Source organism: Cellulosimicrobium sp. I38E, from assembly GCF_001647255.1.
GTDB lineage: Bacteria > Actinomycetota > Actinomycetes > Actinomycetales > Cellulomonadaceae > Cellulosimicrobium > Cellulosimicrobium cellulans_E.
This window is the reverse complement of the sequence record NZ_LUAZ01000023.1, coordinates 1-57,671: the sequence shown is the minus strand read 5'-3', so window position 1 is coordinate 57,671 and position 57,671 is coordinate 1. Positions and strand designations below refer to the sequence as shown.

General features: G+C 71.8%; 47 protein-coding genes, 2 tRNA genes, 1 pseudogene and 1 riboswitch (1 of these 51 running past the window's edge). Of the genes and pseudogenes, 24 read left to right on the top strand and 26 right to left on the bottom strand.

What is annotated here, in order from left to right; genetic code table 11:
* A protein-coding gene (locus A0J59_RS08500) for a sacsin N-terminal ATP-binding-like domain-containing protein (RefSeq protein WP_064315807.1) crosses the window boundary here: on the top strand, positions 1-1,556 show its 3' end. It extends 1,582 nt beyond the left edge of the window; only the last 1,556 of its 3,138 coding nucleotides appear in the window; the start codon falls outside the window, past its left edge; it ends in the stop codon at positions 1,554-1,556.
* Here the strand turns inward: A0J59_RS08500 and A0J59_RS08495 are convergent.
* Positions 1,532-1,795, bottom strand: a complete 264-nt coding sequence (locus tag A0J59_RS08495; protein ID WP_082918861.1) for a DUF2530 domain-containing protein — start codon at positions 1,793-1,795, stop codon at positions 1,532-1,534. The two genes, A0J59_RS08500 and A0J59_RS08495, sit on opposite strands and share 25 nt — an antisense overlap.
* A gap of 447 nt (positions 1,796-2,242) precedes the next feature.
* On the opposite strand from A0J59_RS08495, the gene A0J59_RS08490 reads away from it, so the two are divergent.
* The 9 genes from A0J59_RS08490 (at position 2,243) to A0J59_RS08450 (ending at position 17,140) form a co-directional block, all read left to right on the top strand.
* The gene (locus tag A0J59_RS08490; RefSeq protein WP_053370210.1) at positions 2,243-3,757 is read left to right on the top strand and encodes a sugar transferase; all 1,515 of its coding nucleotides are present in this window, start codon (positions 2,243-2,245) and stop codon (positions 3,755-3,757) included.
* A 39-nt stretch (positions 3,758-3,796) separates the two neighbouring features.
* The gene (locus A0J59_RS08485) at positions 3,797-4,543 is read left to right on the top strand and encodes a UDP-glucose/GDP-mannose dehydrogenase family protein (RefSeq protein WP_064315806.1); all 747 of its coding nucleotides are present in this window, start codon (positions 3,797-3,799) and stop codon (positions 4,541-4,543) included.
* A gap of 85 nt (positions 4,544-4,628) precedes the next feature.
* Entirely contained in the window at positions 4,629-6,104 is a 1,476-nt protein-coding gene (locus A0J59_RS08480; RefSeq protein WP_047232423.1) for an NCS2 family permease, read from the top strand.
* Positions 6,105-6,113: 9 nt separating this feature from the next.
* A complete protein-coding gene (gene manA, locus A0J59_RS08475) occupies positions 6,114-7,466 on the top strand; it encodes a mannose-6-phosphate isomerase, class I (RefSeq protein WP_082918860.1) in 1,353 nt (450 codons plus the stop codon).
* Between the two features lie 255 nt (positions 7,467-7,721).
* The gene (locus tag A0J59_RS08470) at positions 7,722-9,476 is read left to right on the top strand and encodes a glycosyltransferase (protein ID WP_255365083.1); all 1,755 of its coding nucleotides are present in this window, start codon (positions 7,722-7,724) and stop codon (positions 9,474-9,476) included.
* An 8-nt stretch (positions 9,477-9,484) separates the two neighbouring features.
* Entirely contained in the window at positions 9,485-10,735 is a 1,251-nt protein-coding gene (gene wecC / locus A0J59_RS08465) for a UDP-N-acetyl-D-mannosamine dehydrogenase (RefSeq protein WP_064315804.1), read from the top strand.
* A gap of 62 nt (positions 10,736-10,797) precedes the next feature.
* Positions 10,798-12,888: a glycosyltransferase gene (locus tag A0J59_RS08460; protein WP_064315803.1), complete on the top strand. Its 2,091-nt coding sequence runs from the start codon at positions 10,798-10,800 to the stop codon at positions 12,886-12,888.
* A complete protein-coding gene (locus A0J59_RS08455) occupies positions 12,881-15,685 on the top strand; it encodes a heparinase II/III family protein (RefSeq protein ID WP_064315802.1) in 2,805 nt (934 codons plus the stop codon). Before A0J59_RS08460 ends, A0J59_RS08455 begins: the two co-directional genes overlap by 8 nt.
* A 36-nt stretch (positions 15,686-15,721) precedes the next feature.
* A complete protein-coding gene (locus A0J59_RS08450) occupies positions 15,722-17,140 on the top strand; it encodes a hypothetical protein (RefSeq protein ID WP_064315801.1) in 1,419 nt (472 codons plus the stop codon).
* 54 nt (positions 17,141-17,194) lie between these two features.
* Here the strand turns inward: A0J59_RS08450 and A0J59_RS08445 are convergent, their stop codons facing one another.
* From A0J59_RS08445 to A0J59_RS08415, 7 genes are read right to left on the bottom strand one after another with little or no spacing between them, the layout of a single operon-like run.
* A complete protein-coding gene (locus A0J59_RS08445; protein WP_156532892.1) occupies positions 17,195-18,202 on the bottom strand; it encodes a DUF6270 domain-containing protein in 1,008 nt (335 codons plus the stop codon).
* Positions 18,202-19,341, bottom strand: a complete 1,140-nt coding sequence (gene wecB, locus A0J59_RS08440; RefSeq protein WP_255365082.1) for a non-hydrolyzing UDP-N-acetylglucosamine 2-epimerase — start codon at positions 19,339-19,341, stop codon at positions 18,202-18,204. The genes A0J59_RS08445 and wecB overlap by 1 nt, the downstream gene beginning before the upstream one ends.
* A 5-nt stretch (positions 19,342-19,346) precedes the next feature.
* A complete protein-coding gene (locus tag A0J59_RS08435; RefSeq protein WP_082918857.1) occupies positions 19,347-20,273 on the bottom strand; it encodes an ABC transporter ATP-binding protein in 927 nt (308 codons plus the stop codon).
* Positions 20,260-21,186, bottom strand: a complete 927-nt coding sequence (locus A0J59_RS08430) for an ABC transporter permease (protein ID WP_082918863.1) — start codon at positions 21,184-21,186, stop codon at positions 20,260-20,262. The genes A0J59_RS08435 and A0J59_RS08430 overlap by 14 nt, the downstream gene beginning before the upstream one ends.
* 10 nt (positions 21,187-21,196) lie before the next feature.
* Positions 21,197-22,195 carry an LCP family protein gene (locus A0J59_RS08425; protein WP_064315798.1) on the bottom strand — a complete coding sequence of 333 codons (999 nt, stop codon included), beginning with the start codon at positions 22,193-22,195 and terminating at the stop codon, positions 21,197-21,199.
* Positions 22,192-23,952 (bottom strand): glycosyltransferase family 4 protein, encoded by a 1,761-nt coding sequence (locus A0J59_RS08420; RefSeq protein WP_064315797.1) that lies wholly within the window; start codon positions 23,950-23,952, stop codon positions 22,192-22,194. Before A0J59_RS08420 ends, A0J59_RS08425 begins: the two co-directional genes overlap by 4 nt.
* Complete coding sequence (locus A0J59_RS08415) at positions 23,949-25,295, bottom strand: glycosyltransferase family 4 protein (RefSeq protein ID WP_082918856.1); 1,347 nt, start codon at positions 25,293-25,295, stop codon at positions 23,949-23,951. Before A0J59_RS08415 ends, A0J59_RS08420 begins: the two co-directional genes overlap by 4 nt.
* A 191-nt stretch (positions 25,296-25,486) precedes the next feature.
* Between A0J59_RS08415 and A0J59_RS08410 the strand changes: the two genes are divergently transcribed.
* Together A0J59_RS08410 and A0J59_RS08405 are read left to right on the top strand one after the other, a co-directional pair.
* Positions 25,487-26,566 (top strand): LCP family protein, encoded by a 1,080-nt coding sequence (locus tag A0J59_RS08410; RefSeq protein WP_255365081.1) that lies wholly within the window; start codon positions 25,487-25,489, stop codon positions 26,564-26,566.
* 10 nt (positions 26,567-26,576) lie between these two features.
* Positions 26,577-27,320 (top strand): DUF6270 domain-containing protein, encoded by a 744-nt coding sequence (locus tag A0J59_RS08405; RefSeq protein WP_064315796.1) that lies wholly within the window; start codon positions 26,577-26,579, stop codon positions 27,318-27,320.
* Between the two features lie 67 nt (positions 27,321-27,387).
* On the opposite strand, the gene A0J59_RS08400 is transcribed toward A0J59_RS08405, so the two are convergent.
* Positions 27,388-27,855, bottom strand: coding sequence for a hypothetical protein (locus tag A0J59_RS08400; RefSeq protein WP_255365080.1), 468 nt, complete (start codon positions 27,853-27,855; stop codon positions 27,388-27,390).
* A 107-nt stretch (positions 27,856-27,962) separates the two neighbouring features.
* Between A0J59_RS08400 and A0J59_RS08395 the strand changes: the two genes are divergently transcribed.
* Both A0J59_RS08395 and A0J59_RS08390 read left to right on the top strand, forming a co-directional pair.
* Positions 27,963-28,421, top strand: a complete 459-nt coding sequence (locus A0J59_RS08395) for a MarR family winged helix-turn-helix transcriptional regulator (protein WP_064315794.1) — start codon at positions 27,963-27,965, stop codon at positions 28,419-28,421.
* Positions 28,418-29,764 carry an MFS transporter gene (locus tag A0J59_RS08390; RefSeq protein WP_047232425.1) on the top strand — a complete coding sequence of 449 codons (1,347 nt, stop codon included), beginning with the start codon at positions 28,418-28,420 and terminating at the stop codon, positions 29,762-29,764. The genes A0J59_RS08395 and A0J59_RS08390 overlap by 4 nt, the downstream gene beginning before the upstream one ends.
* Positions 29,765-29,886: 122 nt before the next feature.
* On the opposite strand, the gene serC is transcribed toward A0J59_RS08390, so the two are convergent.
* Positions 29,887-31,029 (bottom strand): phosphoserine transaminase, encoded by a 1,143-nt coding sequence (gene serC, locus A0J59_RS08385; RefSeq protein WP_064315793.1) that lies wholly within the window; start codon positions 31,027-31,029, stop codon positions 29,887-29,889.
* Between the two features lie 247 nt (positions 31,030-31,276).
* Here serC and A0J59_RS08380 point away from each other — a divergent pair, with 247 nt between their 5' ends.
* From A0J59_RS08380 to A0J59_RS08370, 3 genes are all read left to right on the top strand, one after another.
* Entirely contained in the window at positions 31,277-31,987 is a 711-nt protein-coding gene (locus A0J59_RS08380) for a metal-dependent transcriptional regulator (RefSeq protein ID WP_064315815.1), read from the top strand.
* Positions 31,988-32,125: 138 nt separating this feature from the next.
* Positions 32,126-32,315, top strand: a riboswitch (cyclic di-AMP (ydaO/yuaA leader).
* 2 nt (positions 32,316-32,317) lie between these two features.
* A complete protein-coding gene (locus A0J59_RS08375; RefSeq protein WP_047232427.1) occupies positions 32,318-33,121 on the top strand; it encodes a C40 family peptidase in 804 nt (267 codons plus the stop codon).
* A 187-nt stretch (positions 33,122-33,308) separates the two neighbouring features.
* Positions 33,309-34,256, top strand: a complete 948-nt coding sequence (locus tag A0J59_RS08370) for a universal stress protein (RefSeq protein WP_064315792.1) — start codon at positions 33,309-33,311, stop codon at positions 34,254-34,256.
* 11 nt (positions 34,257-34,267) lie between these two features.
* Here A0J59_RS08370 and A0J59_RS08365 read toward each other — a convergent pair whose 3' ends face one another.
* From A0J59_RS08365 to ddaH, 5 genes are all read right to left on the bottom strand, one after another.
* Positions 34,268-35,119: an ABC transporter permease gene (locus A0J59_RS08365; protein ID WP_047232429.1), complete on the bottom strand. Its 852-nt coding sequence runs from the start codon at positions 35,117-35,119 to the stop codon at positions 34,268-34,270.
* Positions 35,119-36,120, bottom strand: a complete 1,002-nt coding sequence (locus tag A0J59_RS08360; protein ID WP_047232430.1) for an ATP-binding cassette domain-containing protein — start codon at positions 36,118-36,120, stop codon at positions 35,119-35,121. Before A0J59_RS08360 ends, A0J59_RS08365 begins: the two co-directional genes overlap by 1 nt.
* A 263-nt stretch (positions 36,121-36,383) precedes the next feature.
* Positions 36,384-37,667 carry an aminotransferase class I/II-fold pyridoxal phosphate-dependent enzyme gene (locus A0J59_RS08355; protein WP_064315791.1) on the bottom strand — a complete coding sequence of 428 codons (1,284 nt, stop codon included), beginning with the start codon at positions 37,665-37,667 and terminating at the stop codon, positions 36,384-36,386.
* 10 nt (positions 37,668-37,677) lie between these two features.
* Positions 37,678-38,937: an ornithine--oxo-acid transaminase gene (rocD, locus tag A0J59_RS08350; protein ID WP_064315790.1), complete on the bottom strand. Its 1,260-nt coding sequence runs from the start codon at positions 38,935-38,937 to the stop codon at positions 37,678-37,680.
* Entirely contained in the window at positions 38,934-39,848 is a 915-nt protein-coding gene (ddaH, locus tag A0J59_RS08345; RefSeq protein WP_064315789.1) for a dimethylargininase, read from the bottom strand. Before ddaH ends, rocD begins: the two co-directional genes overlap by 4 nt.
* 304 nt (positions 39,849-40,152) lie before the next feature.
* Between ddaH and A0J59_RS08340 the strand changes: the two genes are divergently transcribed.
* Positions 40,153-41,040 carry a PadR family transcriptional regulator gene (locus A0J59_RS08340; protein WP_082918855.1) on the top strand — a complete coding sequence of 296 codons (888 nt, stop codon included), beginning with the start codon at positions 40,153-40,155 and terminating at the stop codon, positions 41,038-41,040.
* 101 nt (positions 41,041-41,141) lie between these two features.
* On the opposite strand, the gene A0J59_RS08335 is transcribed toward A0J59_RS08340, so the two are convergent.
* Positions 41,142-41,768, bottom strand: a complete 627-nt coding sequence (locus tag A0J59_RS08335) for a TetR/AcrR family transcriptional regulator (RefSeq protein WP_064315787.1) — start codon at positions 41,766-41,768, stop codon at positions 41,142-41,144.
* Positions 41,769-41,822: 54 nt separating this feature from the next.
* On the opposite strand from A0J59_RS08335, the gene A0J59_RS08330 reads away from it, so the two are divergent.
* Positions 41,823-43,244, top strand: a complete 1,422-nt coding sequence (locus A0J59_RS08330) for a DHA2 family efflux MFS transporter permease subunit (protein WP_064315786.1) — start codon at positions 41,823-41,825, stop codon at positions 43,242-43,244.
* 26 nt (positions 43,245-43,270) lie between these two features.
* On the opposite strand, the gene A0J59_RS08325 is transcribed toward A0J59_RS08330, so the two are convergent.
* The 4 genes from A0J59_RS08325 to A0J59_RS08310 all read right to left on the bottom strand — a co-directional run bounded on the left by A0J59_RS08325 (position 43,271) and on the right by A0J59_RS08310 (position 46,823).
* Positions 43,271-43,768 carry an SRPBCC family protein gene (locus A0J59_RS08325; protein ID WP_082141144.1) on the bottom strand — a complete coding sequence of 166 codons (498 nt, stop codon included), beginning with the start codon at positions 43,766-43,768 and terminating at the stop codon, positions 43,271-43,273.
* Positions 43,765-44,685 (bottom strand): hypothetical protein, encoded by a 921-nt coding sequence (locus tag A0J59_RS08320; protein ID WP_231581776.1) that lies wholly within the window; start codon positions 44,683-44,685, stop codon positions 43,765-43,767. Before A0J59_RS08320 ends, A0J59_RS08325 begins: the two co-directional genes overlap by 4 nt.
* Before the next feature lie 32 nt (positions 44,686-44,717).
* Positions 44,718-45,236, bottom strand: coding sequence for an OsmC family protein (locus A0J59_RS08315; RefSeq protein WP_064315785.1), 519 nt, complete (start codon positions 45,234-45,236; stop codon positions 44,718-44,720).
* A gap of 162 nt (positions 45,237-45,398) precedes the next feature.
* Entirely contained in the window at positions 45,399-46,823 is a 1,425-nt protein-coding gene (locus A0J59_RS08310) for an NAD(P)/FAD-dependent oxidoreductase (protein WP_082918854.1), read from the bottom strand.
* 189 nt (positions 46,824-47,012) lie between these two features.
* Between A0J59_RS08310 and A0J59_RS08305 the strand changes: the two genes are divergently transcribed.
* Positions 47,013-47,852, top strand: a complete 840-nt coding sequence (locus A0J59_RS08305) for a thymidylate synthase (RefSeq protein ID WP_064315814.1) — start codon at positions 47,013-47,015, stop codon at positions 47,850-47,852.
* A 5-nt stretch (positions 47,853-47,857) separates the two neighbouring features.
* Positions 47,858-48,484 carry a dihydrofolate reductase gene (locus A0J59_RS08300; protein WP_064315784.1) on the top strand — a complete coding sequence of 209 codons (627 nt, stop codon included), beginning with the start codon at positions 47,858-47,860 and terminating at the stop codon, positions 48,482-48,484.
* A gap of 57 nt (positions 48,485-48,541) precedes the next feature.
* On the opposite strand, the gene A0J59_RS08295 is transcribed toward A0J59_RS08300, so the two are convergent.
* Complete coding sequence (locus A0J59_RS08295) at positions 48,542-49,501, bottom strand: nucleoside hydrolase (RefSeq protein WP_064315783.1); 960 nt, start codon at positions 49,499-49,501, stop codon at positions 48,542-48,544.
* Positions 49,502-49,630: 129 nt separating this feature from the next.
* On the opposite strand from A0J59_RS08295, the gene A0J59_RS08290 reads away from it, so the two are divergent.
* A tRNA-Arg gene (locus A0J59_RS08290) sits at positions 49,631-49,703 on the top strand.
* 185 nt (positions 49,704-49,888) lie between these two features.
* Here A0J59_RS08290 and A0J59_RS08285 read toward each other — a convergent pair.
* Positions 49,889-50,920: a protein NO VEIN domain-containing protein gene (locus A0J59_RS08285; protein ID WP_064315782.1), complete on the bottom strand. Its 1,032-nt coding sequence runs from the start codon at positions 50,918-50,920 to the stop codon at positions 49,889-49,891.
* 9 nt (positions 50,921-50,929) lie between these two features.
* Between A0J59_RS08285 and A0J59_RS08280 the strand changes: the two genes are divergently transcribed.
* Positions 50,930-52,204 carry a hypothetical protein gene (locus tag A0J59_RS08280; RefSeq protein ID WP_064315781.1) on the top strand — a complete coding sequence of 425 codons (1,275 nt, stop codon included), beginning with the start codon at positions 50,930-50,932 and terminating at the stop codon, positions 52,202-52,204.
* Between the two features lie 567 nt (positions 52,205-52,771).
* On the opposite strand, the gene A0J59_RS08275 is transcribed toward A0J59_RS08280, so the two are convergent.
* Complete coding sequence (locus A0J59_RS08275; RefSeq protein WP_156532891.1) at positions 52,772-53,311, bottom strand: hypothetical protein; 540 nt, start codon at positions 53,309-53,311, stop codon at positions 52,772-52,774.
* Positions 53,312-53,610: 299 nt separating this feature from the next.
* Positions 53,611-55,557: a DUF262 domain-containing protein gene (locus tag A0J59_RS08270; protein WP_064315779.1), complete on the bottom strand. Its 1,947-nt coding sequence runs from the start codon at positions 55,555-55,557 to the stop codon at positions 53,611-53,613.
* A gap of 455 nt (positions 55,558-56,012) precedes the next feature.
* On the opposite strand from A0J59_RS08270, the gene A0J59_RS21535 reads away from it, so the two are divergent.
* A tRNA-OTHER gene (locus A0J59_RS21535) sits at positions 56,013-56,159 on the top strand.
* Between the two features lie 32 nt (positions 56,160-56,191).
* Here A0J59_RS21535 and A0J59_RS08265 read toward each other — a convergent pair.
* Together A0J59_RS08265 and A0J59_RS21810 are read right to left on the bottom strand one after the other, a co-directional pair.
* Positions 56,192-56,569 carry a hypothetical protein gene (locus A0J59_RS08265; protein ID WP_064315778.1) on the bottom strand — a complete coding sequence of 126 codons (378 nt, stop codon included), beginning with the start codon at positions 56,567-56,569 and terminating at the stop codon, positions 56,192-56,194.
* Between the two features lie 42 nt (positions 56,570-56,611).
* Positions 56,612-57,671 (bottom strand): annotated as a pseudogene (locus A0J59_RS21810) (hypothetical protein); the annotation flags it as partial.

Here is a 57,671-nt window from a genome sequence, read left to right as displayed (position 1 = left end):
GCGAGCCCACGGACGCCGGCGGGGTGCTGGACGCCCGCGACGCGGCCGACCTCGGGCTGCGCGTCGTCGACCCGCGCGCGGCGCACCCGCTGCTGGAACGCCTCGGGGCGCGCGTGACCGACCTGCGGACGGTGCTCGCCGACGGGGCCGTCCGCGAACGCGTCCTCGCGGCGTCGGACGCGGCGGAGGCGGGCGACGACCCCTCCTCGGACGTCGAGCGGCTGCTCGCGCTGGTCGCGGCGGCGGTACGGGACGTTCCCGACGCGGAGCGGGCGGGGCTGCCGTTCTGGTGGGGCGAGCTGCCCGTCCCGACGGCCGACGGCGACCGTGCGCCCGTGCGCGGCTGCGCGCTGCCCGGGACGTGGGCCGCGGACGCGCTCGGCACGCTCGGCCTCGTCGATCCCGCGGTCGTCGACCGCTGGGGCGAGCCGGTGCTGCGCGCGGTGGGTGCGGCCGTCGGGCTCGGGGTGCTGCGCGCGCACGACGTGCTCACGCCCGCGTCGGCCGAGGACGAGCCGGACCTGGACCCGCACGCGCCGGAGGGGTGGCTGTCCGACTGGGGCGGGTACCTCGCGTACCTCGCGACGACCCTCGGCCCCGAGACGTACGTGGGCGACGTCGTCGCGGTCGCGGACCTGGACGCCGTCGACGACGACGCGTGGCCCGACGTCCTCGCGCGCCTCGCCGCGGACCCTGCCGCGCGCGAGGCGCTGCTCGCCCCCGTGCGGGCCGAGGGCGGTCGGGGCGCGACGGCACGCTCGTACACCGCGTGGTGGCTGCGCGAGGAGCTCGGTGGGGCGTTCGCGCTCGGGACCGGCCCTGGGCGGGTCCCGTTCCTGCGCCCGGCGCCGCCGGAGGTGGCAGGGCTCGACGACGAGGCGCTGGCCGCGCTGGGCGGCGTGCGGGACCTCGCCGAGCTCGAGCCGGACGAGTGGGTCGAGCTCCTGGACGTCCTGCCCGGCGTCGGGCAGGTCGTCGACGCGCAGGCCGCGCTGACGCTCTGGCGTGCGCTCGGCGTCCTCGCGGGCCGGGGCGAGCGTCTGGACCCGCCGCCGGACCGGGTGCCCGCGCTGCGCGCCGGCGCGGTGCTCGTGGTGGGCGCGGACGACGTCGCCGTCTCGCCCGACCCGATGTGGTCGCCCGTCCGCGCGGTCCTCCCCGCGCCGCCGGGCCTCGTCGCCGAGGTCGCCGATCTCCTGGACGTCGCGGCCGTCCCGCGCGACGCCCCCGCCCCCGACGCCGCTGGTCGTCGTGCCGACGTCCCCGAGGTGGTGCACGCGGTCCTCGACGGGCCGGTGCCGCGCACCTGGGAGCGCCACGACGACCTCCGCGTGGGCGGGGTCGCGGTCTCGTGGTGGGTGGAGCGGGGTGGGGGAGCGGACGCCGTCGTGCACGCGACCGGGCCGGCCGGGCTCGCCACGGGGCTCGCGGTCGCGGCGGGACGCCACGGCGCGAGGTTCGTGCTCGAGGAGGTGCTCCGTGACCCGGGCGCGGCGCAGGGGGCGCTGGCGCGGACGGCCTGGGACGACCCTCAGCCGTCCGACGACGCGCGGTAGCGGGTCCGGTTCCGGCGCTCCCACGCGAGCCCGAGGAGGCCGAGGACGAGGCCGGCGCCGCACGTGGTGACCGCGCGCGGGCCGAGCGTGCCGGTCGCGAGGAGGACCGCGCAGACGACGAGCGCGGCGGTCCACAGGGCCATTCCCGCGAGGATCACGACGCGCAGGTCGACCCGCCAGGGCGCCGGGTCGGGGCGTCGGCGGTCAGGGTGCAGCAGCAGCGTGACGAACGAGGGCACAGGGGCATCGTAGCCACGGCGCGGATTTTCACCCGTACCCGGGTGTCACAGCCGTGACCTGCGCCTCATCCCCTTCTGGTGTGAGCACACGTCGGGAGCACTCGCAACGGCACGCTAGGATGCATGCGCCGCGCTACGGCCTCCACATGTGGTCACCTGTCCAGGTGGATCTGGCCGGCGCCGGGCCGCGCATCGCTTCGGGACCTTCGTCCGATGTATCCGGACCTTCGGCAGAACGTGGAATCTGGACACCCGTCCAACCTATTTCTCCGAGCGGCTAGCGCGGCGCCAGATCCGCAGGATCTCGCCCCTCAGGACGCCTCCGACCACGACGGTGCGGAACGTCTTCTCACCCGGGTGAAACCCCCTGACAACTCTCGTTCCCGCAGTTTCTGAACCCTAGGATGAGTCGCCATGCAGGGTGTGGAACCGACCGGAGGTGGACGCATGTCCCACAGCGTCACCGAAGACACGAGGCGGAGTCTGCGCACCCTTCTCACCACGACTCCCGCCGCCCGGATCCGCGCCGCGCGCGCCGCGTTCGCCGCGCAGGGCTGGGAGGTCGCCTACCGCCGACGCCTGCTGCTCACCGACACGGCGGTGGTCGTCGTCGCGGTGCTCGTCGCGTACTTCCTGCGCTGGGACAAGTTCATCGACGAGCCGGTGCGCGACGCGCGCATCCCGTACGTCGTGCTCAGCCTCCTCGTCGGCGCCGCCTGGTTGATCTCGCTCGTCGCGAGCAGGACGCGCGACCCGCGGGTCATGGGAAGCGGCCCCACCGAGTACCACCGGGTCTTCGACGCCTCGTGGCGTCTCTTCGCCGTGCTCGCCGTGCTCGCGTTCCTCCTCCGCTTCCCGGAGGCGCGCGGCTACCTCGCCTTCGCGTTCCCGATCGGCCTCGGCGGCCTGCTCCTCGGCCGGTACGCGTGGCGCCAGTGGCTCCACCGCCAGCGGGCCACCGGGCGCATGCGCTCGGCGGTGCTCGCCATCGGCCACCGCGACCAGGCCGAGCGCCTCATCCGCGACCTCAACGGCCGCGACGAGTCGGGGTACCGCGTCGTCGGCGTGTGCGTCCCGTCCGGCGGCTTCGGGTCGGACGAGGAGATCCGGGGCGTGCCGGTCCTCGGCGAGCTGCGGCACGCCGGCGAGGTCGCCACGCGGGTCGGTGCGGACGTCGTCGCCGTGTCAGGCTCGGACGCCATCACCGCCGAGGTCGTCCGACGGCTGGGCTGGGAGCTCGAGCCGTACGGCGTGGACCTCATGCTCACGGCCGAGCTCGCGGACGTCGCCGGACCGCGCATCACCATCACTCCCGCGGAGAGCGTCTCGCTCCTGCACGTGGACGCGCCCCGGTTCACGGGGCCCAAGTTCGCCGTGAAGTCGGTCATCGACTGGACCGGCGCCGCGCTCATCACGCTCGCCGCGCTGCCGGTGCTCGTGCTCGTCGCGCTCGCCGTGCGGGTCACCAGCCGCGGCCCGGTGCTCTTCCGTCAGGAGCGCGTCGGCCGGAACGGGCGGACGTTCCCCATGTTCAAGTTCCGGTCGATGCGCGTCGGCGCCGACCGCGAGGTCCAGCACCTCGAGGAGCAGAACGACGGCGCGGGCCCGCTGTTCAAGATGCGCGACGACCCGCGCGTCACGCGTGTCGGCCGTGTGCTGCGCCGCTACTCCCTCGACGAGCTCCCGCAGCTCTTCAACGTCCTGCGCGGTGACATGAGCCTCGTCGGGCCGCGGCCGCCGCTGCCGCGCGAGGTCCAGAAGTACGAGAAGAAGGTGCGGCGTCGCCTCCTGGTCAAGCCCGGGCTCACGGGCCTGTGGCAGGTCGGCGGCAGGTCGGACCTGTCGTGGGAGGAGAGCGTCCGGCTCGACGTCTACTACGTCGAGAACTGGACGATGTTCGGCGACTTCCTCATCCTCGCGCGCACGGCGCGCGCGGTGTTCTCCGGCTCCGGGGCCTACTGAGGCCGGCGGGGTGCAGGGTCGGGCGCGGGGAGGTGCGTCGTGCGGGTCTCGGTCTCGGGATGCGGTCGCCGCGGCGTCCTGCACGCCGCCTGCCTCGCGGCAGCGGGCCACGAGGTCGTGCTCCACGACACGGATCCCCGCGCCCTCGACGTGCTCCGCACGGGAACGGTCCGCGCCGGTGAGCCGCGGCTCCAGCGGCTCCTCGCGCTCGCTCGTGTGAGCGGCCGGCTCCGTCCCACGACGGACCGCACGGCGGTCGCCGGTGCTCGCGTGCACGTCCTGTGCGTCGGCGCGGGGCCCGACCCCGACCCCGACGGCGCCTCTCGTGTGGTGGCGCTCCGCGACGCGCTCGACGACCTGGCCCCGCACCTCGGCCCGGGGGACCTCGTCGTCGGGCGCGCCCGCGTCCCCGCCGGCACCGCGGAGTGGCTCGCCGCCGGGCTCGCCGCCGACGGAGTCCGGGCCACGGTCGCCTGGGTGCCCGACGAGCACCGGCCGGGCCACGCCGTCGTCGACCTCCTGCACCCGTCACGCCTCGTCCACGGGGTCCCTGCCGGCCCGGCCGGCGAGCGTGCCGCCGCGATCCTCGACGCGCTCCACGCCGTGCAGCTCGCGACGGGGGCGCCCCGGACCGTGACCGACCTCGCGACCGCAGAGAGCCTCGGGCACGGCACCGGCACGCTCCGGCCCGCGGCGTTCGTGCGTCCCGGGGGGAGCGACCTCGACGCCGCGGACGTGGTGTCGAGCACACCCGCGGCGGCCCTCGCCGCGGTCGGCGCCGCCTGACGTGCGCGGACACCTCCCGGGGGCGATGCCGGACCGTGTCCCGCGTGTTACCGCGCGGTCACAGGGTTCTGGCAGCATTCTCCCCATGTCCACCCCCACCTCCGTCCGCGAGGACGAGCAGGCGCCGCCCCCTGCCTCCGGCGCCATCGACCGCTTCTTCAAGATCACCGAGCGCGGCTCGACGATCGGCACCGAGATCCGTGGTGGTCTCGTCACGTTCTTCGCGATGGCCTACATCATCGTGCTGAACCCGCTGATCATCGGGACGGTGCAGGACGGCACGGGCCAGTTCCTCGGCGGCGGCGACGCGCCCGACTTCGGCAAGATCGCCGCGGCGACCGCTCTCGTCGCGGGCGTCATGACGATCGCCATGGGCGTCTTCGCGAACTTCCCCCTCGGCCTCGCGGCCGGGCTGGGCCTCAACGCGGTCGTGGCGTACTCGATCGCGTCCCTGCCGGGGGTGACCTGGGCGGACGCGATGGGCCTCGTCGTCATCGAGGGCCTCATCATCCTCCTCCTCGTGCTCACCGGGTTCCGCGAGGCGGTCTTCCGTGCGGTCCCGGTCGAGCTGAAGACGGCCATCAGCGTGGGCATCGGCCTCTTCATCGCGCTCATCGGCCTCGTCAACGCGGGCTTCGTCACCGCGGGCAGCGGCACGCTCCTCGCGCTCGGCAACCTCGGCACGTGGCCGATCCTCGTGTTCGTGGTCGGCCTCGTGCTGACGATCGTGCTGTGGGTCCGCAAGGTCAAGGGCGCGCTGCTCGTCGCGATCCTCACGGCGACCGCGCTCGCCGTCGTGCTGGAGAACACCCTGCACATCGGAGCCAAGGCTCCTGACGGCTCCAACCCGAACGGCTTCAACCTCAACGCGCCGACGTTCGACGGCGTCGTGCAGGTCCCGGACTTCGGCCTCCTCGGCCAGTTCTCGCTGCTGGGCTCGTTCCAGAACATCGCGACCGTCACCGTGATCCTGCTGGTGTTCTCGCTCCTGCTCGCGGACTTCTTCGACACGATGGGCACCATGGTCGCCGTCGGCGCCGAGGCGCGCCTGAACGACGCCGAGGGCGTCCCGCCGCGCTCGCGCGCGATCCTCGTCGTCGACTCGCTCGCCGCGGCCGCGGGCGGAGCGGGCTCCGTGTCGTCGAACACGAGCTTCGTCGAGTCCACCACCGGCGCCGGCGAGGGCGCGCGCACCGGTCTCGCCTCGGTCGTCACGGGCGTCGCGTTCCTGCTCGCGACGTTCCTGTCGCCGCTCGTCGCGCTCGTCCCCTACGAGGCTGCCGCACCGGCGCTGGTCTTCGTCGGGTTCCTCATGATGACGCAGATCGCCGGCATCTCCTGGAAGAACGTGGAGATCGCGATCCCGGCGTTCCTCACGATCATCGTCATGCCGTTCACGTACTCCATCGCGGACGGCATCGGCGCGGGCTTCCTCGCGTTCGTCGTCATCAAGCTCGCGCTCGGGAAGATCCGCGCGATCCACCCGCTCATGTGGGTCGCGTCGGCGATGTTCCTCGTGTACTTCCTCCTGGGCCCGATCCGGGAAGCCCTCGGCCTCTAGGCTCGGCCCATGACGAGCGCGGCGGACGAGCGGTCGGAGGAGGCGTCGGTCGACGCCCTCCCCGCCGCTCGTCCGCGCGCGTTCTACCGGCTGGAGAACACCGTCCAGCCGTACGACTGGGGCTCGACGTCGGCGATCCAGGACCTCCTGGGGGTGGAACCGGACGGTCGTCCGGCGGCCGAGCTGTGGATGGGCGCGCACCCGCTCGCGCCGTCGCGCGTCGTGCCCGACGGCGCGGCGCACCCGGGCGAGGCGCCTCGCCCGGGCGGGGCGACGGCGTCGGGCACGTCGCTCGCCGACCTGGTGCGCGCGGACCCGGTGGGGGTGCTGGGCCAGCGCGTGCTCGACCAGTACGGTCCTCGGCTGCCGTTCCTCCTCAAGGTGCTCGCCGCCGAGCGTGCGCTGTCGCTGCAGGTCCACCCGCACCCGCACCGGGCCCGCGCCGGGTTCAACCGCGAGAACCGGGAGGGCGTGGCGCGCGACTCGCCGCTGCGCAGCTTTCACGACGACCAGCACAAGCCCGAGATGGTCGTGGCGGTGTCGCGCTTCGAGGGCCTGTCCGGCTTCCGGCGGCCGGCGCTCATCCTCGAGCTCCTCGACGGGCTCGACGGCGACCTCGTCGCCCGCATGCGTGCCGCGCTCCGCGCCCGCCCGACCGAGGCCGGCGTCCGTGAGGCGTTCACGCTCGCGCTCCATGCCCGGTCCGAGCCCGACGTCGCGGCGGACCTCGTGCGGACCGTCGCCTCGGTCCGGGCTCGGGCCGAGCGCGGCCCGGTCACGGGGTCCGGCAGCCCGCGGCGCACCTCGCGGCGCGCCGACGCCACGGTGCTCGCGCTCGCCGAGCAGCACCCGGGCGACCCGGGCGCCGTCGTCTCCCTCATGCTCAACCGGGTCACGCTCGCACCGGGGGAGTCGATGTTCGTGCCGTCCGGGCACGTGCACGCCTACCTGTCCGGCTGCGCGGTCGAGGTCATGGCGAGCTCCGACAACGTCCTGCGCGCCGGTCTCACGAGCAAGCTCGTGGACGTCGACGCGCTGCTCGAGTGCGCCACGTGCACACCTGGGCCTGCTGCCCGCCCACGCCTGGTCGACGACGGGTCCGGCCTCGTCACCTACCGCCCGCCGGTCGCGGAGTTCGCGCTCCGGGCGGGGCAGGTCGCAGGTGACGCCCCGGTGCCCCTGCCCGCCGTCGGCCCGCGCGTCGTGCTGTGCCTCGACGGCGCGGTGACGCTCGCCGCGGGCGTCGGCGAGGGCTCCGGCGAGACGCCCCTGGCGCGCGGCGAGTCGGTCTTCGTCCCCCATGCGGCGGGTGCGCTGAACGCGCGGGGCGAGGGGCGCGTCGTCGTCGCCTACGTGCCCTGATCGACGGGCGAACCGGTTCTGTTCCGAGACCGGGACAGCGGTACCATGTGCGCGGCCGAGTCGCGACCTGAGCGTCGGCTGAGTACGGACGAGACGGTGGCAGTGGACGCACAGGGGGACTCGCGCCTCGACGAGGCACGGAAGGCGCTCTGGCACCTCCGCCGGGGCGGTTTGTCCCAGTTGCGCACGTACCTCCGCCGCCGCAGCGTGCCGCGACCGGCCGGCGCGCGCGGCGCGATTCGCTCCGAGGACGGCGTGACCTTCGAGCCGTGGACCGTCTCGGACCGTGCGGCTGCCCGTCCGGCGCTGCGGGTCGGCGTGATCCTCGACGACTTCTCCCGGCTCGCCTTCGGGTTCGAGTGGGACCAGGTGGCCCTCACGCCCGCGTCGTGGCGCGACGAGCTCGACCGTGAGCGCGACGGCCGGCCGGGGCTGGACCTGCTGTTCGTCGAGTCGGCCTGGAACGGCAACGCGGGTGCCTGGCAGTACCACCTCACGGGGACGTCGGCCCCGCGGCCGGCGTTCGTCGAGCTGGTCGCCGCGTGCCGCGAGCGGGGCGTGCCCACGGTGTTCTGGAACAAGGAGGACCCGGCGCACTTCGAGGACTTCCTCGACGCCGCGGCGCTCTTCGACCACGTGTACACGACCGACGTCGGCCGCGTGGAGGCCTACCGCGAGCGGTTGGGCCACGACCGCGTCGGCGTGCTCGCTTTCGGTGCGCAGCCCGCGATCCACAACCCGGTGCGCGCGCACGGCAACGGGCCGTCGGGGGACGTCGCGTTCGGCGGCATGTACTTCGCGCACAAGTACCCGGAGCGTCGGGCGCAGATGGACCTGCTGCTGGGCGCCGCCGTCGACGTCTCCCCGCGCATGGAGAACGGTCTCGAGATCTTCTCCCGGTTCCAGGGCGGGGACGAGAGGTACCAGTTCCCGGAGCCGTTCGGGTCGCGCGTCGTCGGGTCGCTCGACTACGACCGGATGCTCACCGCGTACCGCGAGTACAAGGTGTTCCTCAACGTGAACTCGGTGGTCGACTCGCCGAGCATGTGCGCGCGCCGGGTCTTCGAGATCACGGCCTGCGGCACGCCCGTGGTGACGACGCCGAGCGCGGCGACCGGCGAGTTCTTCCCGCCCGACGAGGTGTTCGTCGTGGGGGAGCGGGCCGAGGCCGCGCACACGATCCGTGCGCTCGTGCGCTCGCCCGAGCTGCGCGACCGCGCGACGCACCGTGGCCAGCGCCGCATCTGGCGCGAGCACACGTACGGCGCACGGGTCCAGCGCGTGCTGCACGACGTCGGGCTGGCCGAGTCGGCGACAGTTGCTCGGCCGAGCGTGTCGGCACTGGTGTCGACCAACCGGCCCGGACAGCTCGACCACGTGCTGCGGACCGTGGGTGCGCAGCGCGACGTCGACGTGCAGCTCGCGCTCCTCACGCACGGGTTCGACGTCGACGAGGCGGACGTGCGGCTGCGCGCCAAGGAGGCCGGGGTCGCGGATCTCGTGCTCCTCACGGCCGGTCAGGACGTGCCGCTGGGGGAGTGCCTCAACCGCCTCATCGTCGCGTCCGACGGCGACGTCGTCGCGAAGATGGACGACGACGATCTGTACGGCGAGCACTACCTGTCCGACCAGCTCGACGCCCTGGCCTACTCCGGCGCCGAGGTGGTGGGAAAGCAAGCGCACTACCTGTATCTCGGGTCGCTCGACGCGACGATTCTTCGGTTCAGGCACCGTGAGCACCAGTTCAGCGACTTCGTCATGGGCCCGACGATCGTCGCGACCCGAGATCTCGCGAAGCGGGTGAAGTTCGCCTCTGTGACGCGGGGAGAAGACACCGGCTTCCTCCGATCAGCGGTGGACGCCGGGGCGCGGGTGTTCTCCGCCGACCGCTTCAACTTCGTCCAGATGCGCTCGGGCGCGGCGCACACCTGGGACGTGTCCGACGCCGAGCTGCTCGCGAGCGGCGAGGTCCAGTTCTACGGACGTGCCGACCGGCACGTCCTCATCTGAGGGGAATCATGAGCTACACCACTGTGTGCGTCGTCGGGCTCGGGTACATCGGGCTCCCGACGGCGGCGATCCTCGCGTCGAACGGCGTGGACGTCATCGGCGTGGACATCAACGAGCGCACGGTGGAGGCGGTGAACCGAGGCGACGTGCCGTTCGTGGAGCCCGACCTCGCGACGTACGTCGCTGGTGCGGTCACGCAGGGCACGCTCCGCGCGGCGACCAAGCCCGAGCAGGCCGACGCGTTCATCGTCGCGGTCCCGACCCCGTTCACCGACGGGCACAAGCCGGACCTCTCCTACATCCAGGCCGCAGCCGAGGCGATCGCGCCGCACCTGGCGGCAGACGCCCTCGTGATCCTCGAGTCGACGTCGCCGCCCCAGGCGACGCAGCAGATGGCGGAGTGGATCCTCGCTGCGCGTCCCGACCTGTCGCTCGACGGGTCGGAGGGGCGCGCCCGGATCCACGTGGCGCACTGCCCAGAGCGCGTGCTGCCCGGTCGCGTGATGATCGAGCTCGTCACGAACGACCGCATCGTCGGTGGTCTGACGGCAGACGCCGCCGAGCGGGCCAAGGAGCTCTACCAGGTCTTCTGCCAGGGCGAGATCCTGCTGACCGACGCGGTCACCGCCGAGATGGCGAAGCTCGTCGAGAACTCGTACCGCGACGTCAACATCGCGTTCGCGAACGAGCTGTCGCTCATCTCCGCCGACCTCGGGATCGACGTCTGGGAGCTCATCCGGCTCGCCAACCACCACCCGCGCGTGAACATCCTGCAGCCGGGTCCTGGCGTGGGAGGCCACTGCATCGCGGTCGACCCGTGGTTCATCGTGGATGCTGCCCCGGAGCGTGCCCGGATCATCCGCACGGCGCGTGAGGTCAACGACGCCAAGCCCGAGTACGTGATCTCTCGCGTCAAGGAGCACGCCGACCGGTTCAAGGCACCCCGGATCGCCGTGCTCGGCCTCGCGTTCAAGCCGGACATCGACGACCTGCGCGAGTCGCCGGCGCTGGCGATCGCCACGAGGCTCGCGACCGAGGTGGGTGACGCCGTGATTCTGGCGGTCGAGCCGCACATCGACGAGCTGCCTCGCGGGCTCGCGGGTCGGGAGAACGTAGAGCTGCGGGACCTCGCCGGTGCCGTCTCCGACGCCGACATCGTGCTGGTGCTCGTCGACCACACGGACTTCAAGGACGCAGACCGCAAGCCGTTGCGCCTCCGCGAGAAGATCGTGATCGACACGAAGGGTGTCTGGCGGTGACGAAGCGTTCCCTGGTGTCCAGGATCCGCCGCCGACTGGCTGGCCCCCCGCCGAGACCGACCGTGGCCGGCCACGACGTCGGCCATTTCGTCGTGGAAGCGAAGGAGCGATGGGCTCAGGGGCGCCGTGACGCCGCACTGGAGTCCATCCGTCGGGCCGCACTTCTCGCTCCGCGACGGGCAGATCTCTGGTACCTCAACGGACAGTGGGCGATCGAGGCGAAGCGCTCGGACGTTGCCTACGTGGCCGTCCGGAACGCTCTGGACGTCCGGCCGTGGCACCTGGGTGCCTACGAGCTGCTCGTCGAACTCGTCCGGAGCAAGGACAAGTCGTCGTCGATCCTCACCGAAGCGCTCGATGCGCTCGTGCGCGAGCTACCCGCTCACCCTGAGCTGCACCGGTCCGCGCTCGACTTCCTCGTCCCGCAGAAGCATGTCGACGGGATTCGGATCGTTGCACAGGGATCGGACGCCGTCGCCGCTCGCGCCGCCCAGATGTTCCTCGAGCAGCGTGTCGGCGAGAGGCCAGGTGCTTCTGCCCCACTCCCCACCGCGAGTGAGGAGCGGTCCGCTGAGCTGATCTATGCGCTCGCGATCGGGCGTACGGGCCGGGCTGTCGCCTTGCTCGACGAGACCGCGCCCGCCGAAGTCCCTGTCGACGCGCTGCGTCGTGCGATTCGGCGCAGCCTTGCCCGGGGGCAGGACAAGCGAAGCGGGAAGCTCCTCCGGGAGTACGCCCGCGTCCGACCGGGGGACGGGTGGGCCCGCACCAACCTCAAGGCGATCGAGCGGCGGCGGGAACGCAGCGAGGAGCCGACTGCGACAGGCGCTCCCACGAACTATCAGCTCGCGAAGCGGGGGTTTCCGTTCGGCAAGCGCTCGCAGGGTGTTGCTTATGAGCCGAACCCTCGAAGCGCGTTCTACCTGCTCCATAACTCGCTCCCGTACAGTTCTGCCGGCTACGCCACCCGGTCGCACGGCCTGTTGCGACAGCTGAGCACGGAGTGGGACATGCGTGCCGTCACGCGGCTCGGATTTCCCTTCGACACGCCAGGGCACGACGAGCTCGAGCAGATCAGCGGTGTCGACGTGATCGACGGCGTCACGTACTCGCGTCTCAGCACGGAGGCGGGGCGCTGGCAGAAGAACCCGATCACCGACTATGTCGCTCAGTACTCCGAAGCGCTCGCCGCCCTGGCCAAGGAGCACCGTCCGTTCGTCATCCACGCGGCGTCGAACCACTGGAACGGTCTGACCGCGGTCGAGACGGGGCGTCGACTCGGGATCCCTTCGGTGTACGAGGTGCGGGGGCTCTGGGAGGTCACACGCGCCTCGCGCAACCCGGAGTGGCACGACTCAGGCATGTACCGGTACGTGAAGCGCATGGAAGCCGACGCGGCCTCGGCAGCGGACCGGGTCATCACGATCACGCGCGGGCTCCGGGACGAGATGATCGATCGTGGCGTCGACGCGGAGAAGATCGTCGTCGTACCCAACGGCGTCGACACGGAGCGCTTCACCCCCATCCCGCGCGACGTCGAGCTCCAGAGCCAGCTCGGGCTCCAGGGAAAGACGATCATCGGGTACGTGGGCTCGGTGCTCGACTACGAAGGCCTCGACCTGCTCATCCGGGCGGCGAGCAGGCTCGCCAGCGAGCGGGACGACTTCCACGTCCTGATCGTCGGCGACGGTGCCGAGAAGGAGGTGTTCGAGTCGCTCGCGGAGGAGCTGGGTGTCCTGGGTTCTTACGTCACCTTCACGGGCCGCGTGCCGCACGCGGACGTCGAGCGGTACTACTCGCTGATCGACATCGCCCCGTTCCCCCGCGCTCCTCTGCCGGTCTGCGAACTGGTCTCGCCCCTCAAGCCCTTCGAGGCCATGGCGATGGGGAAGGCCGTCGTCTCGTCCGACGTCCGAGCGCTCGCCGAGATCGTCACGGACGGCGAGAACGGTCTGCTCCACGCGAAGGGCGATGCCGGTTCTCTCGAGAGCGTGCTCCGGCGCCTCCTTGATGACGACGTCCTCCGCGAGCGGCTCGGCGCGCAGGCTCGCGAGTGGGTCGTCCGTGAGCGGGACTGGCGCAACCTGGCCGCCCGCGTCTCCGCGATCTACGACGGGCTGGTTGCCACGAAGGCGGCCGAGAGCGGTGGGTAAGAGCTTCGGCCCGGAGATGCTCGAGCACGCGAGGACGGTCGCTGCTCGTCAGTCGTTCGGTTCTGACTTTGCGCCGCGCGGTGACGATGAGGAGGTGGCGCGGCGCCTGCGGGACGGATTCGTCACGCTGGCACCGCACCCTGAGGTCGAACTTGCGCGCCCGGTCGTCTGGTCGCAGGACCCGCTGAAGCAGCGGAACTGGCGGGCGCAGCTCCACATGCTCCGGTGGCTCGATCCGCTGCGCCGGCTTGCTGCCGCTGGTGACCCGTCGTTCATGTCGGTCTGGGAAGAGGTCGCACGCCAGTGGATCTGCGAAAACCCGCCAGCAGTCTCCACGGCAACCTATGCCTGGGCGAACATGGTCGATGCGCTGCGCTCTCAGACCCTGCTCCTGGGCCTGCCCTACGTCCAGGATCCTGATTGGCTGCTCGACTCCCTCGTTGATCACGGCGAGTGGCTGCTCGACCCGTCACACCTCGGGCACTCCAACCACGCGCTGCACCAGCACGCCGCACTCTTCATGTTGGGGTGTGCGCTCCGGGAGCAGGGCTGGATCGATGAGGGCCATGACCGGATCGTGCGACACGTCTCTGCGGAGTTCGACGAGCAGGGCGTGAACCGCGAGGCGGCTCCCGGTTACTGGCTGCTCAACTACCGGTGGGTCAGGGAGCTGATCCGCCGTGTCGAGCTCGAGGGCCACGATGCGAGCGCGATCCGCGCAGCGGTAGAGCGAACGTCGAACGCGCTCGCTCATGCCGCACGGCCCGACGGAGCGCTGGAGATCATCGGCGACACTGCGCCTCGGACTTGGCTACGCGAGACCGAGGGAGCGCCGGAGGTCTCGTACGTAGCGACGGCGGGAGGCGCCGGCAGTCCGCCTGACTCCACCGTGGCGTTGTTCAATGCCGGTTACGTCTTCGGGCGCAGTGGTTGGGGTGAGACCGAGCGCCGGTTCGAGGAAGAGACCTTCTATTCGCTGAGGTTCGGCGCGGCGGACGGAGTGCACGGACATGCGGACGGCGGGGGGGTCACATACTTCTCGGGCGGTCGACCGATCCTCACGGAGGCGGGCAAGTACGCCTACCTCAGCGACCCCGCACGCACCTACGTCACCGGCCGGCTCGGGCACAACGTCGTGCACGTCCGAGATACCGAGTACGACCCCGCATCGGTGGTCGAGCTGGTGGGCTACGAGACCAACGACCGGTTCGACCACTTCAGGTTGCGAGACCGTGGATATCGCGGTGTCACGATCGAGCGCGCGGTGACGTTCGCCCGCGCGACAGAGGCGCTGCTCGTCGTCGACACGGTGCGCGCGGTCAGGCCGGTCACGGCCGAGGTTCGGTGGCACGTCGAGTCCCGGGCTACCGCGCGCAAGGTCGGCCCGACCGTTGGCATCAGGAACGGCCCGGCAGAGGTCACCTTCCGGTGGAGCGGGCGGAGCCCGGCGATCGAGCTGGTTCGCGGACAGGTCGATCCTTTGGACGGGTGGGTCTCCCCGCGCTGGGGCCAGGTGGCAGAGACGACGGTCGTGAAGGCGGTGCAGTCGGGGACGGCGTTCCGTGTCATCACGTCGATCTCACCCGGGAGCGCACGGTACCCGCGACGCCCGGTCGGGGCAGGCGGCTCCGCGGGGGAGACCGCGGTCGTCCTGGACGGGCACGGCATGCAGGAGAAGGTCGTGATCGGGTCGGGGTCCGTCACCGTGCTTCCTGTTGGCCACGACATGGACGATACTGCCGCGCAGTATCGCGTTCCGGACAGTGTTCCGTCGACGAAGGAGATCGAGCGATTCGAGAGCGAGAACGTCGAGGCACGTCGTGAGCTCTGCTCGGGACGCACCAGCGGCCCGCCCTTCGGTTCCCTCGAGGAGCGCATTCGAAGGGGTCACGACTACGGTGCGGCGGCGACGCTCGTAGATGCGTTCGGCTCCGGGGGGCGACCAGGTTCCGCCACGCGGCTCGATCCCCGGACGCGACGCGGTATGACTATCTCGGGCCACCGGGCAGAGTCCCCTTTCGGCGAGCTCGTGCACTACGAGTCCACGCCTTCGCGCTTCACGCTCGGGAGCCAGCGGTCCACCCACGTGGTGGAGATGGGCCCGGTGGCTCTCCCGTTCGCGGTGCAGCGGGCTGAGAGCGACATCCTCGTGGTTTCGCTCCACGGTGCACTCAACCGTGCGAAGACCGTCCTGCCGCGGTTCGAGCGACTTCGTTCGCTCGGGACGATGGGAGTCAACGCGCTCTCGGTGGCCGATCCCACGCTCGATCTCGATCCCTCGCTCACGCTGGGGTGGTACCTCGGGACCCGCAGCATGGATCTGCACCTGGAGCTCGCTCGGGTCGTCGAGACCGTGAGTGATCAGCTGGGTATCCGGCGGGTGGTCTTTCTCGGGAGTTCCGGGGGAGGCTTTGCGGCGCTCCATCTGGGTTCGCTCGTCCGCGGGTCCACCGTCCTGGCGCTCAACCCGCAGACCGACGTGCGTCGCTACCATGCCCGTTTCTCGCAACGTGCCTTGCAGGGAGTCTTCGGGGCTGACGCGTCGTACGAGGACGGACTGAGGACTCGTGTCTCCGTCGCGGCCCGCTTCGCCAAGTCCGGAGTCCCGGACCGCGTGCGGTACGTGATGAATCGCGGGGACGTCCATCACCTGGTCGAGCATGCGGAGCCGTTGTGGGCCGGTGTTCCAGAGCTGGCAGCACGCCTTGAGGTCACCTGGCTCGACCTCGGGAACGGGCACCTAAGCCCAGATCTGGAGACCGTCAGCTCGGTCCTCACCCAGGAGATGGAACGGTAGCGACATGCGACAGACGCGCTTGCGAGAGGACGCTCAGTGACCACCGCGGTGGAGATTCTTGACGCCCGGGCGGACGGCCGCCTGTTCCGGTTCGGGTTTGCGGCGTTTCACGCGAGCACACCGATATCGGGTCACGTGCTGAGGGACTGGAGCAGGCTCGCGGTGGGGGACTTCGTCGTCTGCACGCACCCTGAGGTCGAGATACGACTGGTGCGCGGTCGGACGGGGGTGAGTGTGGCTCTGGGCGACGTCTTCGTCGGACACGGCGACCGAGCGTTGGACGAGGTTCTTGCGCGCTACGCCGAAGTGGGTGATCCCGCGCTGACCGACGTGTTGTCGGGGCGCTTTGCTCTTCTTCGCGTCGCAGACGGAGAGCTTTCTGTCCTGAACGATCCCCTCGGCACGCGATCCGTCTGTTATCGCCAGACGTCTCCGCGGATCGTGGGCTCACATCCCGCACTCGTCGCGGAGCTTGCCGGTGATCGGCTGGACCGAGAGACGACGATGTATATGGGCTCTGACGAATACCGCGCACGGCGAACCCGATACCTGCCGGGTGACGCGACACGCTACCGCAACATCAAGATGCTCGTGCCGAACAACGTTCTCGACGTCCGCAGCGGCCGGACACGTCGGTTCGCGCTCTCGCAGGCTCCGTCAGGACTGCTCGATACCGAGAACTACCTCGAGATGCTGGACGACTACTTTGCGCGGTACGCCCGGTATCTCGACACAGGGAGGAGCTTGGTCGTGGGCGCGACGGGCGGGAGTGACAGCCGCGCGTTGATCGCCGCCCTCCGCGCGCACGGGGTCCGGCCGCGCCTTCTTACGTGGCCGGGCTTGGACGACACCGAGATCGAGATCGTGGGTCAGATCGTGAAGCACACTGGGCTCGACCACGTCATGGTGTCGAGCGTGTCCCCGGCTCCCGGGAGTGACCGGCTTCGTGAGATCGCCGCGCTCAACACCTCCTTCACCCGAGGCAGGCCGACGCTTCCCGGTATCGTGGCTCCTCACGTCGACCGGCAGGAGCTCTTTCTTCGAGGCTACGGGGGCGAGGTCTTTCGGGGTTCCTGGAACTCGCAGTTCGTCCCGCTCGCCGGAGAGGGCGCGTCGTTCGCCGTGCGGCAGTACCTCACGTGGAAGGTGAAGAGCCCGAGCGCCGATCACCTGGACTTCACCACGCGCGCATTCGACGGGTTCTTCGAGCGGGGGAACGTCGACCCGGCGCGGCCTCCGTACGACATCGGCGATCTTCACTACCTGGAGCATCGCATGGCGATGTGGGCCTCCAACGTTTCGAACGAGCTCGACCCGGTCATGTCGTCGCACTCGTTCTTCAACAGCCGCATCCTGTTCGCGGCCTCGCTCCGGCTTCCGCCAGCTGAGCGGCGCGGCGTACAGCTCATGCAGCGGATCACCTCGAGGTACGACGCGGACCTCGCCGCTCTCTAGGGTCCAGCCCACGCGGAGGCTCGTCGCCGACCAGGTGGCTGCCTGCAGGTTGCGTCACGCTCCGGAGTCCACCCGCACGGGCGCCGAGTACACGGCGACCTTCCCGTGCGGCCGCTTGTAGAAGAGCCGGAACCGATACGTGCCCGGGTCGGTGACACGCACGTGGAACGTGGGGGACTCCTGGTAGGAGAACTTCTCGTGCACACCGTCGCGACTCGTGACGTAGAGCGCGAACTCACGGGAAGCGTGGTCGTCGGCGGCGTGCACGACGAAGTCGTTCGAGCTGACCCGCTCGACCCGAGGGAGTGGAGGGGGAACCGGGGACTCTTCGTCGTACACCAGAGCGTTGACACCCTCGGCGAGCGCGTGCGAAGTGACATCCGCGAGAGCGAAGACCGAAGCTTCTCCAGAGCGGCCACGCTGGGCGATCCCCAGCACATCCGTACCGACGACGTGCAGCCCGTCGACCGTGTGCTGCGCCGCCTGGAGATAGTGCCACGTGACGGTGTCGAGATCGTCTGGGGAGAAGTTCGCGACGGATCCCACCGGTGATCCGTCGTCGAACTGTCGGGGCCATCTGGGGGCGAGGAGTACGGTTCGCCCACCGAGCCCTAGCGCGGTGACCTTCGCGTGCCACTCGTCCAGGGCGAGCCGCCAGAGCCGGAAGTGCTCGTCCGTGCCGAACGCGAGATGGCGAGCCGATCGTGCGAGGGCGCTGTCGAGACCCGACTGGACGAGTTCCGGCGTGCGCGTGACATACCCGTCGGCGTACTCGTAGACCCCGAGCAGTTCATGTCCGAGGTCCCAGAGGAGTAGGTCCGTCGTGTGCCGCTGGGCTTCGAGCTGAGCGAGGAAGTCGCCCCGAAGCGTCCCGAGGAGTGTCCGGCGCTGCGAGCGGGTCGCGAGGCCGCTGAGGTTGGCGTGTCCTTCGAGGCCAGGGATCGCTCCTCGAAGAGCGATGAGCGACTGACCGAGGGAGGCTGCAGTCGTCTCGAAGCCATATGTGCCGAGCCAGCCGTTCGTCTCCCGAGAGAGGCCGCTGCCCAGGATGAGTGTCCGCATCACGGGTGCCCGGGGGCGCGCAGCCCTGTCACCGCCGTGGCAAGCGCCTCGAGCGACCGGTGCGAGGCACTGCCGTCGCCGTACGGGTTCGTGGCGCCTGACATCGCCGTGTACGCATCGTCATCGGTCAGGAGACGGGTCACCTCGGCGACGATCCGCTCCTCCTCGGTACCGATGAGCTTGACCGTTCCGGCCGCGACTGCCTCAGGCCGCTCGGTGTTCTCTCGCATCACGAGCACCGGCTTGCCAAGGCTGGGCGCCTCCTCCTGAACCCCGCCCGAGTCTGAGAGGATCACGGTACTGAGGGCCATCATCCTGGCGAACTCTCCATAGGGGAGCGGCTCGCTCACTGTGACGTTCTCCACTCCCTCCAGCTGGGGGAGCACGGCATCGCGCACGATGGGGTTGCGATGCGCGGGGAGGACGATCTCCAGGTCCGGGAAGGCCCGCGCGACGCGCGCGAGTGCACGGCCGACTCCCTCCATCGCCCCGCCCCAGTTCTCGCGGCGGTGCGTCGTCACGAGAAGGATGCGCCGTCCCGAGGAGGCTAGCTCCTCGAGGCGAGGCTCGGTGAACGGGATCTCCTTGCCAACTGTCGTCAGCAGTGCGTCGATCACCGTGTTGCCCGTGACCGCGATTGCCGCGTCATCCACGCCCTCGGCCGTGAGGTTGCTGCGGCTGGTCTCCGTAGGGGCGAGGTGGAGGGTCGCGATCTGCGTGGTGAGCTTGCGGTTCGCCTCCTCCGGGAACGGCGAATGGATGTTCCCCGAGCGAAGTCCGGCTTCCACGTGCACGACCGGGATCTGGCGGTAGAAGGCGGCGAGCGCGGCAGCGGTGGACGTCGAGGTGTCCCCTTGGACGATCACTGCGGACGGCTTCTCCTTCTCCAGGATCGGGTCGAGTCCCTCGATGACACGCGAAAAGATCTGCGCCAGGCTCTGCCCGTGGCTCATGATGTCGAGGTCGTGGTCCGGGACGATGCCGAAAAGCTCGTTCACCTGGTCGAGCATCTCGCGGTGCTGACCCGTCACCACGGTCACGGACTCGAAGTCCTGGCTCTCCTCGAGCGCCTTGATCAGGGGGGCGACCTTGATGGCCTCCGGCCTCGTGCCGTACACGGTCATGATGCGGGTGGTCATGCGTCTCATTCCTCGTTCGTGGTCACGATGCGACCGGGTGCGCGCACGTGGCGGGGGCGGTAGCTGCGCCCGGGCGGCTCTTCCACCTGGACGTGCGTCTCCGTCTTCTCTGCGAGCGCGTCTTCGATGATCTTCTTCGCCTCGTCGGGCTTTTCCTTGGCGATGGCCCACGCCCACTTGCGGTAGCGCAGTGCCACGTCCTCAGCGGGTCCGTCGAGCACGAGGCGACCATAGTTGAGCCAGATGGCGCGCGTGCACGTCTCCTCGATCGTCTTGGCCGCGTGGCTCACGAGAAACACGGTTCCCGCGTTCTCACGGAGGCGGTTCATGCGTGCCTCGCTGCGCTCGCGAAAGGCGGCGTCACCCGTGGCGAGGGCCTCGTCGATGAGCATGATGTGGGGGTTCGCAGCGGTCGCGATGGCGAACCGCAAGCGCGCTCCCATGCCGGACGAGTACGTCTTCATCGGTAGATAGATGGACTTCCCGAGGCCGGCTAGCTCGACGACATCGGGGATCGCCTTCTCGGTCTGCTCTGGCGTCAGGCCCATCGCGAGGCAGCCGAGGCGCACGTTCTGCTCACCCGAGAGGTCGGGCACGAGTGCGGCGTTCACGCCGATGAGCACCGGTGTGCTCTCGGCCAGCACGCGACCACGCGCCGGCCGTTCGAGCCCGGCGATGATCCGCAGGAGCGTGCTCTTGCCGGAGCCGTTCTGGCCGACGAGGCCGATCTGCTCTCCGGAGCGGGCGACGAACGAGATACCCGACAGTGCTCGGACGAGCACCATCGGCTGCTGGCCGAGCACGGTCTTCGCGGCACGTACCAGACGGTGAGAGCGCCGACGCTCGGCGGCGTCCGTCGACGGCACGCGATAGCGCACGTGTACGTCCTGGACGGCGACCGTCGCGGAGGAGAACGGGTCAAGCTCGGCCATAGGACTCCTCTCCCCGGTAGAAGAAGAGGAAGCCCACGACGAGCGTCCCGACTGCCCAGGCGCTGAGCCCAAGCCAGGACGAGAGCGCGGGCGTCGCTCCGTACAGAAGGCAGTCGCGCACCATGTCCAGGACCATGAACATCGGGTTCGCCTCCATCAGAGCGATGATCGTGGGGTGGTCCAGGAACCGCTCGTAAGAGAAGAACACGGCTGACCCGTACAGCCACAACCGCGTCGCGAACCCGATGAGCTGGTTCAGGTCCGGGATGACGGAGACGCACCGCGCGAGCAAGAGCGAGAGACCCGCCACGAAGACCACCTGCAGGGCGAGCACCAGCGGGACGAGCGCGACCCGCCACGTGAAGACCTCGGCCGGGGGGAGTACCACGATGATCGCGACCATGGCACCGAGCACCGGGATCATGTTGAGCATCTCGCGTAGCACGACAGCGAGGGGGAGCGAGGCGCGTGGGAAGGCGAAGGCTCGGATGAGGTTTCGTCCGGTGGCGATCGACTTCGCCCCGCCCGTGATGCACCGTGTGGTGAAGGAGAAGAGGAAGACACCGATGACGAGGTAGCCGAGGAAGTTCTCGACACCGCGGTCCGCCTTCAACAAGAGCCCGAAGATGAGGAAGTACGTCAGCCCGTCGAGCACGGGCTTGAGCACGAGCCACACGGTGCCGAGCAGGTTCTCGCGCGTCCCGCTCGTGACCTTCGCGCGGGCCTCGGCCCACAGGAAGTGCCGGCGGTTCCAGAGCTGACCGAGGTACACCCCGAGCGGCGGGCGCGCCCCGACGCGGGTGAGCCGACCCGCGGAGACGACCTCCGTCGTCGACGGCGGGCCGGCGAACAGCATCGAGTACAGGTCCCCGCCGGGGGGCCTGTTCTCGGCGGTGTTCGTCTCTCCGGTCATCGGCGGCATCCTAGGACGACCCCGTCGGTGCGTAGTCCGTGCCGTACGTCGCGACGTACGCGTCGAGCGTGTCCGTGCGGACCGCCTCGCCGAGGGCGGCGGTCCGCTGGGCGTCCACGAGGTTGACCGACGCCCCGCCTCGGTTGCCGAACCCGGTGATCGGCACCATGAGCCCGACGACGTCCTCGCGCTCGAGCTCGGCGGCGAGCGGGACGAGCGCGAGCGCGTCGTCCACGTCGAGGTCGCCCGTGATCTTCACGTTGCGCACGAGCATCGGCATGAGCTCGGCGAGCACCGCCGGCTCGTCGGCGCGCTCCGCGATCCGGTCGAGCGTCCCGACGACGGCGGCGCGCTGCCGCTCGGTGCGGTCGAGGTCGCCGAGGGGGAGCCGCTTGCGCTCGCGCACGTAGATGAGGCCGTCCGTGCCGGACAGCGTGATGCGCCCCTCGGGGAAGTCGACGACGCGTCCCGTGCTGTGCACGGTCACGGTGCTCGCGTGCTGGTTGTCCACCTCGAACCCGTCGAGGGCGCGCGTGAGGGCGATGAACCCCGCGAAGTTCGACTGGACGACGTAGTCGATCTCTACCCCGCCGAGCAGGCCGGACACGGTCTGGACGAGCGTGTCCGTCCCGCCGCGCGAGAACGCCGCGTTGATCTTGCCCTCGCCGAGCCCCGGGATGTCGACCCATATGTCGCGCGTGAACGACACGAGGTACAGGTTCTGCCGGTCGGCGGGCACGTGGACCAGCAGGATCGTGTCGGCGTTGCCCGTGAGGTCGGCGGGGTCGCGCGAGTCCGTGCCCACGAGGAGCGCGTTCACGGGCCCCTCGGGCAGCGGGTCCGCGGGCCCCGTCGGAGTGGGGCTGGGGCTGGGCGCCGACGAGCGCGTCGGTGCGGGGGACGTGCTCGTCGCCGACGGCGTGGGCTCCGGGTCCGCCGCGGTGCAGCCGGCGAGCAGCGCCGTCGCGACGAGGGCACCGAGGGCACGACGCAGGAGGGCGGTGCTCATCGTCCTCCTCCAGCCAGTGCTCGTGCGTACACCTCGCGGTACCGGGCCGCGTTCGCGGCCCACGTCCTGGTGGTCGCGAGCTCGCGACCGCGCGCCAGCATCCCACGACGCGCGTCGTCATCGCCCAGGACGTCCGCGACGGCGGCCGTCCAGGCGGCAACTTCACCCGCGGGCACGAGGCGCCCCGCGTCACCGACGGCCTCGCGGAGCGCGGGCAGGTCGCTCGCGACGACCGGCCGGCCGACCGCCATCGCCTCGACCGGCTTGAGCGGGGTGACGAGGCGCGTCACGCGGTCGTCGCGGCGGGGGACGAGCACGACGTCGAGCGCCGCGAGGTACGTCGTCGCGAGCGCGCGCGGGACGCGCCCGGGCAGGACGGCGTGCGCGCCCAGGTCCAGCTCGTCGGCGAGGCGGAGCAGGCCGGGGCGGGCGACGCCGTCGCCCACCACGAGCGCGGTCGCGTCGAGGCCGTCCGCGCGCAGCGCGGCGACCACGCGCAGGACCGTGTCGAGGCCCTCGTAGTCGACGACGCTGCTCACCGTGCCGACCACCGGCCCGGGCGCCGCGATCCCGAGGGTCGCGCGAGCGGCGTCGGGCGTGGGGTGCGTCGACTGCAGGAGCGACTCCGGCACCGCGTTGGGGACCACGGTGATCCGGGACCCGGGCACGCCGCGCCCCACGAGCTCGGTCCGCATCGTCTCGCTGAGGGTCACGACGTGGTCGGCGGCGAGCGCGAGCTCGGTCTCCTTGGCCCGGATCAGGGCGTACCGGCCCGACGCCTCCGCCGCGCGTCGCGCCTCGGCGCTGCCGTGCGAGGCTGCCCAGGTCTCCTCGGGCAGGCCGCGCACCTCGTACACCCACGGCACGCCGAGCCGTCGGGCCGCCTCGCGCGCGGCGATGCCGGTCGTGTGGGGCGTGGTGGCGTGCACGACGTCGGGCCTGAACCGGCGGGCCGCGCGCACCAGCAGGTCCGCCTCGGCCGCGGGCCGTCGCGCCGGGTCGCCGTGCAGCACCCACGGCAGCAGCCGCTCGTACCGGACGCCGTCCACGACGTCCGTCCCGCGCGCGCCGAGGACGCCGATCGTCACCGGGTAGGCGGCGCGCGTCGTCGCGGCCACGGCGAGGCCGGCCTCCCGCTGGGCGCGCAGGATCGCGTGGCTGCGCAGGGTGTACCCGCTCTGGGTGTGCGGCAGCGAGTTCGTCAGGTGGTGCAGCACGCGCGGGTGCCCGACGGCGGTCCGCGCCGGGAGCGGCGGGGTCCCGTCGGTCGCGGGGTCGGGCTCGAGCGCCCGGACCTGGGCCCGGATCGCACGCAAGGTGCGGCGCTCGGCGCGGCTCGACGCCGTGGCGCGGGCCACCGCGTCGACGTCACCGTCCTGCCAGAGCGCACGCAGGCGGGCCGGCCCGGGTTGCGGGGACCCGTCGTGCGGCGCGTCGAGCAGCTCGGCGCTGCCGACGGCGACCGCGACCTCGGCCGCCACGCGGTGCGCGAGCCGGGACCCGGGCGCGCGGAGCACCGCGGCGACCGTGCGGGCCGCGTCGTCCGGCGCCCCGTCGAGGTAGAGACCGAGCGCGCGGCGAGCCGACGGGTCGCGTGCTGTGAGGAGCAGGCGGACCACGCCGCGCCGTACCCGGGCGGGTGCCCGCCGAACAGCCTGGATCGCGAGCCAGACGGGGTCGTCGAGGACCGCGCGCGTCCCGAAGGACAGGGCGAGGACGAGGGCGCGAACGACGTCGCGCGGGGCCGTGGTCCTCATCGACGCAGCCCGTCGAGCAGCTCGACGTACCGGGCGGCCAGCGCGTCGTCGTCCGCGTTGAGCGCGACCCACTCCTGCGCCGCGTGACCGATCACGGGGACCGCGCCCGCGGCGACGAACCCGGCCCAGAGCGCGGCCAGCGCCTCGACGTCTCCGGGCGGGACGACGTCGCCCGCCTCCAGCGAGAGCACGAGCTCCGCGGCCTCGCCCGCGACGCACGCCGTGATGTGCCGGCGGGTCGCCATCGTCTCGTACAGCTTCGAGGGCACGGTCCACTCGAACGGCTCCCAGTCGCGCAGCGACACGAGCACCGTGTCCGCCCACGCGTAGAGGGCGGGGACGTCCGTGTGCGGGACGCGGCCGAGGAACGTCACCGGCGCGCCGAGCGCCGCGGCCAGGGTCGTGAGGTGCGGGACGTCGGCCCCGGCGCCCGCGATGTGCACCTCGACGGGGACGCCGCGCGCGGCGAGCGCTGCGGACGCCTGGACGGCGACCTCGAGCCCCTGCGACCGGCCGATGGTGCCCACGTAGACGACGCGGAGCGGCCGGGCGGGCCCCAGGCGCCGGGCGTCGTCGTCGGGCAGGGCGTCGACCTCGTCGTCGACGTCGTCCGCGAGGCGGTCGGTGAAGGCGGTGCCGTTGCGGACGACGCCCACGTGCGGCGCACCTCGGCTCTCGACGACCCCGGCGAACGTCTCCGTGGTCGTCACGACGAGGTCGCTGCGGGTCTGCAGCCGGATGATGGCGCGGTGCACGACGGCGACCAGCGCTGCGCGGACCCGGCTCCGGGAGCCGTGCGCGACGACGCCCGCCGGCCGGATGAGGTCGGGCCACGCGTCGCGCATCTCGACCACGAAGCGCGCTCGGAAGAGCCGGGCGAGGGCCCACGCGGCGAACATGCTCGGGATACCGGGCACGGTGCCGACGACGACGGTCGGGCGGTGCGCCCGGGCGCGCAGGTGCCGCCACCCCAGGACGACCGAGTGGGCGGCCGCGACGACGTGGTCCGCCGTGCGGGACACGAGCGAGGACGAGTGCTCCCGGTAGCGCACGCGCAGGATCCGCTCGCCGTGCCGACCGCGCTGGACGAGGCCGGGGCGCAGGTCGGTGTGCTCGGGGTCGAGCACGCCGCTCGGGTAGTGCGGCGGCGGCGCGAGCACGCTCACCCGGAAGCCGGCCCCGACCAGCCGGGGGACGAGCGCGCCCCAGCGGCGCTGCGGGGCCCCGGTCTCGGGCTCGTAGTGGTGCGTGACCAGGAGGAGATGGTCGTGCTGCCCCAGACTGCGTGGCCGCGGCAACGGTCGCCGGCGCGTGCGGGCATGCCGCGCTGCACTCGTGGACATGACGCCCCCTGCGATCGGCGGTTCGCCCGGGGGCGCCCTCCGCCGGTGACCTTCGTGGAACTGAGCGGCACGATCGTACCGCTCCGAGAAGCGGCGAAGTCGTGAAATGGCGGAGTCCTGCGGGTGAAGGGGTGCCGCAGAGGGCGCGAAACGGCCGTTCCGGCAGCGAGTGGGCCGTAGGATGACCCACCGTGGCCGACACCCTGTTCCCGCAGCCCTCGCCCGAGCCTCGTGCCGACCGGCGGCACGCGCGCCGTCGTCGCGGGGGGCGGACGGCGCTCGTCGTGCTCGCGTCGCTGCTCGCCGTGCTCGTGCTCGGCGGTGTCGGAGGCGCCTGGTGGTTCCAGCGTCAGCTCGACAGCAACATCGAGAAGCTCGCCGACCCGTTCGAGGGCCTCGAGAACCGGCCTGACCCGGCGCCGACCAACCCCGAGGTCGCGACGGAGGCCGTGAACTTCCTCGTGCTCGGCTCCGACAGCCGCATCTCCGCGGGCGACCCGTCCCAGTGGGAGGCGGGCGCGCAGCGCACCGACGCGATCATGCTCGTGCACCTCCCGGCCGACCGGCAGACCGCGCAGGTCGTCTCGATCCCGCGCGACTCCTGGGTGCCGATCCCCGGCCACGGGGAGGCCAAGATCAACGCCGCCTTCTCCTACGGCGGGCCCTCGCTCATGATCCAGACGGTCGAGCAGCTCACCGGGGTACGCATCGACCACTTCGCCGTGACCGACTTCGAGTCCTTCACGACCCTGACGGACGCGCTGGGCGGCGTGCAGATCCGCATCCCGGAGGACATCGGCGACGGCAAGAAGGTGTTCTTCGAGGCGGGCGTGCACCAGATGACGGGCGAAGAGGCGCTCACCTACACCCGGCAGCGCCACGGCCTCGCCAACGGCGACTTCGGCCGCGTGCAGCGCCAGCAGAACTGGATGCGCGCGATGCTCGGCAAGATCAACAACAACCGCAACGACGTCGCGATGATGACGCGCTTCTTCACCGCGGTGAGCGAGTCGGTGGCGACGGACGACGGCCTGACCATCGACCAGATGCGCACCCTCTACATGAGCGCGCGCGGGTTGAGCACCAAGGACGTCACGTTCATGACGGCCCCCAACTCCGGGACCGGTCGCAGCGCCGACGGGCAGTCGATCGTCGTGCTCGACCGCGCCCGGTTCGACCCGCTCATGGCGTCCTTCGCGGACGACACGGTCGCCACCTACCTGGTCCAGAACGCCGAGGCGCTCGAGGTCCTGCCGCCGACGGTCAAGTGATCGGGCGCCGGTGACCGACCGCTCCAGCGGCCCGCAGCGCAGCGTCCTGATCCACGGGAGCTGCGTCACGCGGGACGCGCTCGCGCTGCCGGGAGAGACGCGGTTCCGTCTCGCCGACTACTACGCGCGCAGCTCGCTGGCGTCCGCGTTCGCGCCCGGGGGCCTCGTCGGCGTCGACGTCGCCCGCGTCGAGTCCCCGTTCCAGCGCCGCATGGTCGAGCGGGACCAGGGCAAGGACTTCGCGGCACGGCTCGAGACGACGGACGCGGACGTCGTCGTGCTCGACCTCGTCGACGAGCAGTACGACCTCGTCGTCGGGGCGGACGGCGGCGTGGCGACCCGCTCCATGGAGTTCCTGCGGGCCGGTGGCGACAGCGCCGCGGGGACGCGCGTCGCGTCGGGCTCGCCGGAGTTCCTCGTCCGCTGGGAGGTCGGCTGGGCCGCGCTCGTGGCGACGGCGCGCAGGCAGGGACGGCTGGGCCGCGTCGTCGTGCACGAGGCGTACTGGGCGAGGGGCGACGCGGACGGCGGGGCGTTCGACCAGCAGCGCGTCGAGGCGGCGAACCGCACGCTCACCTATCTCTACGCGCGCATGCGCAAGGACCTGGCCGAGGCGCGCTTCCTCCGGGTCCCGGACCGCCTCGTGGTCGGCGACCCGTCCCACCGGTGGGGTGCGTCGCCGGTCCACTTCGTCGAGGACTACTACCGCACGTTCCTCGACCTCCTCGACGAGGCGACGCGCGGCCGAGGCTGAACGGAGCGCACGGGAGGCGGCGTGCAGGGACGCCGTCGTCCCGTGCGCCCCGGCTCGGTCAAAGGGCTCAGCCGGCGACGCCGTCGAGGACGACCACGCCGTCCTTGAAGGACACGTCGCTCACGCGGGCACCCGGGACGCGCGCCTGGAGCAGACGGTCGACGTCGAGTGCGATGCGCGCGTCGGGGAGCACCCGCACGGAGCCTGCCGGCAGCCCCTTCGCCGCCACGACCGACTCGATCCGGCTCGACGCGAGACCGAGGAGCTTGTGCGCGGGCAGGCCGCCCGCGCTCGCGTCCACGGAGATCGTCGCGACGCCGTCGCGCACCTCGACCACGCGCAGGGCAGCGCGGACGGTCGGCGCGAGACGGGTCGCGAGCTTGAGCGGGCCGGGCAGGCGCTTGACCTGGCGCGGGTCCGCGACCAGGTCGAGCACGTCGCCGCGCCCGGAGACGGACGTGATGAACGAAGGCAGCTTGCGGCCCATGAGCCCGAGCAGGTGGAGCGTCTCGGCGAGGGTCAGTTCCTGGTGCACGGCGCACACCATAGCGGACGTCCCGGGACGTCTCGGACGGCGCGGGGGCGTCCCTGCGCGTCCGCGCGGCCTTTCATTACCTAGAGTAATGAGTTAAGGTAACTATCATGCCTGCTGCGGACCCCACTGCCCCCTCCCGGAACCAGTGCCGGCCCGCCACCCTCGGCGGTGAGCTCCGCGTGGCGCTCACGCGCATCTCGCGCCGCCTGCGCGCCCAGCGCGGCGAGGCCGACCTGCCCGAGGGCCGGTTCGGCGTGCTCACCGTGCTGCACAAGCACGGCGCGATGTCGCCGAGCGAGCTCGCCGACCACGAGCGCGTCAAGCCGCCGTCGATGACCCGGGCCGTCAACGCCCTCGTCGAGATGGGGCTCGTCGAGAAGGGCGAGCACCCGAGCGACCGTCGCCAGGTCGTCGTGCGGCTCACCGACGCCGGCGTGCGCGAGGTCAAGGAGACCCGCCGCCGCCGGGACGCGTGGCTCACGCAGCAGCTGTCCTCCCTCACGCCCGACGAAAGAGAGACCTTGGCCCGCGCCAGTGAGCTGTTGACCCGGATCGCCGCCCGATGAGCGCGACGTTCTCCTCCCTGAAGTACCACAACTACCGCGTCTGGTTCGGCGCCGCGCTCGTCGCGAACGTCGGCACCTGGATGCAGCGCGTCGCGCAGGACTGGCTCGTCCTCACCGACCTCACCGACAACTCGGGCATCGCGGTCGGCGTCGTGACGGCGCTCCAGTTCGCCCCCGTGCTCGCGCTGTCCGCGTGGGCGGGCCTGCTCGCCGACCGGCTCCCGCGCCGCCGGCTCCTCATGGCCACCCAGGGCGCGATGGGGGTCCTCGCGCTCGCCCTGGGTGCGCTCGTGCTGTCCGGGAACGTCGAGCTCTGGCACGTCTACGTGTTCGCCGGCCTGCTCGGCGTCGTGACCGCGTTCGACAACCCCGTGCGCCAGACGTTCGTCGCCGAGATGGTCCCCGCCGACAAGCTGTCCAACGCCGTCGGGCTCAACAGCGCGTCCTTCAACGCCGCGCGCCTCGTGGGGCCGGGCGTCGCCGGGCTCCTCATCGCGGCCGTCGGCTCGGGCTGGCTGTTCATCATCAACGGCGTGACGTTCGGGGCGACGATCCTCGCGCTCCTGTACATGCGCACGCGCGAGCTCCACGTGCTGCCCAGCGCGCCGCGCGAGAAGGGCCAGATCCGCGAGGGCATCCGGTACGTGCGGGGGCGCACCGACATCATCGTCATCATGGTCGTCGTCGGGGTCGTGTCGACGTTCGGGCTCAATTTCCAGCTCACGTCCGCGATGATGGCGAAGGTCGAGTTCGGCAAGGGCCCGGGGGAGTACGGGATCCTCGGCTCGATCCTCGCGATCGGGTCGCTCACCGGTGCCCTGCTCGCCGCGCGGCGCGAGCGCCCGCGCGTCCGGCTCGTCATCGGGTCCGCGTTCGGGTTCGCCGTCGCGACGGGCGTCATGGCCGTCATGCCGACCTACCCGAGCTACGCGATCGCCTGCATCCCGGTGGGCCTCGCGTCCCTCACGATGATGACCGCCGCGAACTCCACGATCCAGATGTCCGTCGACCCCGTCATGCGCGGGCGCGTCATGTCGCTCTACATGATCGTGTTCCTCGGCGCGACGCCGGTCGGGTCGCCGCTCGTCGGCTGGATCGCCGAGGCGTGGGGCCCGCGCTGGGCCATCGGCGTCGGGTCGATCACCGCCGGGCTCGTCGCCGTGGGTGCCGCCGTCTGGGCGGTGCGCAACTGGCACCTCGAGGTCCGCTATCGCGTCCTCCAGCGCCCGCACCTCGTCGTGCGCTACCTCGACGCGGGCACCCCGGCGGACCGGTCCGCCCGGGCCGAGACCCGCCGACGCCTGGGCGTCGAGGACGCGGAGGAGGCGGCCCGCGCCGCCTGAGCCCGGGCCTCGCGCCTCGCAGCCCCGGGCGCCGAGCACGACATGAGGGTCGTCATGAGCTCCATGACGACCCTCATGTCGTGCTCGACGCGGGGCGGGGGCGTGCTCGACGGCGGACGGAGTCAGGCGAGGTGCTCGACGACGTGGTCGACGCACGCGGTGAGCGCGCGGACGTCGTCGGGCTCGATCGCCGGGAACATCGCCACGCGGAGCTGGTTGCGGCCCAGCTTGCGGTACGGGAAGACGTCGAGGATCCCGTTCGCGCGGAGCGCGCCCACGACGGCGGTCGCGTCGATCGCGTCGTCGAGGTCGACCGTCCCGACGACGGTGGACCGCTGCGCCGGGTCGGCGACGAACGGCGTCGCCCACTCGCGGGCCTCCGCCCAGCCGTAGAGGTGGGCGGCGGACTCGGCCGACCGGCCCGCGGCCCACGGGAGCCCGCCGTTGCCGAGGATCCACTCGACCTGCTCGGCGAGCATGACGAGCGTCGCGATCGCGGGCGTGTTGAGCGTCTGGTCCAGGCGCGAGTTGGCCGCCGCCGTGCGCAGCGAGAGGGACTCCGGCACCCACCGGGTTCCGCTCGACTCGACCTCCTCCGCGCGCGCGAGCGCGTCGGGCGAGCACAGCGCGAGCCACAGGCCGCCGTCGGACCCGAAGACCTTCTGCGGCGCGAAGTAGTAGACGTCGGTCTCCGCGACGTCGACGGGGAGCGCGCCCGCGCCCGACGTGGCGTCGACGAGCGTGAGCGCGCCGCGCTCGCGCGAGCCCGGGACGCGGCGGACCGGGGCCATGGCGCCGGTCGAGGTCTCGTTGTGCGGCCACGCGTGCACGTCGACGTCGTCGGCGGGCTCGGGCAGCGCGACGGACCCGGCGGGGGCCGAGATCACCTGCGACGGCTCGAGGAAGGGCGCGGCCGTCGTCGCGGCGGCGAACTTGGCGCCGAACTCGCCGAACGCGGCGTGCTGCGCCTTGGAGCGCACGAGGCAGGCCGTGGCGACGTCCCAGAATGTCGTGGAGCCGCCGTTCCCGAGCACGACCTCGTAGCCCTCGGGCAGGGCGAAGAGCTCGGCGAGCCCTTCGCGCGTCCGGCGAACGACCGAGCGGACCGGCGCCTGGCGGTGGGACGTCCCGAGCAGGGACGCACCGGCGTCGGACAGCGCGCGGACCTGCGCGGCGCGGACCTTGCTCGGCCCGGAGCCGAAGCGGCCGTCGGCCGGCAGCAGGTCCGAGGGGATCGTGATCGGGGCGGTGGCGGGATCAGGCACGCCGTCACCCTACGCGCGTGGCACGTCGGCCGGGGGCGGCGTCCGCGGACGCGCGACGATGCTCGTCGCGTCGCGGACGGGTGCCGGAGCGTCCGGTGGGGGCAGGCACCACGGGTTCTCCCGCGCGGCCCCCGGGCCGGGTCACGGGCTCGCCATAGACTGTCCCCAGCGGCCCGCCGGTGCGGGCAGGCGCCCCGTGGCGACGACGACCGGGCGCCCCGAGCCGACGAGCGACTGGGAGCGTGACGTGACCGATCTGATCGATACCACCGAGATGTATCTGAAGACGATCTACGAGCTCGTGGAAGAGGGCATCGTCCCGCTGCGCGCGCGCATCGCGGAACGCCTCGGGCACTCGGGCCCCACGGTGTCGCAGACGGTCGCGCGCATGGAGCGCGACGGCCTCGTGGTCGTCACGGGCGACCGCCACCTGGAGCTCACGTCCGTCGGCCACGACAAGGCGACGCGCGTCATGCGCAAGCACCGGCTCGCGGAGCGGCTGCTCACCGACGTGATCAAGCTCGACTGGGAGTACGTGCACACCGAGGCGTGCCGCTGGGAGCACGTCATGAGCGAGCTCGTCGAGGAGCGCCTCATCGGGCTGCTCGACCACCCGCACTTCGACCCGTACGGGAACCCGATCCCGGGCCTGCCGGAGCTGGGGGAGCAGTTCGAGGAGGTCGACTTCCTCGACGGCGTCGTCTCGCTCCCGGTGCTCCTCGCGGAGCACGGGCGGGACGGCGCGGAGGTGCGCGTCGTGCTCCAGCGGATCGCCGAGCCGATCCAGGTCGACGTCGAGCTGCTCGCGCGGCTCGCGGAGGCCGAGGTGCTGCCCCGGCGGACGCTCGTCGTGCGGTGGGCCGGGGACGGCGGCGTGACGGTGCAGGGGGAGGGCGCGGAGGTCGTGCTGGACCTGCCCGACGACGTCGCGCGCCACCTGTTCGTCGCCCGCGGCTAGTCGTCCGTTCACCACCAAACGAGCCGTGACCTGCGACGATGCGATCGTCCGCATCGATTCGTAATGGGAACGTGACTTTTGCCGAGGCGTCATGTACGGTCGGTGCTGCTCCATCGGAAGACACGTCCGGGGGAGTCCTCACGCGGAACGCCTAACCCTGTCACCGCGCGAGGCCAACGACGACCCGATGACAGGGACGGGGGACCCACTTCCGGGTGCTGGAGACAGCGCCCTTGGGGTGAAGCCCGACGGACCTCGGTCCGCCGGGCCGGGTGACTCTTCCACCCGAACCCGACAGCTGACCTCGCAGGCGTCTTGGAGAGGCACAAAGTGACCGTGAGCACGACTCGCGCCCGCCACCGCGCGGCGCGGCGTCCCGTGACGCCACTCAGCTCTATCGCCCAGGCCGCGTCGGACCAGATGTCGACCGTCGGTCGCCGCACCGCCGTCGTCGCCGCGTCCTCGGGCCTCATCGTCTCGATGATCGGTGCCGCCGCCCCGGCGACCGCCGCCCCCGTCGACAACGAGTCCGGCAAGCTCAACGCCGTCGACCTCAGCGCCCTCACGGCGCAGGCCCGTCAGGCTCTCGAGGCCGCCCCCGCGGTGACCGTCGCGGCCGACGCGGCGTTCACGATCGAGCAGGCCGCCGCGCCTGTCACCGTGACGCCCGCTCCCGAGCCGGAGCCCGAGCCCGAGCCGGAGCCGGAGCGCACCACCCAGACGAGCCGCTCGCAGGAGCGTCAGTCGCAGTCCGAGGCCCCTGCCCAGCAGGAGGCGTCCGTCGACGTCCCCGCGTCGGCCTACGGCTCGACCATCGTCTCGATCGCCGCGCGCTACGTGGGCGTCCCCTACGTCTACGGCGGCACCACCCCCGACGGCTTCGACTGCTCGGGCTTCACCAGCTACGTCTACGCGCAGGTCGGCATCAGCCTGCCGCGCACGTCGAGCGCTCAGGGCTCCGTCGGCACCAAGGTGTCGCGCGACCAGGCGCAGCCGGGCGACCTCATCTGGACGCCGGGCCACATCGCGATCTACGCGGGCGACAACATGATGATCGACGCCCCGCGCCCCGGGAAGACCGTCCAGTTCCGTCAGATCTGGCAGTCGAACCCCACCTTCATCCGCGTGGCCTGATCGCCCACGCTCTCAGGGCCCCAGCGGTCACTGGCCTGACGAACCCCGTCCCCTCGCGCATCGTCGCGAGGAGGCGGGGTTCGTGGCATTCTTGACGTGTTCGTGACTCGTGGCAGACGGACGGGCGCGCTGGTCTCGGCTAGGTTGGTCGTCCGATGGCACCGGGCCGTCGAGAGGAGAGTCGCTCATGACCCGCACGGAATCCGTCCTCGTCGGCGTCGACGGCTCGGCACCGAGCCTGCACGCCCTGGACTGGGCCGCGGCGTACGCGCTCCAGGTGGGCTGGCCGCTCCACATCGTTTGCACCTACTCCTTGCCGTCGTTCACGGCGGCCTCGCTGGACGGCGGCTACGCGGCGCTCGACGACTCGGCCATCCAGGAGGGCGCGCGTGCCGTCCTCGAGGAGGCGCGCGCCCGCTCCGAGGCTGCCGGGGTCCGGACCACGGCCACGGTGACGACGGGGGACGCCGCGGGAGTGCTCGTCGAGATGTCGCGTGAGCACTCGCTCGTCGTCGTCGGCACGCGCGGCAGGGGCGGATTCACCGAGCGCCTGCTGGGCACCGTGTCGTCGGCACTGCCCGCGCACGCCCACTGCCCGACCGTCGTCGTGCCGTACCGCTCCGACGCGAAGGACGCCGAGGGCGCGCCGCAGGAGCTGCCCGCCGTGAAGCCGCTACGACGCATCGTCGTCGGCGTCGACGGGTCGCCCTCGGCGGAGATCGCCCTGCGCCACGCGATCCGTCAGGCGCAGGCCTGGGACGCGGAGCTCGTCGCGGTCGCGGGTGTCCCGGTCGGAGCCGGCGCCGGTCTCCTCGCGTGGCTGCCCGCGTCGATCGACCACGAGCAGGTACTCGCGGACATCACCGAGGGCCTGAACGTCATCATCGACCGCCACGAGGCGGAGCACCCGGGGCTCACGATCAAGCGCATCGTGCTCGACGGCACGGGCGCGGAGCTGCTCACGGAGTTCTCGACGGCCTCCGACCTCATCGTCGTCGGATCCCGCGGTCGCGGCGGCTTCCGGGGGCTCCTCCTCGGCTCCACGAGCCAGGCGGTCCTGCACCACTCGGCGTGCCCGGTCATGGTCGTGACGAAGAAGTGCGAGGACGACGCGCCGGCGTCCGAGGACGGCTGACCGACGACCGGTCAGCTCCGGTTGCGGTAGAGCCGCATCGTGATCGGGGCGAGGACCGCCGTCAGGACGACCGACGCGACGAGGACCCACACGATCCCCTCCGTCGCCGGCTCTCCCGCCATGAGGCCGCGGACCGCGGTCACGAGGTGCGTGACGGGGTTGACCTCGACGAACCGCTGGAGCACCACGGGCATCGTGGACGGGTCGACGAAGATGTTCGACGCGAACGTCAGCGGCATGAGCACGAGCATCGACGTCCCCATGACGGCGTTCGGCGAGCGCAGCACGAGCCCGAGCGCGGTGAACACCCAGCTCAGCGCGAACGCGAACACGAGCAGCAGCACGATCCCGAGCACCACCCCCACCACGCCGCCCGGCGGACGGAAGCCCAGGACGAGGCCGAGGGCGAGCGTCACGACCGACGCGATGGTGTAGCGGACGGTGTCGCCGAGCAGCGCTCCGACGATCGGGGCGGGCCGCCACACCGGCAGCGACCGGAACCGGTCGAACACGCCCTTGCTGATGTCCGTGTTCATCGTGTAGCCGGTGTAGATCGTCGTGAAGAGCACCGCCTGCACGAGGATGCCCGGCAGGAGGAACTGCAGATAGCTCTGCACGTCCCCGGCGAGCGCGCCGCCGAACAGGTACGTGAACATGAGCGTGAAGATGATCGGCGAGACGGTGACGTCGAAGAGCTGCTCCGGCACGTGCTTGATCTTGAGCAGCGCGCGCCACGTGTAGGTGAAGGTCGCGGACACGGGCGAGGGGCGCGACGGCCGCTGCTCGAGTGCGACGGCGGCCCGCAGCGCGTTCGCCTCCGGCGCGCGCAGCTCCGCGGCGGTGATGGTGGGGTCGACGGCCATCAGGCCACCTCCTCGATCGTCTCGTCGTCCTCCATGGGCTGGCCGGTCAGCGCGAGGAACACCTCGTCGAGGCTCGGCTGGCCGAGCGTGAACTCGGGCACCACGATGCCCTCGTCCCCGAGCGCGGGCAGGATGCGCGCGACGTCGGCCGCGCCGTCGTCGGGCACGCGTGCCGTGAGCGCGTACGGGTCGTTCGCGAGCGTGATCTCCGTGCCGAGCAGCGCGCCCACGACCTCCGCCGCCCGGCCCCGCTGCGTCGCGTCGGCGAGGCGCAGGTGAACCGCGCCCTCGCCCACCGACCGCTTGAGCTCCGTCGCGGTGCCCTCCGCGATGACCTTGCCGTGGTCGATCACGGCGATCCGGTCGGCGAGCTGGTCCGCCTCCTCCAGGTACTGCGTCGTCAGCAGGACCGTCGCACCGTCGGCGACGAGCACGCGCACGATGTCCCACACCTGGTTGCGGCTGCGCGGGTCGAGGCCCGTCGTCGGCTCGTCCAGGAAGATCACGCGGGGGCTCATGACGAGGCTCGCGGCGAGGTCGATGCGGCGCCGCATGCCGCCCGAGTACGTCTTCACCTGGCGGTCGCCCGCGTCGCCGAGGCCGAACGCCTCCAGGAGCTCGGCCGAGCGCCCGCGCGCCGTGCCCCCGAGGAACCCGTACAGCCGCGCGAGCATCACGAGGTTCTCCGTGCCCGTGAGGTCCTCGTCCACGGACGCGTACTGCCCGGTGAGCCCGACGACGGAACGCACCTTGTCGGCGTCGTGCACCACGTCGTGGCCCAGCACGCGCGCCGTCCCCGCGTCGGGCCGCAGGAGCGTCGCGAGCATGCGGACGGCCGTCGTCTTGCCCGCGCCGTTCGGCCCGAGCACGCCGAACACGGTGCCCTCGGGGATGAGCAGGTCGATGCCGTCGACCGCCTTGGTCACGGACTTCCCGGTCGTGAAGTGCTTGACGAGGCCGCGCGCCTCGACGGCGAGGTCGCCGCGTGCAGTGTCGGTCATGTCCCCTCCGCGGGATGGTCGTTCGTCGCTGCCGACGAGCCGCCCGGCTCCCCGGGCCACCCACGCACCGACCGTCGGGGCCGGCAGAACTCATCGGTCGTGCACGTCTTCCATCCTGCGCCGCGCCGGTGCCCGACGACCAGTGCGATTCGTCAGGAGCAGAGCGGAGTGTGGTTGCGCGAAGTAGAGCCTCCGGTCGTGAGGTAGAACCCGTGGGGTTCTACCTCGCGGCCGGAGGCTCTATCTCGCGGGGTAGGAACCCTCTACTGCGCGGCAGCCTCCGCGGCGGCGAGGAGGACGCAGGTCGCGACGCCGTCCATGGCGACGCGGACCTCCTCGATCGGGGGGAGGGTCGGCGCGAGGCGGAGGACCTTGTCCTCGGGGTCGTTGCCGTAGGGGAACGGGGCGCCGGCGGGCGTGAGCGCGATGCCGGCTGCCTTCGCGAGCTCGACGACGCGCGACGCGGTGCCCGGGACGACGTCGAGGCTGACGAAGTAGCCGCCCTTCGGCTCGGTCCACGACGCGACGCCGGCGTCGCCGAGACGCTCGGCGAGGATGCTCGTGACGGCGTCGAACTTGGGGGCGATGATGTCGCGGTGCTTGCGCATGTGGGCGCGCACGCCGTCGGCGTCGCCGAAGAACAGCGCGTGGCGGAGCTGGTTGACCTTGTCCGGGCCGATGGACTGGGCGGACAGGTGCTTCTTGTACCAGGCGACGTTCGCGGGGGACGACGCGAGGAACGCGACGCCGGCGCCGGCGAACGTGATCTTCGACGTCGAGGCGTAGAGGATCACGCGGTCGGGGTGGCCGGCCTCGGCGGCGAGGGAGATCGCGTCGGCGCTGCGGACCTCGTCGTCGGTGAGGTGGTGCAGCGCGTACGCGTTGTCCCACAGGATGCGGAAGTCCGGCGCCGCGGCGGGCACGGACACGAGCGCGCGCGCCACCTCCTCGGTGACGACCGACCCGTCGGGGTTCGCGTAGGTCGGCACGACCCACATGCCCTTGATGGTGGGGTCGTTCGCGACGAGCTCGGCGACGGCGGCGGCGTCGGGGCCGTCGGCGGTCATGGGCACGGTGACCATCTCGATGCCGAGGGCGTCGCACACGGAGAAGTGGCGGTCGTAGCCGGGCACGGGGCAGATCCAGCGGACCTTCTCCTCACGGCCCCAGGGACGCTCGGAGCCGGGGACGCCGAAGAGGGTCGCGTACGCGAGCGTGTCGTACATGAGCGTGAGGCTCGCGTTGCCGCCCGCGAGGAGCTGCTCGACGGGGACGCCGAGCAGCTCGGCGAAGATCTCCCGGAGCTGCCGGAGGCCGTCGAGGCCGCCGTAGTTGCGGACGTCGGTGCCGTCGGCGTCGGTGTGCACGCCCTCGCCCGGGAGCGCGAGCAGGGCCTCGGAGAGGTCGAGCTGCTCGGCCGAGGGCTTGCCGCGCGTGAGGTCCAGCTTCAGCCCCAGGGCCTGCAGGTCGGCGTAGGCGCGACGCAGGTCGTCCAGGGACGACGCGAGGGTGGTGGTACCGGGTGCGGTGTGCTCGGGCGTGGTCACCCTCCGGACTCTACCGACCCCGCGCAAGGACCGTGAGCGCGTCCTCCAGGGCGGACAGCCCGGTCTCGAGGTCGTCGGCCGAGATGGTCAGCGGGGGAGCGAGGCGGATGGTGGAGCCGTGCGTGTCCTTGGCGAGGACGCCGCGGGCGAGCAGGGCCTCGCACAGGTCGCGCCCCGTCCCGCGGGCGGGGTCGAGGTCGAGCCCCGCCCACAGCCCGAGGCCGCGGGCGCCGTCGAGCAGCCCCGCGTCGACGAACCCGCCGAGCCGGTCCTGGAACCGCGCGCCGAGCTCGCGCGCCCGGCGCTGCGGCTCGCCGGAGGCCAGGAGGTCGACGACGGCGAGACCGACCGCGCACGCGAGCGGGTTGCCGCCGAACGTGCTGCCGTGCGTGCCCGGGGTGAGCACCGCGAGCACGTCGCGCCGACCCACGACGGCGGACACGGGCAGGATCCCGCCGCCGAGCGCCTTGCCGAGCGTCACCAGGTCGGGGCGCACGCCCCACGTCTCGGTCGCGAGCGTCGTGCCCGCGCGGCCGAGCCCGGACTGGATCTCGTCCGCGACCAGCAGGACGTCGCGCTCGGCGGTGAGGGTACGCAGGCGCGGCCAGTAGTCGGCGGGCGGCACGACGACGCCGGACTCGCCCTGCACGGGTTCGAGCAGCACCGCGACGGTGGTCTCGTCGATCGCGGCGGCGACGGCGTCGACGTCCCCGTACGGCACGAGGCGGAAGCCGGGCGTGTACGGGTCGAACCCGCGGCGCGCGTCCTCGTCGTCGGAGAACGACACGACCGTCGTCGTGCGGCCGTGGAAGTTCCCGGAGCCGACGACGATCGTCGCCTCTCCCGGTCGCACGCCCTTGACGTCGTACCCCCACTTGCGCGCGGTCTTGATCGCGGTCTCGACCGCCTCGGCGCCGGTGTTCATCGGGAGCACGAGGGAGTCGGGCCCGCCGGTGGTGAGCGGCCCGACGAGCGCGGCGAGCGCCGCGGCGAAGGGGTGCAGGAGGTCGTGGTCGAACGCGCGCGACGTGAGCGTGACGCGGCCGAGCTGCGCGGTCGCGGCCGCGACGAGCGCAGGGTGCCGGTGCCCGAAGTTGAGGGCGGAGTAGCCCGCGAGGAAGTCGAGGTAGCGGCGGCCGTCGACGTCGGTGACCCACGACCCCTCGGCCGTCGCGACCGTCACGGGCAGCGGGTGGTAGTTGTGCGCGAGCGCGTCGCGCGGCGTCTCGTCCGCCGGCCGGGCGACCGGGCGGACGTCCTGCGCGGTCACGACGCGCTCCCGGCGGCCGCGGACGATCCTGCGGCCATCTCGCGGATCTCGAGCGTGCAGCACTTGGCGCCGCCGCCTCCGCGCAGCAGCTCGGACGTGTCGACGGCGATCGTCTCGTAGCCACGCTCGCGCAGCGCCGCGGCGAGCCGCTCGGCGCGCGGGGCGTGCACGACGTGCGCGCCGTCGCTCACCGCGTTGAGGCCGAGCACGACGGCGTCCTCCTCGGTCGCGAGGAGCGCGTCGGGGTACCGCTCGCGCAGCACCTCCTGCGCCGCGGGCGAGAACGCGGGCGGGTAGTAGACCACGTCGACGGGCGGTGGGCCGGTGAGGGCGGGGTGCGCGCCGCCGTCGGACCCCCGGACGCCCGACGCCTCACCGGAGTCCCCGCGCAGCACCGTGAGCGCGGTGTCGAGGTGGTAGAAGCGCGGGTCGACGAGCTCGAGCGTCACGACCTCGCGCCCCCACAGCGCCGCGGCCTCTGCGTGCGCGGCGCGGTCGGTGCGGAAGCCCGTCCCGGCGAGCACGACGTCTCCCGCCACGAGGAGGTCGCCCTCGCCCTCGTTGACGTGCTCGGCGAGGTGGGTGACGTAGCCGTGGTCGGCGAACCACTTGAGGTAGGCGGGGCCCTCGGGCCCGCGCTCGGGGTGCGTGAACCGCGCGGAGTAGACGAGGCCGTCGACGACGGTCGCGCCGTTGGCGGCGTAGACCATGTCCGGCAGGCCCGGGACGGGGTCGATCGTCTCCACGGTGTGGCCGAGGTCGCGGTAGGTGTCGCGCAGGCGCTCCCACTGGGCGACCGCGAGCGGGGTGTCGACCGGGGTGCGCCGGTCCATCCACGGGTTGATCTCGTAGCTCACGGTGAAGTACGTGGGCCGGCACATGAGGTAGTGCCGGGGCTGGCCTGGGCGCATCGCCGCCTCCTCGCGGGAGCCGGGCCTGCCGGGGTGGTGCGGCCCGGGTGGTGGCCGGACGGGGGATGCGTCCGGTGCTGATGGTGGGCTGCCGGTTGGCTGCTGGATGCCAGCGTACGTCCGCGACCCGGGCGCGTCCTGGGACGACGCGCTCTCACGCAGGGTGTTGACAGCGATATTCTATCGATATATCGTTACCGTATCGCTGAGCCCGAGACGCGGCTCGCGACCACCGCGAGGCCGCACCGGCCCGCCACCGCTCCGCGGATCACCCGGAGCCCCACGAACACAGGAGACACAGCCCATGAGCCACGCACACCAGCACCGGGGGAGGACCCCGGAGAACGTCCAGAACATGTCCCAGCCGTTCGGCGCGCGTCCCGGGCCGCGCCCGGACCGCCGTCGTCGCGACGGCTTCCCACCCGTGCCCGACGACGCGGCCTGGTTCCGCGGCGACGGCCCCTCCGGCCGTGGTCGGGGCGGCGCGCGCCGCGGCGGTGGCCGCGGGTTCGGCGGCCCGGCCGACGGCGGGCGGGGCTTCGGCCCCGGCGGGCCGGGCGACGACCGGCGAGGGTTCGGCCCGGGCTTCGGGCCGGGCGGCCCCGGCGGTCCCGGGTTCGGCCCGGGCCACGGCGGTCGTCGGCACGGCGGTCGCGGTCGTGGCCCCGGGCGCGCCGGTCGCGGCGACGTCCGCGCCGCCGTCCTGCTGCTCCTCGCCGAGCAGCCCATGCACGGCTACCAGGTCATCCAGGAGATCGCCGAGCGGAGCGAGGGCCAGTGGCGCCCGAGCCCCGGCGCGGTCTACCCGGCGCTGAACCTGCTCCAGGACGAGGGGCTCGTCGAGCTCTCCGCCGACGGCGGGCGTCGCCTCGCGACGCTCACCGAGGCGGGAGCCGCGTACGTCGCGGAGCACGCCGCCGAGCTGGGCGACCCGTTCGCCGACGCCGCCGGTCGCGGCGGGCGCTCGCGGCGCGAGCTGCGCGCGGGCGTCGAGGCCGTCGCCGCGGCGGTCCACCAGGTCGCCCGTACGGGCACCGACGAGCAGGCGCAGGCCGCGGCGGAGCTCCTCGAGCGCACGCGCCGCGAGCTCTACCTGATCCTCGCCGGCCCGGCTGCGACAGGCGCGGCGTCCGCCGCGGGCGACGCCGCGCCCGTCGAGGACGCGCCGGTCGAGGGCGAGCCGACCGCCTGACCTCCCCGACCCGCCGAACCCGGGGTCGCTCCCCACCCGCAGCCGCGGACGAGGAGCGACCCCGGGTTCGGCGTCTCTGCGTCCGCCGACCCGGTGGGCGTTCAGTCCTCGCTCGGGCCGAACGCCGCGAGGAACGTGTCCACGCCGTCGTCGATCGTGCCGCGCAGCTCGGCCGGGTCGAGCACCCGCGAGCCGTACCCGCTCGTGACGAGCGCGTCGTCGGCCACGAGCGCGAGGAGCTGGCGGGCCGCGCGACGCGGGTCGCGCACGCGCAGCCGCCCCGCGGTCGCGAGCTGGGCGAGCTTGCCCGCGAGCCGGTCGATCGTGCGTTCCCGGCTGCCCCGGCTGACCTCGTCGACGACCGCGGGGAACCGCGCGCGCTCGCCGAGCTGGAGCCGGATCACGGCGGCCCCGTCGTCGTGCGTCACGCAGCCGACGAGGGCGTCGCCGAGCCGCGTCAGCTCGCCCCGCAGGTCGTCGCCGTCGAGGTCGATCGCGTCGATCACGGCGTCGACCCGTTCGTTCGCGCGCCGCGCGCCGCGTCGCAGGGTCTCCTCGAACAGCGTGGCCTTGTCGCCGAAGTGGCTGTAGACGGTCGGCTTCGCCACCCCCGCGACGCGGGCGACCTCGTCGATGTTCCCGCCGTCGTAGCCGTCGCGGGAGAACACCTCGAGGGCGGCGTCGAGCATCGCCTCGCGGCGGTCCGTGCGGGGCTGGGCGGTGGTCATGGCTTGATCTTACCTGGGGGTTGTGCAGACTGAACTCCTGCGTATAGTGAACGCATGAGTTCAGTTTCGGAAACCAGGGAGTTCACCGGAGCGTCCGGCGCCGCGCGGTCGAACGCGGGCATCGTCCTCCTCACCGCGGGCGGGGTCCTCGCCCTGCTCGCCACGACGATCGTCGGCGCCACGGTCCCCGCCCTCGCGCACGAGCTGGGCGCGGGGTCGTCGGTGCACTGGGTCACGACGGCGTACCTCCTCGCGACCGCCGTCGCGATCCCGCTCGGAGGGTGGGCGAGCCTGCGGTTCGGGGTGCGCGCCACGTGGCTCACAGGCCTCGCGGTGTTCGTCGTCGGGGCGACGGCCGCGGCGCTCGCCCCCGACCTGGGGACGCTCGTCCTCGCGCGCGGGGTCCAGGGGCTCGGGGGCGGAGCACTCGAGCCGCTCATGCTCACCGCCGTCGCGCGCGCCGCGGGCCCGGCGCGCATGGGCCGGGTCATGGGCGTCGTCGCTGCCGCGATGTCGATCGGTCCGCTCGCCGGGCCGGTGCTCGGCGGCGTCGCCGCGGACACCGTGGGCTGGCGGTGGTCGCTCGGGCTCATCGCCGTGCTCGGGGTGGTCGTGCTCGTCGGGTCGGTCGTCACGGTCCGCGACGCCGAGCGGACGCCGGTCCGGCTCGACGCCGTCGGCCTCGCCCTCCTCGCGACCGCGACGTCGACCGCGCTCGTCGCGCTCTCCCGCGGGGCCGCGGCCGGTGTCGACGGCGGGCTCGTCACGCTCGTCGTCGTGTCGGCGCTCGGCTTCGTCGCCTTCGTGCTCGTCGCCCGGCGCCGCGGGGCGGCGGCGATCGTCGACCTCGGGACGTTCCGGTACCCGGGCTTCGCCCCGGGCATCGTCATCATGGCGCTGCTGGGCCTGTCGATCTACCCGCTGTTCTTCGGCCTGCCGCAGTACCTCGTGAGCGTCGCCGGGCTCTCCGCGTCCGTCGCGGGCGCGATGCTCGTGCCGTACGCCGTCGGGACGCTCGTCGCGATGCCCGTCGCGGGTCGGTTGAGCGACCGGCTCGGCGCGCCCCGCCCGGTCGCGGCAGGCGCGGTCGTCGCCCTGGTCGGAGCGGTCCTCCTCGTCACGAGCGGACCGTCGACCCCGTTCGCGGTGTTCGTCCTGGCGTCCCTCGCGATCGGGCTGGGCCTCGGCTCGATCGGCAGCCCGACCGTCTCCGCGGTCTATCGCGCGCTGCCGGTCCCGCTCGTCCCCTCGGGCAGCACCGTGCTCTTCATCGGCAACCAGCTCGGCGGGGCGCTGGGCGTCGCCGTCCTGGCGGCGGTCCTGGCTGCGGCCGGCGGCTCCGGCGCGGGAGGGTGGCCCGCGGCCGCGGGCGCCTCGCCGTTCTGGCTCGCCGTCGTCGCCGCGGTGCTCGTGGCGGTGCTCGCCCCGACGCTCCGCGCGCCGGCGGTCTCACCGACCGCCGGTGCTGCCGCGTGAGCGCCCGGCACGACGGCGGGACGCCCCTAGCGGTGGGCGGACAGGCGGGCCTCGAGGCGTCGCAGCGACACGTGCATCATCACGCGCAGCGCGAGCCCGACGAGCGGCGCGGTCACCGCGCGGGGTACGGGGCCGGCGAGGTAGGCCTGCTCCCACCACACGACGCGGCAGCGGTCGGGGCCGTGCGGCACGACGTCGAACCCGGCGTCGCCGAGCAGCACCGGACCGAGCTTGCGCACGCGCGTGGTCCCCGTGCGCTCCGCCGCGACGGACGGGCGGTCGAGCGACTCGACGACCATGCGGTCCGTGAACCCGCGGCCTGTGCGCCCGACGCGCGGCCCGCTCACCATCGTGAAGCGGTCGCCGACCTCCGGCCCGCGGGCGGCGGGGGTCGCCATCACGGTGAGCGGGATCCAGCGCGGGTGCGTGCGCGGGTCGGCCACCCACGCGAACGCGACGGACGCGTCGACGTCGAGCTCGCGCGCCACGGCGACCCGCCGCACGGGTCGGTTCGGGCGTGTCACTCCGCGTCGCGCGCGGGGGTGTGGTCCCGCCGCCCGCGCCCGGGCAGGAGGCGACGGCGGCGCCGCGGGCTCGCGGCGTCGTCGGGCACGGGGACGAGCCGCGGCGGCGCGTCCTCGACCGGTGACTCCACGACCTCCAGGAGCCGCCCGAACACCGACGGCGGCGGGCCGAACGCGCGCCGGGACTGGCCGATCACGCCGTGCCCGAGCGCGCGCGCCCCCGCGACGCCCACCACGGCGCCGACGCCGAACGGGACGAGCCTCCCGATCGCGAGGCCGGACTGCTTGGCGAGCTGCGTGCGCAGGAAGCGGTTGCCGAGCGCCTTGTTCACCTTGACGAGCGTCCCGGCGGGCATGCTCGTCAGCAGGACCTTGCCCCACGCGAGGCCCGACCCCTGGGTCGCGCGCTCGACGTCGCGGGCGCCCTTCTCGCCGAGCACCGTGGCGAGGAGCAGGGCGCGGCGGCGCGCGACGTCGTCCACGGCGATCCCGTGCACGTCCGCCACCGCGAGCGCGAACGCCGCGGAGGACGCGAAGAACGTCGCGATGTCGCTCGACGTCAGCGCGATCCCGACCCCCGTCCCGACCGCCGGGAACGCCGCCACCGCACCGACGGCGCCGCCCGCGGCCTGGATGACGAGCAGGTACTCGCGCTCGAGGATCCGCACGATCTGGGCAGGGCTCGCCTCCGGGTTCCGACGGCGGACCCCGTCGACGTGCGCCCGGATGACGTGCGACGGGATCGTCACGGCCTTGTCGAGCGCCGCGTCGAGCAGCGGGGTGGGCCGGTAGGCGGCCCAGTCGACGGCGTCCTGCGTCGAGACGTCCGCGCGCGTGCCCTCCGGGGGCGGCGTGCCGTACGCGGGCGTGCCGCCACGAGGCACTGGAGTTCTCGAGGGGTCCTGCTGCTGCGCCATGGCGCCTCCCGTCATCGCGTGCCGGTCCCGCGTCAGGCGGGTGTCTCGACCTCCCGGCCGGCACCCTCCGGCTGGAAGAGGTACTCGACCTCGGCCCCGGCCTTGACCGTCCTCCCTACCGTGCACGCCTTGTCGATCGCTCGCGCGGCGACGGTGACGAGACGGTCGCGCGCGTCGTCGTCGAGCGAGGTGAGGTCGATGTCGTACGTGCCGGTGATCTTCGGGTAGCGCTCCTCGTCGAGCAGCTTGGCGCCCTCGACGTGGATCGTCACCGCGTAGTCGTCGCCGAGCCGACGCGCGAACGTCCGGTCCGTGCTCATGCCCGCGCACGCGGCGAGGGCGATCTTCAGCAGCTCCCCGGGCGTGAACACCGCGCCCTCGCTCGCCGGGCCGATCGACACCTGGGCGCCGCGTGCCGAGTGCCCCGTGTACGTGCGCGTGCCCGTGCGCTCGACCCACAGCGCGTCGGCCGGCGCGGGGGACGGTGCGGGCACGTCGTGCTCCGCCTCGTCGGCGGGGCTCAGGCTGGTCTCGGAAGGCTGCGTCGTCATGCGTGAATCCTCGCACTCGTCGGGTCGCGGCGTCCGGGAGGTCCGCCCTCCGGAGAACGCGCGGCGGGCGCGGGCGATTCCCTCGTCGCTGCCCGGGCGAGGTCGGTCGAGCCGCCCGGGTCGCGTCGGTCGGGGCGGGCCGACGCGACCCGGACGGCGGTCTCAGGCCGCCCGGACGGGCTCCGGCGCGGGGACCGGTTCCGCCGGCGTGGGGGTGTCCTCCTCGGCCGGACGCTCGGCCGATCGCGCGGTCGTGGCGCGCGGGGTCGGGGCGGCCGCCACGAACGCCTCCCGGGGGTGCTGCACCGCAGCGAGGGAGACGACGTCGCGCCCGAACAGCGCGCCCGTCGCCCACACGGCGACCACGCGGGCCGTGCGCTCCCACGTCGGGATCGCGAGCACGTGGTAGCCGCGGTGCATGAGCCACGCGAGGCGCCCGCGCACGACGAGGCGGCGGTACTCGAACACGCCCGAGCCGAGGCCGAGCGTCGCGACGACGCCGAGGCTCCCGTGCACGTACGGCCGCGTCGGGCGGCCACGGCGGGCGGCGACGAGGTTGCGGGCGAGACGCCGCCCCTGCCGCACCGCGTGCTGCGCGTTGGGGACGGTGAGCGCGCCCGGTCGCGGGACCGCGAGGTCGGGGACGGCGGCGCCGTCGCCCGCGGCCCACGCGTCGGGGACCGTGTCGTCCACGGTGCCGACCCGCAGGTCGGGCCGGGTGACGAGGTAGCCGCGCGCGTCCACGGGCAGGTCCGTGTGCGTCGCGACGACGGGGTTCGCCGCGTTGCCTGCCGTCCACACGAGCAGCCCCGTGGCGAACGACTCGCCCGTCGACAGCGTCACGACGCCTCCCTCCGCGGACACCAGGCCGGCCTCCAGGTGCACGTGCGCGCCGCGGCGCTCGAGCTCGCGGACGACCCACCGCCCCGGACGCTCGGTGACCTCCGGCAGGATGCGCGCGTTGCGCTCGACCAGGTGGAACCGCAGCTCCGCCGGGTCGATCTCGGGGTAGACGCGCGTGAGGTCGTGCGCGAGCGACAGGAGCTCGGCGAACCCCTCGACGCCGGAGAAACCGCCGCCGACGAAGGTCACGGTGAGCAGGCGCTCGCGCTCCGGACCCGCGGGCAGGCTCGCCGCGCGGTCGAACGACGTGAGCAGCCGGTCGCGGATCGCCACGGCCTCCTCGACGTGCTTCATGCCGATCGCGTGCTCGGCGACGCCCGGCACGGGGAAAACACGTGTCACGGCACCGGCCGTGACGACGACGGTGTCGTACGCGAGGTCGTACGGCTCGCCCGAGCGCGGCCGCACGACGACCACACGGCGCGCGTGGTCGACGCGCTCGACCGTCCCGTCGACCAGGCGCGTGCGGTGCAGGTGGCTGCGGTGCGCGACCGCGGCGTGCCGCGCCTCGACCGAGCCCGCGACGACCTCGGGCAGGAACGGCTGGTAGGTCATGTACGGGCGCGGGTCGACCAGGACCAGCTCGACCTCGCCGCGGCGCAGCTCGCGCCGCAGGCGCTTCTCGAGCTCCCGGGCCGCCGTGAACCCGGCGTAGCCCCCACCGACGACGACGATGCGTTCCATCACTGCCTCCTGTGACGTGAGCGTGCCGGGCGCCTGGTGCGCCCTTCCGGCGCGCTCACCCTGTCGACCGGGCGGCGAGCCGTTCCGTGACACCACGGCGACGTGCCGTGCGTCACCCTCGCCCGGCCGGGTGCGGTGCCTAGACTGGCGGGCGTGGCACTCGACGCGACCGACGCCCCGACCGCACCCGTGAGCACCGGCGAGCCCGCGCCGTCGGGCACCGCTCCCGGGCCCGTCCCGACCCCGTACGAGGACCTCCTGCGCGACGTCCTCGCGCACGGCACCCACAAGGGCGACCGCACCGGGACGGGCACGCGCAGCGTGTTCGGGCGGCAGATCCGCTTCGACCTGTCGCAGGGCTTCCCGCTCGTCACGACCAAGCGCGTGCACCTCAAGTCCATCGCGTACGAGCTGCTGTGGTTCCTGCGCGGCGACTCGAACGTCCGCTGGCTCCAGGAGCGCGGCGTGAGCATCTGGGACGAGTGGGCGGACGCCGACGGCGAGCTCGGCCCGGTCTACGGCGTCCAGTGGCGCTCGTGGCCGACCCCGGACGGACGCCACGTCGACCAGGTCGCGCAGGTGATCGAGCAGATCAGGGCGAACCCCAACTCGCGCCGGCACATCGTCTCGGCGTGGAACGTCGCGGAGATCGAGAACATGGCCCTGCCGCCCTGCCACGCGTTCTTCCAGTTCTACGTGGCCGACGGGAAGCTGTCGTGCCAGCTCTACCAGCGCTCGGCCGACCTCTTCCTGGGCGTGCCGTTCAACATCGCGTCGTACGCGCTGCTCGTCCACATGGTCGCGGCGCAGACCGGGCTCGAGGTCGGCGACTTCGTGTGGACCGGCGGCGACGTGCACATCTACGACAACCACGTCGAGCAGGTGCGCGAGCAGCTCACACGCGAGCCGTACCCGTACCCGACGCTGCGCCTCGCGCCGCGCGACTCGATCGACGCGTACGAGTACGAGGACATCGAGGTCGTCGGGTACCAGCACCACCCGACGATCAAGGCCCCGATCGCGGTCTGACGGCGGTGGGGGAGGAGACGCCCGGCGAGCCGACGCTCGGGCTGGTCTGGGCACAGGCGCGCGACGCCGCGGGGCGGCCCGTCATCGGTGCGGGCGGCACCATGCCCTGGCACCTGCCCGAGGACCTCGCGCACTTCCGGCGCGTCACGTCGGGCCACCCGGTCGTCATGGGACGCCGCACGTGGGACTCGCTCCCGCCCCGGTTCCGACCCCTGCCCGGGCGCGTGAACGTGGTCGTGACGCGGCAGCCCGGGTGGTCGCTGGGGGACGAGTCGCCGCGCGTCGGTGCGTCCGGCGGCGCGGTGCCCGACGGCGGCCGCCCGCCCGAGCCGGCCGGCGCGCCCGTGCGCGTGGCCGGTTCGGTCGCGGAGGCGCTCGCGGCCGCCCGCGCGGCGGCGCGCGACACCGGGTCGCGCGAGGTCTGGGTCATGGGCGGAGCGCAGCTCTACGCCGCGACGATCGCGCTCGCGGACCGGTGCGTCGTCACGGAGATCGACGTCGTCGTCGAGGGCGACACGTTCGCGCCCGAGATCCCCGACGGGTGGGCTGCGCACGCGGGCGACTGGGCGACGTCGTCCACCGGCCTGCGCTACCGCTTCCTCACCCACGACCACTTCCACCCCACCCGCTGAGTGCATGAAATAGTCGCGCTCGGGTTGTCCGAGCGCGACTATTTCATGCACTCAGCGTCAGGCGGGGTCGAGGCGGCGGAGGGCGTCGAGGACCAGGTCCCAGAAGCGGGTGTCGTCGAGGGTGACCGCGACCTGGGTGCGGCACTCGTCGGGCTCGTCGCCGCGCAGGTCCGCGACCGTCATGCCGGTGGTCAGCGCGCCCTGGAGCTCGACGTCCAGCGGTGCGCGGCGTGTCGTGAGGACCTCGGGGTCGATGACGTACGCGACCGCGCACGGGTCGTGGACGGGCGGGTAGAGGAAGCCCTGCGCCGAGCGGTAGGTCGCCCCGTAGAAGTCGAGCAGCTCGCCGACGAACCGGGAGGCGGCGGTGCCGAGCGCGGCGAGCCGCTCGCGCACGTCGGGCGTCGCGACGGCCTGGTGCGTGAGGTCCAGACCGACCATCGTGACCGGCCACGGCTCGTTCAGCACCACGTGCGCGGCCTCCGGGTCGGCGAGCACGTTGAACTCCGCGACCGGGGTGCGGTTGCCCACGTGGTAGCCCCCGCCCATCATCACGACCTCCCGCACCCGCGGCACGATGCGCGGCTCCTTGCGCGCCGCCATCGCGACGTTCGTCAGCGGCCCCGTCGGCACGAGGGTGATCTCGCCCGGCTCCGCGCCCATGACCGTGTCCACGATGAGGTCCACGGCGTGACGACGGTCGACGGCGCGCCGCGGCGCGGGCAGGACCGGCCCGTCCATCCCGGAGTCGCCGTGGATGTCCGGCGCGACGATCCGCGGCCGGACGAGAGGGCGGTCGCACCCTGCCGCGACCGGGACGTCGAACCCGGCCAGCTCGGCGACGGCGAGCGCGTTCCGCGTGACCTTCTCGAGCGTCTGGTTCCCGGCGACCGTCGTCACGGCCACGAGCTCGACCGCGGGGCTGCCGTGCGCGAGCAGCATCGCGATCGCGTCGTCGTGGCCGGGGTCGCAGTCGAGGAGGACGCGGCGTGGCGCGTCGGCACGTCCGGTGGGCATGCGCCCATCCTCGCGCGCCGACCACGTGCCGGCCACGCTCTGTCCGACGGTCACCGTCCGTGCGGGCGCACTTCGCCTCCGACGGCCGCCGACGGCTAGGCTGTCCCCCGGCCCGTTCCCCAGGGCCGCGCGCCTGTAGCTCAGGGGATAGAGCACCGCTCTCCTAAAGCGGGTGTCGGCAGTTCGAATCTGCCCAGGCGCACAGTGTGTATGCGCAGGTCAGCGGCTGGAGAGGCGACCCGCGCGCCTGGGCTCCGGTCGCCGTTTGAGGCTCGTGGTCAGCGGGTGGTCAGCGACTTGTCTCAGGACGTGGACGGCCTATCAAGCACGTGGACGGACGCCCGCGGACGGCGCTTCCTCGTAGGGTCGATCTCGCCGGGTTCCTGTCTATTTCCCGCCCGCGGGCAGCGTGTATCGGAATCGGATCGCCTTCAGCTGCTCGTCGTCAGCGGTCCAGTCCTTCCACCACCGGACGTCGCCACCGTCGGCCTTCACTGAGCCATCGGCTTCGCGCCACCACTGGATGCCGTCGACCACGAACAAGTCCGTCGGGACAGTCACCCGTGAGTTGTTGACCTCGCCGTGGGTCAGCTCAACCGTCGCGGCGGCGCCGGATGAGCCCTTCACCTCCACGTGGCGCCTGTCTCCACCCTTCTCGACGGCGAGGTCGTACGGCTTGGAGGCTCCGGTGTAGGTGACCACGAACCCGTGTAACTCATAGGCCTCAACCGCGAGGTCGACCGCACGCCACTCGATGGCACTGCGCACGGCGGAGTCAGCGATGTAGCCGCTGTCGCCGCGCTTGCCGGTCTTACCCTTGGGATGCCCTGTGCCGTCCGATGATGTCGAGCGCTTCGGGCGGGGGAGACCTTCAAGCCCCTCTAGACCGAGGACCTGCAGGACCTCGCGCGGCATCTTCACGAAGTAGGTCTGCTGCGCGCGGAGCTCGCGCTTGTCGCTGAAACCGAACGGGAAGTACAGCCTCCCCTCGGGGTACTGGGTCTCCAGCTCGGCCAGCGCTTTCCGAAGCTCCCGCTCTTGCCGCCGAACTTCGCTGATGAGCACCGGGCGCGTCAGCGACGTGTAGTGCAAGAGCGGCATCCGCCAGGCGGGGCGTGGCTTCAGGCTGCCCTTCGCCCGGCCGACGGTGCCGTGCGCCTGCCACGAGATGTTCGTGTCTTCGTAGGCGCCGGTCGCCTGCGACCATCCGACAATGCCTGGCTCGTCGGCCAGGGTCTTGTGCCAGTGGAGCACCACGTCGCCAGGCTGCACATACGTGATGAGCTCATATCCCCAATATGACCTTCCGCTGCCGTCGGTCATCGGTGCGATGAGGTCAGCGCCGAGGTCGTCGCGGTCCGTGATCTCCATCCAGAACCGCTGCTCCACGTCGGTCGTCCACCACTCGTTGATCGCCACAGGAGCATCATGCCGAAGACCACCGACGACGTGCAGGCCAGCACGCGGGTTCCAGCACTGTCGGCGGTTGCTGGCACGCTGTCTGGCATGGGGCAACAACGCCAACCGCTATTCGATGACTTCGAACGAACTGACGCCACGCCGTCAACCCACCAGGAGTCGAGCTTCGAGTTCCTGAACCGCATCGCAGGTGACTACTGGGAGCACCCTCGCGCCCTCATGCAGGAGTGGCTCCGCCGCATCCCTAACGAGCTGGAGTACAACGATCTGCGGCAGCGGTTCCGGTCCCGCGACGACGAGCAGTTCCGCAGTGCTTTCCTCGAGGTCTACCTGCACGAGGGCCTCATCAGGGCCGGGTACACAGTCACCATCCACCCCGAAGTGGAGGGTACGGGCCGCCGCCCCGACTTCCTGGCGCAACGCGACGACGTCCGGTTCTTCATCGAGGCCATCGCGCCCGGCTCTGCTCCAGCCGAGAAGGCGGCGGCGCAGCGCCGAGCCGTGCTCTTTGACACGGTGAACCGGTTGGGTGACCCCAACTTCATGCTGTGGCTGGACGAGCTCGTAGAGGGCAGCTCGTCGCCCGCCTCAGCGCGCCTTCGGTCAGACCTCCGGCGCTGGCTCGTAGACCTTGACCCGGATGCCCCGTGGGACCCGGAGGCTGCGCCGACGAGGCGATGGGAGCACGACGGCTGGGCGGTCACCTTCAGGGCGATTCCGAAGAAGCCCGAGGCTCGAGGGGCGAGGCCCAACGACCGGGCGATTGGTGTCTACGGCCATACGGGCGCCGGCTTCATCGATGACGCCCCGGCGATCCAGAAGGCGCTGGCGACGAAGCACCACGAGTACGGAAACCTGGGGGCGCCGTTCATCATTGCGGTCGGCACTTACATTCACGACAGGGACCGCTGGCATAGCGGCAACGCCATGTACGGGCACGTCGCCGTGCAGATTGGCGAGGCACCCGACGGCTCGACAGTAACCCGCGAAGTGCGGCAGCCGGACGGTTACTTCGGCACGCCCCCGGAGTGGGCTAACCGCAACGTCTCAGGCGTTCTCGTGGTGAATCAGCTGATGCCGTACCACGTGCAGCGAGCGGAGACGACCCTGTGGCGGCACCCCGACCCGATCCACGAGCTGCCTGAAGTGGTTGGGCTGCCGGGCGACACACTCAGCTTGGTCGGCAACGGACTCGTTGAGGTCCAGGCCTTGACCGGGGCAGGCCAGTACTTCGGACTGCCGGACGTCTGGCCACCTGGAGAGCCGTGGCCCGACGGCGAGTAGGTGGTCGCTAACGCCCGACGGTGGTGATCGCGCTCGAGAGCCTGGCGGGACTCCATCGGGTCGCATTGTGCCGAGGCTGCTGCGCTGGGCGTGCTACCGATAGTCGGTCCCGTGGTCGAACGCACCAGCGCGCGGCCCCGTTGGTGGCTCGATCACCCGTCGCGCCGTCATCAGCGGTATCACCGGCAGCCGTTCCATCGCCTGCCAAGCGGCTCACTGCTGGATGACGAAGCCTGACTCTTCTTGCATCGCTGCGATGCTCGGCGCATGTCCCGCGTCGTGTGCGGCGCAGGGAGCAGAGGGATGACCGTTCGTGCTGCCAGCGATGTCTGGGGGCGTATCGCCGCGGCTGTCTCGCGGTAGCGCTCTCGACACGACCGTATCACTCGGTTGATGGCTGCGACTGGACCGGGGAACGCATGCGAAACCCTGCCCGAGAGGAAGCATTTGGGTAGTTGGCGCTCAACGCAGCGGATGGCTTCCTTGGACGCCGTCTTCCATCCGCGCGCTCGCGGTCGAGGTAAACAGGGCGTTGAGTCCGGCGCAGGCTCGCTCAACCGTAACCACCTAAGCGCTTGGCCCGGACGCAAGCGCGTCTTGCTCAGTCGACGAATGCATCAGCTCGGCGTGCATCGCCAGATCGACGATCGCTCGTAGAAGGCTGCAAGTCTCGTCGTCGAGGCACAGGAGGAGCGACTCCTCGTCAAGCCCATTCGGATCAAGCGACTCGGCAACAAGCACGCAGTCGCGTTCGCGGCTGCCTCTTGGGCCGAAGCCGCGCGCGAAGTAGCTTCGGCTTTTCATCCCGAGCCGCCTTGCCTTCGCCGCCGTCAGTCCAAGATCGCGCTGCTCTTGTACGTACTCGGCTGTCGACGGATCGGGGAGGCCGAAAATGTAGAAGCGTCCTTGCCGGAACGCTCTCTCAACGACACAGTCGCCCGACAAGCGGGAATCAGTAAGCACCCTGAGGACGATGTCATCGGAGAAGCGCCCAAGTCCGATCCACTCGAGTTCCGAGCGGCGATAGAGGGTGAGCCGTTCCTTCTCACCAAACTCCATGCGAAGACTGAGCATCGCGAGACTATCTGCAACGAGCGACTCCGCCATCGCATGGAGGGTTGTGCACTCTCGCCCGTGGCGATCGACGAGGCTACTGAGAAGCTGCCGAACGGCGCGTTCAGCGGACGATGCTTCCTCGAGGGATTGCCGCAGACTCGCAAGCTCGTCTCCAATCTGCTGTCGCCAGAAAAGTCCGAGCCCCGCGAGGAGCACGCTAAGCAAGAACGCTCCTGCCGAAAATTGGCGGCTATCCGTCCATGCAATACTCCCTGCCGTGAGCGATGCCGTCATCGCTCCGAACGCGAGGCTTGGACGGACGTCCCAGAGCCACTTCAGCCGCCGGCGCATCAGACGTCGCCGTCCACCAACTCGAGGAGTGCCGCATAGCCGAGAGTCGGTTGCTCTGTCGGGGATGGCTGCGACACGACACGCTGACGAAGTCGAGGCTCCAGCTGCGCAAGCTCGATTAGTAGAGCGCTCTGCTTGCGCGCTAGGACTTCGGCAAGGTCGTCGATAGTTACGCTCGCACCGGAGGGCAAGGATCGCAGTACTGATTCGAGCGACACTGGCCGCTCTCCCTCCGCAGCTGTTGCCTCCCCACTCGGACGAGGCCACAGCTGGATGATCCGCCTTGCTAGCACTCTGGCCCTCTGCTGGATGTCGTAGGAGCTCCAATAGGAGTTCCTCTGAGGTCCCGAAGCTCCGGCGTCTCCGAGGCGTCCCAGCTGGATACGACGAGCAGGCCAGTCGGCAGCGAGCTGGCCTGCTGCTGCGGAGTCGATCAGTGTGAGGTTGCCAAGCGTCCCAGCGAGCTGTCGATATAGCGCGGACGGCCCCTCGCCCTCGTCGCCGAACGACTGAAGCCAATCGCCGCTAATCTCCGACGGAGCGATGCGCACGATTGCTGGGTCGCGACTCGTTTCCGTCTCGTTCGATAGGAGTCGCTCGAGCAGCATAATCCTCTGCCAGGGTCTGCCCCCAGACTCAAAGTTCCGAGCGGTTGCGGAACGCTCAACCTCACGATCTGTTGGCCAGTACTTGCGCTCGCCAGCTAGGAATGCGGCCAGAGAGTTGGGCCCGAAACCGGGGTCCGCCATGACGCTGGCCATACTGGTGAAGAGGCGGTTGAGGTTGTTCGTTGGCACCCCGCAGATCATCCGGCGGACGACAAACGACTCGATATGCATCAGCGCTTCGTCAACGTCTTCGGACGTTAGTGCTCCGCGCCTCCACCTGACGACGAGTTCGAGCATGACCGGCTGAGCAGTGTCGACCCCCCACGCATTGATGAAGGCGAGGCGGTCGTCGATGCGCGTGCTCCCAGTGGCGGAGGCCGTAAGTGCCGCATACGCCTCCAAATCCTCCGAGAACTCGAGCAAGATGCTCGCCACGGCATCCTCGTCCTTTGCGACTTTGTCCAAGCGCCGCTGCATCGCGGTGTAGACGTCGTTGCGGGTGACGCGCGCATCCCGCCTGACGAGATTTGCCCAAAAGAACCGGTCTAGCGCGCTCTCGCCGATGCGAAGTTCCATCCTTCGCCAAACCTTTGCGTAGAGCTGTTCTCCGCGAGTCGGGAGGAGCATGAAGAAGTGGTTGCGCAACAAATCTACCTGCTTGAGCTTTACGCCCGCATGGTTGAGCGTCTGGAAGATTTGGTGTACGGAATCGCCTGGCTCTGTGACGATCTGAACTAGGGTGAGCCGCTGGATGATCACATCCGACACTTGTCTCAGGTTGAGCTCCGCGCCGAGCAGGTCTGGACCTTGCAGAGCCTCGTCAGAGCGAAAGAAGTCGTACGCCTCGCCAATCAAACCATCCATCGGTGTGGCAGGAGTCTGTCCCACGCATGCCCTGAATTCGCTGCGATCCTGTTGAGTCGGAAGAAGTCGCAGCGCCTCGTCTTCGGATTCGGCATGCACGTTCTGCAGATAGAGCTGGTTGTACTTGGACTCCACCTTGCGGCGACCCTCGCTGGTGGCTTCCCGTGACGCTAGCTCGTCTCGTAGGGCGGCCAGCAGGATCATGAACGTCGTGAGGCGTTGCTGCCCATCCACGACGACGAGCTTCGAGTGCTCGCTCTCGTTACCCGTTGGCGCGAGCACAAAGGAGCCGATAAAATGTGTGACGGTGGGTTGAGCGCCTTCGTTCTGCATGAAGTCGTATTGCTCGAGGATGTCTTGCCAAAGTTCTTTCCAGTTGTCACGCTTCCAGCTGTAGCGTCGTTGATAGAGGGGCACAGTGAAAACTTTAGAGCCTTCGATGAGGCTCTTGACGTTAGAGTTGCTGGCGTGCACCTGAAACCTCCTTGGCATGGTGTGTTACCTATGACAATCGTCCCCCTGAGAGCCTACACAGCGGCAGCCTGGCGAACTCGGCTGCCGCTCCGTTGAGGTGCCACAGCAGGGAAGGCTTCGCATCGACGGTGGTGGTACGGCTCTCCGCAGCGTCAATACGCGTACGCGACGCGGTCTGTGCGCGATTGAGCCGCCCCGGGGGCCCGGAAAGGGCAGGGCTCCAGCGGACGCGCCGAGGCCGCGCACCGCGCCGCCGGCACGAGTTGGCTGCAACGCTGGAGGGCTGGCTGACTGACGGCTGTCGTTAGGTGCCGGTGGCCGGCGAGCTTCACGGTGGGGCGGATCTCCGTCATTGATCATGGTAGACGGATCGAGACAGAGCGCGGTCTCGTCGAGTGGCCTCCGCGCTGCAGGACGGCGGTGATGAGTCCCTAGTGCCACGTGCCGGTCGTGCCGCGTGGTGAGCGCGTGGTCAGCGAGGACCTCGGAACGCGGTCACCACGCGACCTACCCGCATGTCTTTCCGCAGATCAGCGCGTTATCCACAATCCAAGATCGAACTCCTAAAGCGGGTGTCGCCAGTTCGAATCTGGCCAGGCGCACCGAACGCCCTCTGCTCCCGAGCGGGGGCTGCTCAGCCGACGACGCGCACCGCGACCACCTGGCACTGCACCGGGTACGACTCCGCGCACACCTCGGCCCACACCTCGACGGCGTCGCCGTCGACGAGGGCGGCGCCGTCCACCCGCTCGCCGTCCGCGTCCAGGACCACGGTGCTCGCGGACAGGAGCGACATGCCCTCGTAGTAGGAGTCGGACGCGTCGACGAGCCGCGGCGCGCCCTCGTCACGGTCGACGGTCCCGTCGACGTCCGCGGGCCGGTCCGGGGGCGCGGCGGCCCCGGCGGAGTCGTCGGCGGTCGCACACCCCGCCAGGAGCGGAGCGAGCGCGGCGACGAGGGCCAGCGCGAGAGCCGTCGCGCGGAGGGCGGGAGCGTGCGGGGACCGGCGCATCCTCGGATCCTCCCACCGTCGCCGCGGCGCGACGGTGTGCTCCTAGGCGGAGGCGGGCGTGGACGGTGCGGGGGTCGGCGCCGTGCCGGTGCTCCCGCCCGTCTCGGCCTCGGTGCCCTCACCCGTTCCCGCGCCGGTGCCCTCGCCCGTCCCAGGGAGGGGTTCCGTCGGCTCGGGCGCCGGCGTCGTCGGGTCCGGTGAGGGCTCCTGCGTGGGCTCCTCGGTGGGTTCCGGCGTCGGCGTGGTCGAGGGCTCGTCGGTCGGTGCCGGGGTCGGCGTGGTCGACGGCGCGGGCGCGGGCTCCTGGGTCGGCACGGTCGACGGGTCCACGGCCGGGTTCGACGGCGCGGGCGTCGCGGGGTCGTCCGTGCCGGTCGAGCGCTCGCGGCTGATCGTCGTCCCCGAGCCCTCCACGCCTCGCACGGCGTCCGAGATCGGCTTGCCGATCGCGAGCTCGACCACGAGGACGACACCCATCACGACGAGGAACAGGGCCAGCGCCGAGACGGTCAGCACCCGCCCGCGGCCGTAGCGGTCGACGAGCCGCAGCCAGGCGTTCTGCGCCGGCTCCGGGTCGGTGCCCTGCTCGGGCGGAGCACCGACGTCGCCCCGGTCCACGGTCTCCTGCGTCGCGGTCGCGTCGTCGCCCTGCTCGACAGACGTCGCCGCGCCCGCGTTGGACGCGGGGTCCGCCACGACGACCGTCCCGCGCGGCACGCTCGCGACGGCGGTCGTGACGGTGGCGGTCGTCGCGCGGTCGCGCGCGGTGCTCCCGCCGGTGGTCACCTGCACGACCTTGCCGACGACGGGCACGAGCTGCTCGCGCGTCTTCTGGATCGAGCGCGTGTAGACGTAGTTCGCGACGACGGTGAGGGCGCTCGCGATGCCGGCGCCGATGATCGTGCCGGCGGTCCCGAAGTACGACAGCAGCACCGTGGTGCTCACGGCGGCGAGAGAGCTCGCGACGACCTGCGTGAGGGAGAGCCGGGCCGGGGCCTCGCGCTCCTTCGCGGGCGCGGTCTCCGCGGCGGCGCGTCCGGCCTCGCGGCCCGCGTCGTGAGGCGTGGAGCGGGGTGCGGGGGAGTCGTCGCTGTCGGGGCGG

What these genes read in the sequence shown, in the direction of transcription:
- A0J59_RS08445 (WP_156532892.1), bottom strand. Translation starts at nt 18,202, where the DNA reads ATGCGGACACTCATCCTGGGCAGCGGCCTCTCTCGGGAGACGAACGGC.
- A0J59_RS08320 (WP_231581776.1), bottom strand. Translation starts at nt 44,685, where the DNA reads ATGGCGCAGCAGCAGGACCCCTCGAGAACTCCAGTGCCTCGTGGCGGC.
- A0J59_RS08335 (WP_064315787.1), bottom strand. Translation starts at nt 41,768, where the DNA reads ATGACCACCGCCCAGCCCCGCACGGACCGCCGCGAGGCGATGCTCGAC.
- A0J59_RS08275 (WP_156532891.1), bottom strand. Translation starts at nt 53,311, where the DNA reads ATGGCGGAGTCGCTCGTTGCAGATAGTCTCGCGATGCTCAGTCTTCGC.
- A0J59_RS08425 (WP_064315798.1), bottom strand. Translation starts at nt 22,195, where the DNA reads ATGAGCACCGCCCTCCTGCGTCGTGCCCTCGGTGCCCTCGTCGCGACG.
- A0J59_RS08415 (WP_082918856.1), bottom strand. Translation starts at nt 25,295, where the DNA reads ATGTCCACGAGTGCAGCGCGGCATGCCCGCACGCGCCGGCGACCGTTG.
- A0J59_RS08365 (WP_047232429.1), bottom strand. Translation starts at nt 35,119, where the DNA reads ATGGCCGTCGACCCCACCATCACCGCCGCGGAGCTGCGCGCGCCGGAG.
- A0J59_RS08490 (WP_053370210.1), top strand. Translation starts at nt 2,243, where the DNA reads ATGTCCCACAGCGTCACCGAAGACACGAGGCGGAGTCTGCGCACCCTT.
- A0J59_RS08390 (WP_047232425.1), top strand. Translation starts at nt 28,418, where the DNA reads ATGAGCGCGACGTTCTCCTCCCTGAAGTACCACAACTACCGCGTCTGG.
- A0J59_RS08330 (WP_064315786.1), top strand. Translation starts at nt 41,823, where the DNA reads ATGAGTTCAGTTTCGGAAACCAGGGAGTTCACCGGAGCGTCCGGCGCC.
- A0J59_RS08395 (WP_064315794.1), top strand. Translation starts at nt 27,963, where the DNA reads ATGCCTGCTGCGGACCCCACTGCCCCCTCCCGGAACCAGTGCCGGCCC.
- A0J59_RS08310 (WP_082918854.1), bottom strand. Translation starts at nt 46,823, where the DNA reads ATGGAACGCATCGTCGTCGTCGGTGGGGGCTACGCCGGGTTCACGGCG.
- A0J59_RS08280 (WP_064315781.1), top strand. Translation starts at nt 50,930, where the DNA reads ATGCCGAAGACCACCGACGACGTGCAGGCCAGCACGCGGGTTCCAGCA.
- A0J59_RS08340 (WP_082918855.1), top strand. Translation starts at nt 40,153, where the DNA reads ATGAGCCACGCACACCAGCACCGGGGGAGGACCCCGGAGAACGTCCAG.
- A0J59_RS08480 (WP_047232423.1), top strand. Translation starts at nt 4,629, where the DNA reads ATGTCCACCCCCACCTCCGTCCGCGAGGACGAGCAGGCGCCGCCCCCT.
- manA (WP_082918860.1), top strand. Translation starts at nt 6,114, where the DNA reads ATGACGAGCGCGGCGGACGAGCGGTCGGAGGAGGCGTCGGTCGACGCC.
- A0J59_RS08420 (WP_064315797.1), bottom strand. Translation starts at nt 23,952, where the DNA reads ATGAGGACCACGGCCCCGCGCGACGTCGTTCGCGCCCTCGTCCTCGCC.
- A0J59_RS08370 (WP_064315792.1), top strand. Translation starts at nt 33,309, where the DNA reads ATGACCCGCACGGAATCCGTCCTCGTCGGCGTCGACGGCTCGGCACCG.
- ddaH (WP_064315789.1), bottom strand. Translation starts at nt 39,848, where the DNA reads ATGCGCCCAGGCCAGCCCCGGCACTACCTCATGTGCCGGCCCACGTAC.
- A0J59_RS08360 (WP_047232430.1), bottom strand. Translation starts at nt 36,120, where the DNA reads ATGACCGACACTGCACGCGGCGACCTCGCCGTCGAGGCGCGCGGCCTC.
- A0J59_RS08435 (WP_082918857.1), bottom strand. Translation starts at nt 20,273, where the DNA reads ATGGCCGAGCTTGACCCGTTCTCCTCCGCGACGGTCGCCGTCCAGGAC.
- A0J59_RS08265 (WP_064315778.1), bottom strand. Translation starts at nt 56,569, where the DNA reads ATGCGCCGGTCCCCGCACGCTCCCGCCCTCCGCGCGACGGCTCTCGCG.
- wecB (WP_255365082.1), bottom strand. Translation starts at nt 19,341, where the DNA reads ATGACCACCCGCATCATGACCGTGTACGGCACGAGGCCGGAGGCCATC.
- A0J59_RS08295 (WP_064315783.1), bottom strand. Translation starts at nt 49,501, where the DNA reads ATGCCCACCGGACGTGCCGACGCGCCACGCCGCGTCCTCCTCGACTGC.
- wecC (WP_064315804.1), top strand. Translation starts at nt 9,485, where the DNA reads ATGAGCTACACCACTGTGTGCGTCGTCGGGCTCGGGTACATCGGGCTC.
- A0J59_RS08430 (WP_082918863.1), bottom strand. Translation starts at nt 21,186, where the DNA reads ATGACCGGAGAGACGAACACCGCCGAGAACAGGCCCCCCGGCGGGGAC.
- A0J59_RS08315 (WP_064315785.1), bottom strand. Translation starts at nt 45,236, where the DNA reads ATGACGACGCAGCCTTCCGAGACCAGCCTGAGCCCCGCCGACGAGGCG.